The sequence below is a fragment of the Chthonobacter albigriseus genome (assembly GCF_013839445.1).
Taxonomy (GTDB): Bacteria; Pseudomonadota; Alphaproteobacteria; order Rhizobiales; family Pleomorphomonadaceae; genus Chthonobacter; species Chthonobacter albigriseus.
The window spans coordinates 1,281,935-1,337,640 of the sequence record NZ_JACDIT010000001.1 but is presented as its reverse complement, the minus strand read 5'-3'; the positions used below and the strand labels follow the sequence as shown (position 1 = coordinate 1,337,640).

51 protein-coding genes and 1 pseudogene (1 of these 52 cut by a window edge) are annotated in these 55,706 nt (G+C 67.5%); 31 read left to right on the top strand and 21 right to left on the bottom strand.

The genetic code is table 11. From position 1 onward, the window contains the following. On the bottom strand, nt 1-1,708 hold the 5' portion of the coding sequence (locus tag HZ321_RS05975; RefSeq protein ID WP_181701144.1) for a M3 family oligoendopeptidase. It extends 140 nt beyond the left edge of the window; only the first 1,708 of its 1,848 coding nucleotides appear in the window; the start codon lies at nt 1,706-1,708; its stop codon lies off the left edge, out of view. Nucleotides 1,709-1,885: 177 nt separating this feature from the next. On the opposite strand from HZ321_RS05975, the gene HZ321_RS05970 reads away from it, so the two are divergent. Further along, nucleotides 1,886-2,530: a LysE family translocator gene (locus HZ321_RS05970; protein WP_181701142.1), complete on the top strand. Its 645-nt coding sequence runs from the start codon at nt 1,886-1,888 to the stop codon at nt 2,528-2,530. Between the two features lie 13 nt (nt 2,531-2,543). Here the strand turns inward: HZ321_RS05970 and HZ321_RS05965 are convergent, their stop codons facing one another. The 6 genes and pseudogenes from HZ321_RS05965 to HZ321_RS05940 all read right to left on the bottom strand — a co-directional run bounded on the left by HZ321_RS05965 (nt 2,544) and on the right by HZ321_RS05940 (nt 6,341). Further along, nucleotides 2,544-2,933, bottom strand: a complete 390-nt coding sequence (locus tag HZ321_RS05965) for a type II toxin-antitoxin system VapC family toxin (protein ID WP_181701140.1) — start codon at nt 2,931-2,933, stop codon at nt 2,544-2,546. After that, entirely contained in the window at nt 2,930-3,211 is a 282-nt protein-coding gene (locus HZ321_RS05960) for a hypothetical protein (RefSeq protein ID WP_181701138.1), read from the bottom strand. Before HZ321_RS05960 ends, HZ321_RS05965 begins: the two co-directional genes overlap by 4 nt. Nucleotides 3,212-3,259: 48 nt before the next feature. Further along, entirely contained in the window at nt 3,260-3,712 is a 453-nt protein-coding gene (locus HZ321_RS05955; RefSeq protein ID WP_181701137.1) for a hypothetical protein, read from the bottom strand. Between the two features lie 6 nt (nt 3,713-3,718). Then, nucleotides 3,719-4,945: pseudogene (gene rlmN, locus HZ321_RS05950) on the bottom strand (dual-specificity RNA methyltransferase RlmN); the annotation flags it as partial. A 498-nt stretch (nt 4,946-5,443) separates the two neighbouring features. Continuing rightward, the gene (locus HZ321_RS05945) at nt 5,444-5,668 is read right to left on the bottom strand and encodes a hypothetical protein (RefSeq protein WP_181701133.1); all 225 of its coding nucleotides are present in this window, start codon (nt 5,666-5,668) and stop codon (nt 5,444-5,446) included. A 163-nt stretch (nt 5,669-5,831) separates the two neighbouring features. Further along, complete coding sequence (locus HZ321_RS05940; RefSeq protein ID WP_181701131.1) at nt 5,832-6,341, bottom strand: invasion associated locus B family protein; 510 nt, start codon at nt 6,339-6,341, stop codon at nt 5,832-5,834. A gap of 431 nt (nt 6,342-6,772) precedes the next feature. On the opposite strand from HZ321_RS05940, the gene HZ321_RS05935 reads away from it, so the two are divergent. From HZ321_RS05935 to HZ321_RS05915, 5 genes are all read left to right on the top strand, one after another. Next, complete coding sequence (locus HZ321_RS05935; protein WP_181701129.1) at nt 6,773-7,339, top strand: sigma-70 family RNA polymerase sigma factor; 567 nt, start codon at nt 6,773-6,775, stop codon at nt 7,337-7,339. 106 nt (nt 7,340-7,445) lie between these two features. Then, nucleotides 7,446-8,420 (top strand): NADPH:quinone oxidoreductase family protein, encoded by a 975-nt coding sequence (locus HZ321_RS05930; RefSeq protein ID WP_181701127.1) that lies wholly within the window; start codon nt 7,446-7,448, stop codon nt 8,418-8,420. 112 nt (nt 8,421-8,532) lie between these two features. Beyond that, a complete protein-coding gene (locus tag HZ321_RS05925) occupies nt 8,533-9,642 on the top strand; it encodes a site-2 protease family protein (RefSeq protein ID WP_181701125.1) in 1,110 nt (369 codons plus the stop codon). 93 nt (nt 9,643-9,735) lie between these two features. Further along, nucleotides 9,736-10,377 carry a LysE family translocator gene (locus HZ321_RS05920; RefSeq protein WP_181701123.1) on the top strand — a complete coding sequence of 214 codons (642 nt, stop codon included), beginning with the start codon at nt 9,736-9,738 and terminating at the stop codon, nt 10,375-10,377. 87 nt (nt 10,378-10,464) lie between these two features. Beyond that, the gene (locus HZ321_RS05915) at nt 10,465-12,519 is read left to right on the top strand and encodes a M3 family metallopeptidase (protein WP_181701121.1); all 2,055 of its coding nucleotides are present in this window, start codon (nt 10,465-10,467) and stop codon (nt 12,517-12,519) included. Between the two features lie 13 nt (nt 12,520-12,532). Here HZ321_RS05915 and HZ321_RS05910 read toward each other — a convergent pair whose 3' ends face one another. The 3 genes from HZ321_RS05910 to HZ321_RS05900 all read right to left on the bottom strand — a co-directional run bounded on the left by HZ321_RS05910 (nt 12,533) and on the right by HZ321_RS05900 (nt 14,679). Further along, the gene (locus tag HZ321_RS05910) at nt 12,533-13,744 is read right to left on the bottom strand and encodes a multidrug effflux MFS transporter (protein WP_342343810.1); all 1,212 of its coding nucleotides are present in this window, start codon (nt 13,742-13,744) and stop codon (nt 12,533-12,535) included. After that, complete coding sequence (locus HZ321_RS05905) at nt 13,741-14,199, bottom strand: MarR family winged helix-turn-helix transcriptional regulator (RefSeq protein WP_181701119.1); 459 nt, start codon at nt 14,197-14,199, stop codon at nt 13,741-13,743. Before HZ321_RS05905 ends, HZ321_RS05910 begins: the two co-directional genes overlap by 4 nt. Nucleotides 14,200-14,340: 141 nt before the next feature. Further along, the gene (locus HZ321_RS05900) at nt 14,341-14,679 is read right to left on the bottom strand and encodes a PepSY domain-containing protein (RefSeq protein ID WP_244635589.1); all 339 of its coding nucleotides are present in this window, start codon (nt 14,677-14,679) and stop codon (nt 14,341-14,343) included. Between the two features lie 382 nt (nt 14,680-15,061). Between HZ321_RS05900 and HZ321_RS05895 the strand changes: the two genes are divergently transcribed. From HZ321_RS05895 to HZ321_RS05885, 3 genes are all read left to right on the top strand, one after another. Then, nucleotides 15,062-15,706 carry a DUF47 domain-containing protein gene (locus HZ321_RS05895; RefSeq protein ID WP_181701117.1) on the top strand — a complete coding sequence of 215 codons (645 nt, stop codon included), beginning with the start codon at nt 15,062-15,064 and terminating at the stop codon, nt 15,704-15,706. 3 nt (nt 15,707-15,709) lie between these two features. Then, a complete protein-coding gene (locus HZ321_RS05890) occupies nt 15,710-16,714 on the top strand; it encodes an inorganic phosphate transporter (protein WP_181701115.1) in 1,005 nt (334 codons plus the stop codon). A 66-nt stretch (nt 16,715-16,780) separates the two neighbouring features. Next, complete coding sequence (locus HZ321_RS05885; RefSeq protein ID WP_181701113.1) at nt 16,781-17,209, top strand: NUDIX hydrolase; 429 nt, start codon at nt 16,781-16,783, stop codon at nt 17,207-17,209. A 10-nt stretch (nt 17,210-17,219) separates the two neighbouring features. Here the strand turns inward: HZ321_RS05885 and HZ321_RS05880 are convergent, their stop codons facing one another. From HZ321_RS05880 to HZ321_RS05865, 4 genes are all read right to left on the bottom strand, one after another. Next, nucleotides 17,220-17,393, bottom strand: a complete 174-nt coding sequence (locus HZ321_RS05880; protein ID WP_181701111.1) for a hypothetical protein — start codon at nt 17,391-17,393, stop codon at nt 17,220-17,222. Nucleotides 17,394-17,588: 195 nt separating this feature from the next. Continuing rightward, on the bottom strand, nt 17,589-19,787 hold the full coding sequence (locus tag HZ321_RS05875; RefSeq protein ID WP_181701109.1) for a xanthine dehydrogenase family protein molybdopterin-binding subunit: 2,199 nt from the start codon (nt 19,785-19,787) through the stop codon (nt 17,589-17,591). A 2-nt stretch (nt 19,788-19,789) separates the two neighbouring features. Continuing rightward, nucleotides 19,790-20,251: a (2Fe-2S)-binding protein gene (locus tag HZ321_RS05870; RefSeq protein WP_181701107.1), complete on the bottom strand. Its 462-nt coding sequence runs from the start codon at nt 20,249-20,251 to the stop codon at nt 19,790-19,792. 330 nt (nt 20,252-20,581) lie between these two features. Then, complete coding sequence (locus HZ321_RS05865) at nt 20,582-21,472, bottom strand: peptidylprolyl isomerase (protein WP_181701105.1); 891 nt, start codon at nt 21,470-21,472, stop codon at nt 20,582-20,584. Between the two features lie 447 nt (nt 21,473-21,919). Here HZ321_RS05865 and secA point away from each other — a divergent pair, with 447 nt between their 5' ends. The 5 genes from secA to typA all read left to right on the top strand — a co-directional run bounded on the left by secA (nt 21,920) and on the right by typA (nt 29,016). After that, nucleotides 21,920-24,697, top strand: coding sequence for a preprotein translocase subunit SecA (gene secA / locus HZ321_RS05860; protein WP_181701103.1), 2,778 nt, complete (start codon nt 21,920-21,922; stop codon nt 24,695-24,697). 152 nt (nt 24,698-24,849) lie between these two features. Then, nucleotides 24,850-25,491 (top strand): CDP-alcohol phosphatidyltransferase family protein, encoded by a 642-nt coding sequence (locus tag HZ321_RS05855; RefSeq protein ID WP_181701096.1) that lies wholly within the window; start codon nt 24,850-24,852, stop codon nt 25,489-25,491. 81 nt (nt 25,492-25,572) lie between these two features. Then, nucleotides 25,573-26,433 carry an SDR family NAD(P)-dependent oxidoreductase gene (locus HZ321_RS05850; protein WP_181701094.1) on the top strand — a complete coding sequence of 287 codons (861 nt, stop codon included), beginning with the start codon at nt 25,573-25,575 and terminating at the stop codon, nt 26,431-26,433. Between the two features lie 71 nt (nt 26,434-26,504). After that, nucleotides 26,505-26,969: an iron-responsive transcriptional regulator RirA gene (gene rirA / locus HZ321_RS05845; protein WP_181701092.1), complete on the top strand. Its 465-nt coding sequence runs from the start codon at nt 26,505-26,507 to the stop codon at nt 26,967-26,969. A 217-nt stretch (nt 26,970-27,186) separates the two neighbouring features. Beyond that, nucleotides 27,187-29,016 carry a translational GTPase TypA gene (typA, locus tag HZ321_RS05840; RefSeq protein WP_181701090.1) on the top strand — a complete coding sequence of 610 codons (1,830 nt, stop codon included), beginning with the start codon at nt 27,187-27,189 and terminating at the stop codon, nt 29,014-29,016. 76 nt (nt 29,017-29,092) lie between these two features. Here typA and HZ321_RS05835 read toward each other — a convergent pair whose 3' ends face one another. From HZ321_RS05835 to HZ321_RS21910, 3 genes are all read right to left on the bottom strand, one after another. Further along, nucleotides 29,093-30,673 (bottom strand): alkaline phosphatase D family protein, encoded by a 1,581-nt coding sequence (locus HZ321_RS05835; RefSeq protein WP_181701088.1) that lies wholly within the window; start codon nt 30,671-30,673, stop codon nt 29,093-29,095. Nucleotides 30,674-30,834: 161 nt separating this feature from the next. Beyond that, nucleotides 30,835-32,052, bottom strand: coding sequence for an argininosuccinate synthase (locus HZ321_RS05830; protein ID WP_181701086.1), 1,218 nt, complete (start codon nt 32,050-32,052; stop codon nt 30,835-30,837). A 145-nt stretch (nt 32,053-32,197) separates the two neighbouring features. Further along, nucleotides 32,198-33,067, bottom strand: coding sequence for a phosphatase PAP2 family protein (locus HZ321_RS21910; RefSeq protein WP_181701084.1), 870 nt, complete (start codon nt 33,065-33,067; stop codon nt 32,198-32,200). 139 nt (nt 33,068-33,206) lie between these two features. On the opposite strand from HZ321_RS21910, the gene HZ321_RS05820 reads away from it, so the two are divergent. Then, nucleotides 33,207-33,575 carry a YkvA family protein gene (locus tag HZ321_RS05820; protein WP_181701082.1) on the top strand — a complete coding sequence of 123 codons (369 nt, stop codon included), beginning with the start codon at nt 33,207-33,209 and terminating at the stop codon, nt 33,573-33,575. 10 nt (nt 33,576-33,585) lie between these two features. Here the strand turns inward: HZ321_RS05820 and HZ321_RS05815 are convergent, their stop codons facing one another. Beyond that, nucleotides 33,586-34,836, bottom strand: a complete 1,251-nt coding sequence (locus tag HZ321_RS05815; protein WP_181701080.1) for a pilus assembly protein TadG-related protein — start codon at nt 34,834-34,836, stop codon at nt 33,586-33,588. A gap of 336 nt (nt 34,837-35,172) precedes the next feature. On the opposite strand from HZ321_RS05815, the gene argJ reads away from it, so the two are divergent. The 3 genes from argJ to HZ321_RS05800 all read left to right on the top strand — a co-directional run bounded on the left by argJ (nt 35,173) and on the right by HZ321_RS05800 (nt 37,192). Continuing rightward, nucleotides 35,173-36,414, top strand: coding sequence for a bifunctional glutamate N-acetyltransferase/amino-acid acetyltransferase ArgJ (gene argJ, locus HZ321_RS05810; RefSeq protein WP_181701078.1), 1,242 nt, complete (start codon nt 35,173-35,175; stop codon nt 36,412-36,414). Between the two features lie 160 nt (nt 36,415-36,574). Further along, complete coding sequence (locus tag HZ321_RS05805) at nt 36,575-36,973, top strand: (deoxy)nucleoside triphosphate pyrophosphohydrolase (protein ID WP_181701076.1); 399 nt, start codon at nt 36,575-36,577, stop codon at nt 36,971-36,973. Between the two features lie 21 nt (nt 36,974-36,994). After that, a complete protein-coding gene (locus HZ321_RS05800) occupies nt 36,995-37,192 on the top strand; it encodes a Flp family type IVb pilin (RefSeq protein ID WP_181701074.1) in 198 nt (65 codons plus the stop codon). 10 nt (nt 37,193-37,202) lie between these two features. Here HZ321_RS05800 and HZ321_RS05795 read toward each other — a convergent pair whose 3' ends face one another. Beyond that, nucleotides 37,203-38,096 (bottom strand): methyltransferase domain-containing protein, encoded by an 894-nt coding sequence (locus tag HZ321_RS05795; RefSeq protein ID WP_181701072.1) that lies wholly within the window; start codon nt 38,094-38,096, stop codon nt 37,203-37,205. 181 nt (nt 38,097-38,277) lie between these two features. On the opposite strand from HZ321_RS05795, the gene HZ321_RS05790 reads away from it, so the two are divergent. Genes HZ321_RS05790 through HZ321_RS05775 form a run of 4 tightly spaced genes read left to right on the top strand, consistent with a single transcriptional unit; the run spans nt 38,278 to nt 40,750 of the window. After that, the gene (locus HZ321_RS05790; RefSeq protein ID WP_342343809.1) at nt 38,278-39,042 is read left to right on the top strand and encodes a ComF family protein; all 765 of its coding nucleotides are present in this window, start codon (nt 38,278-38,280) and stop codon (nt 39,040-39,042) included. Nucleotides 39,043-39,085: 43 nt separating this feature from the next. Then, nucleotides 39,086-39,340, top strand: a complete 255-nt coding sequence (grxC, locus tag HZ321_RS05785; protein WP_181701070.1) for a glutaredoxin 3 — start codon at nt 39,086-39,088, stop codon at nt 39,338-39,340. A gap of 41 nt (nt 39,341-39,381) precedes the next feature. Further along, the gene (locus HZ321_RS05780; RefSeq protein WP_181701068.1) at nt 39,382-40,239 is read left to right on the top strand and encodes a carbon-nitrogen hydrolase family protein; all 858 of its coding nucleotides are present in this window, start codon (nt 39,382-39,384) and stop codon (nt 40,237-40,239) included. A gap of 1 nt (nt 40,240) precedes the next feature. Beyond that, on the top strand, nt 40,241-40,750 hold the full coding sequence (locus HZ321_RS05775; RefSeq protein ID WP_181701066.1) for a DUF1178 family protein: 510 nt from the start codon (nt 40,241-40,243) through the stop codon (nt 40,748-40,750). A 33-nt stretch (nt 40,751-40,783) separates the two neighbouring features. On the opposite strand, the gene ubiG is transcribed toward HZ321_RS05775, so the two are convergent. Then, complete coding sequence (gene ubiG, locus HZ321_RS05770) at nt 40,784-41,545, bottom strand: bifunctional 2-polyprenyl-6-hydroxyphenol methylase/3-demethylubiquinol 3-O-methyltransferase UbiG (protein ID WP_181701064.1); 762 nt, start codon at nt 41,543-41,545, stop codon at nt 40,784-40,786. A 311-nt stretch (nt 41,546-41,856) separates the two neighbouring features. On the opposite strand from ubiG, the gene HZ321_RS05765 reads away from it, so the two are divergent. The 9 genes from HZ321_RS05765 to HZ321_RS05725 all read left to right on the top strand — a co-directional run bounded on the left by HZ321_RS05765 (nt 41,857) and on the right by HZ321_RS05725 (nt 53,630). Further along, on the top strand, nt 41,857-43,110 hold the full coding sequence (locus HZ321_RS05765; RefSeq protein WP_181701062.1) for an aspartate kinase: 1,254 nt from the start codon (nt 41,857-41,859) through the stop codon (nt 43,108-43,110). A gap of 139 nt (nt 43,111-43,249) precedes the next feature. After that, the gene (gene ptsP / locus HZ321_RS05760; protein WP_181701060.1) at nt 43,250-45,520 is read left to right on the top strand and encodes a phosphoenolpyruvate--protein phosphotransferase; all 2,271 of its coding nucleotides are present in this window, start codon (nt 43,250-43,252) and stop codon (nt 45,518-45,520) included. A 12-nt stretch (nt 45,521-45,532) separates the two neighbouring features. Further along, a complete protein-coding gene (prfA, locus tag HZ321_RS05755) occupies nt 45,533-46,606 on the top strand; it encodes a peptide chain release factor 1 (protein WP_181701058.1) in 1,074 nt (357 codons plus the stop codon). Nucleotide 46,607: 1 nt separating this feature from the next. Continuing rightward, nucleotides 46,608-47,525: a peptide chain release factor N(5)-glutamine methyltransferase gene (gene prmC, locus HZ321_RS05750; protein ID WP_342343808.1), complete on the top strand. Its 918-nt coding sequence runs from the start codon at nt 46,608-46,610 to the stop codon at nt 47,523-47,525. A 532-nt stretch (nt 47,526-48,057) separates the two neighbouring features. Then, a complete protein-coding gene (locus tag HZ321_RS05745; RefSeq protein ID WP_181701054.1) occupies nt 48,058-49,089 on the top strand; it encodes a DUF4167 domain-containing protein in 1,032 nt (343 codons plus the stop codon). Nucleotides 49,090-49,262: 173 nt separating this feature from the next. Then, nucleotides 49,263-49,559 (top strand): SCP2 sterol-binding domain-containing protein, encoded by a 297-nt coding sequence (locus tag HZ321_RS05740; protein ID WP_181701052.1) that lies wholly within the window; start codon nt 49,263-49,265, stop codon nt 49,557-49,559. A gap of 29 nt (nt 49,560-49,588) precedes the next feature. Beyond that, nucleotides 49,589-49,951 (top strand): DUF2147 domain-containing protein, encoded by a 363-nt coding sequence (locus HZ321_RS05735; RefSeq protein ID WP_244635587.1) that lies wholly within the window; start codon nt 49,589-49,591, stop codon nt 49,949-49,951. 173 nt (nt 49,952-50,124) lie between these two features. Then, nucleotides 50,125-52,728, top strand: a complete 2,604-nt coding sequence (gene clpB / locus HZ321_RS05730) for an ATP-dependent chaperone ClpB (protein ID WP_181701043.1) — start codon at nt 50,125-50,127, stop codon at nt 52,726-52,728. Between the two features lie 287 nt (nt 52,729-53,015). After that, nucleotides 53,016-53,630: a DUF6198 family protein gene (locus HZ321_RS05725; RefSeq protein ID WP_181701040.1), complete on the top strand. Its 615-nt coding sequence runs from the start codon at nt 53,016-53,018 to the stop codon at nt 53,628-53,630. 25 nt (nt 53,631-53,655) lie between these two features. On the opposite strand, the gene HZ321_RS05720 is transcribed toward HZ321_RS05725, so the two are convergent. After that, nucleotides 53,656-55,500, bottom strand: coding sequence for a M23 family metallopeptidase (locus HZ321_RS05720; protein ID WP_181701038.1), 1,845 nt, complete (start codon nt 55,498-55,500; stop codon nt 53,656-53,658). Between the last annotated feature and the right edge of the window lie 206 nt (nt 55,501-55,706).

Below are 55,706 nucleotides of genomic sequence, written 5' to 3'. Positions count from 1 at the left end.
GGGCGAAGTATTTGTCCTGGAAGCCCGGCTCGGCCTTCTCGAACACTGCGTAGAGCGAGTTCACCAGGCAGTCGCCGAAGGCGTAGGCATAGACGTAGAAGGGCGAATGGATGAAGTGGGGGATATAGGTCCAGAAGGTCTCGTATCCCGGTCCGAAGCTGATCGAGGGGCCGAGGCTTTCCGCCTGCACCTTCATCCAGATCGCATTGATCTGCTCGGCGGTCAGCTCGCCCTCGCGGCGGGCGGTGTGGATCTCCCGCTCGAAGGTGTAGAAGGCGATCTGGCGGACCACCGTGTTCAGCATGTCCTCCACCTTGGAGACGAGCAGCGTCCGCTTCTCCGCCTGGCTCGCAGTCCGGCCCAGCAAGGCCTGGAAGGTCAGCATCTCGCCGAAGACGGAGGCGGTCTCGGCCAGCGTCAGCGGCGTCGGCGCCATCAGCGCGCCTTGCCGGCCGGCCAGCACCTGGTGCACGCCGTGTCCGAGCTCGTGGGCGAGCGTCATCACGTCCCGGGTACGGCCGAGGTAGTTCAAAAGCACGTAGGGGTGGGCCGAGGGCACCGTCGGATGAGCGAAGGCGCCTGGCGCCTTGCCGGGGCGGACCGGCGCGTCGATCCAGTTCTCGTCGAAGAAGCGGCGGGCGATGTCGGCCATCCGCGGGGAGAAGCGGCCGTAGGCGGAGAGCACGGTGTCCTTGGCCTCCGGCCAGGGCACGGTGCGGGTCACGGCGCCTGGCAGGGGCGCGTTGCGGTCCCAGCTGGCCAGCGTCTCCTTGCCCATCCACTTCGCCTTCAGGGCGTAGTAGCGGTGGCTGAGGCGCGGATAGGCGTCGCGCACGGCCGCGACGAGCGCCTCCACCACTTCCGGCTCGACCCGATTAGAGAGGTGGCGGGCGGCGGCGATGTCCTTGAAGCCGCGCCAGCGGTCGGCGATCTCCTTATCCTTGGCGAGCACGTTGGTGATCAGCGTGAAGACGCGCAGGTTCTCGCCGAATGTCTTGCCAAGGGCGTCGGATGCAGCCTTCCGCCTGGCCTCGTCCGGCTCCTGCAGCAGGTGGAGCGTCGGCTCGATGGCAAGCTGTTCGCCGTCCACCTCGAAGCGCAGGCTGGCGATCGTCTCGTCGAACAGGCGGTTCCAGGCGGAGTAGCCGGTGATCGACTTCTCGTGGAACAACTCCTCCAGCTTGTCGTCGAGCTGGTAGGGCTTCTCCAGGCGGATGTCGGTCAGCCAAGGCCGGTAGTGCGCCAGCCCGGCGTCGGCGGCCATGGCGGCGTCGATCAGCGCGTCGTCGATGCGGTTGAGCTCCAGTTCGAAGAACAGCAGGTGGGAGCTTGCCGCGGTGATCTTCTCCTGGACGTCGCCGTAGAATTTGGCGCGCTTGGGATCGGTCGTGTCGCCGGAGTAGAGGAGGCCGGCGTAGGACATCAACCGTCCGAGCAGTTCCTGCAGCGCCTCGTAATCGCGGATCACCCCGGCGAGCTTCGCGCCACCGCCGTCCGACGCCAGCAGCCCCGCGATGGTCCCCTTGTGCGCCTTGGCGAATTCTTCCGCGCCGGTCAAGGCTCGAGACAGGTCGGTCGCCACCTCGGGCGCGTCGGGGGCGGCATAGAGGGCCGACAGATCCCACTCGGGCAGCCCGGCGAGGTTCGACGCTGCGCCCTCGGCCGTGGCGGCGATGAGGGTCGGCGTGGAAACGGTCGTCATCGGCATCGGGCAAGCTCCGGGGTGGTCTCTGGAAAAGCGCCGAGCACCGCGCAGGTTTTCGGCTGGAGCCATCCATATTGGGTCGGCACCCCTCCGATCAACCGCCAACGGTGCCGAGCGGACGATTGCCGCCACGATCGAGGTTGGCTTGTCGGCCCGTTCGTCGTGGCGTATCCCGATGTCATGACGTTCCTGCCCGACCTTACCGTTCTCCTCGGCTTCACCGTCGCGGTGGTGTTCCTGACGCTGACGCCAGGGCCGGACATGGCCCTGTTCCTGGGCAAGACGGTCGCACAGGGTCGGCCGGCCGGGTTCGCCGCCTTCATGGGCACCAACGCGGGTCTGCTCGTCCATTCCACCCTCGCGGCCGTGGGCCTGTCAGCGGTGCTGGCCGCGTCCGAGACGGCATTCACGGCGCTGAAGGTCGCGGGCGCGCTCTACCTCGCCTATCTCGCGGTCGAAGCCGTCCGCAAGGGTGCGGCCTTCTCGATCGATCCAGCGAAGGCCGTGCGCGAGCCGCTCGGCCGGATCGCGCTCAAGGGCTTCCTGGTCAACGTGCTCAACCCGAAGATCATCGTCTTCTTCGTGACCTTCCTTCCCCAATTCATCGACGCCGGGGATCCGCATGCCGCCGGCAAGCTCATGTTTCTCGGACTCTGGCTGATCGCCGTCGCCTTCCCGATCACCGCCGCGATGATCCTCGGCGCGGAGCGCATCGCCGGTTTCCTGAAGCGAAGCCCGCGGGCGCTCCGGGCGTTCGACTGGATCTTCGCCGGCGTGATGGGCGCGTTCGCCGTGCGGCTGCTGCTGGCGAAGGCGCGGGGGTGAATCGGCCGAACGGTTACCAGATCCGTTGGACGCCGAACTGATCGAGTTTCCGGTCAGCGGACAGGATGGGCATCGAACCCGTCAATGCCTGTGCCGCAAGGATCCTGTCGAAAGGATCCCGATGGACTTCAACGAGGTTCCCAGCGATCTGCATGTGCTGAAAGCCGACCGGCAACTCCGTGAAGTCAGCTGCTTCGACCTCCCCGGCAACGTCGGCGGCGAGCAAAGCGATATCCGGCCAGAGTCCTTTTCGGTGTTTGAAGACGATTTCGTAAGCGCTTGCAGCGCTTACGAACACCACGTTGTCGGGATCTTCGATCAGCGGCAATGCCCGCGCTCCGATCTCGATCGTCTCGCCGGATACCCACCACACAAAGGTGTGCGTATCCAGCAGGAGATTCATTCGCCTGCCCAGGCCTTGGCTTCGTCTGCGGGGATCACGTCGTGGTCGAGTATCGCGCGTCCGACGGGTGGCATCTTGCCCATGAGGTGACCGGGTTGCCGACGCACCTTTATGGCGTCCGGGAGCGGCTGGACAGCGCGGCCGGTCGCGCCAGACCGTCCGGAAGGAAGCTCTTCGGAGGAACCGCTCTTGGAGGTGACGGCGCTGCCTTCAGTGACGCGATCGCTCTTTGCCGGCGATGCCACCTGCTTTGCTTTCTGCGGACCTGTAGGCTTCATCGGCTTCTCCTGGAGTGCAGTATAGCCGCGATCAAGGCCTTGTTCAAACTACGAAGGCCCGGGTTCCCGGTCGCCCAGAGCATCGTCCCCCAGCCCCGCGAACCGGCCGCTCAGCGCCCAGAACACCAGCCCGCCCACCAGGCCGGCCGCGATGAGCACCGTCGCGTCCATGTGCAGGGTGGTGTCGCCGGCGCTGAGGCCGCCCACGGTCATGCTCGCGGCGAGGGCCATCAGCCCGCCCGCGCCGGCGTACCAGACGAAGGAGCGCAGGCCGAGCCATTCGGCGACGATGACCAGGACGACGAAGGGCACAAAACTCATGGCGCCGATCAGGGCGGCGGTCAGCCCGCCGTAGACGACGAACTGGGCCCAGAACCAGCCGGCCGTTTCCGTATGCTCGGGCTCGATGCCGGCCTTCGCAGCCACCACCAGCAGGGCGGCGGCGATCACGGCCGCGATGTAGCCGAGGATGTCGGCGAAGATGCGCCCCACCGCGCGCATGGCGCGTCAGTCCTCGCCGTGGCCGGCGACCATGGCGCGCATGGCCAGGTCCGCTTCGTCGGGCACGAACTCGATGCCGAGGCCGCGCGGGTCGCGGCCGGCTTCCAGGGCGTCGCGGTCCTTCTTGCGCATCCGCTCGGTCTCGCTCTTCAGCTGGCCGCAGGCGGCGAGGATGTCGCGGCCGCGCGGGGTGCGGATCGGGGAGGCGTAGCCGGCGGCGTTGACGTGGTCGGCGAAGGCCTCGATCTGCCCCCAGTCCGAGCACTCGTAGGGCGAGCCCGGCCAGGGGTTGAACGGGATCAGGTTGATCTTCGCCGGGATGCCCTTCAGCAGGCGTACCAGTTCGCGCGCGTCGGCAAGACTGTCGTTGACGCCCTTCAGCATCACGTATTCGAAGGTGATGCGGCGCGCGTTCGAAAGGCCCGGATAGGTCCGGCAGGCGTCCATCAGGTCCTTCAGCGGGTACTTCTTGTTGAGCGGCACCAGCACGTCGCGAAGGTCGTCGCGCACGGCATGCAGCGAGATCGCCAGCATGACGCCGATCTCGTTGCCGGTGCGACCGATGTTCGGCACCACGCCCGAGGTCGACAGCGTGACGCGGCGCTTGGAGAGCGACAGGCCGTCGCCATCGGTGGCGATCAGCAGCGCCTGCTTGACGTTGTCGAAATTGTAAAGCGGCTCGCCCATGCCCATCATCACGATGTTGGACACGAGGCGTCCCTCGCTCGGCACCATGGCCTCTGCGTTGACGGCGGCGTTCGGATAGTCGCCGAGCCGGTCGCGGGCGACCAGGATCTGCGCCAGGACCTCCTCGGCGGTGAGGTTGCGGACGAGCTTCTGGGTGCCGGTATGGCAGAAGGAGCAGGTCAGCGTGCAGCCGACCTGGCTGGAGACGCAGAGCGTGCCGCGGCCCTCCTCGGGGATGTAGACGGTCTCGATCTCCACCGGTCGGCCGGCGCCGCGCGGTGGGAACTGCAGCAGCCACTTGCGCGTGCCGTCGCGGGAGACCTGCTCGGTGACGATCTCAGGGCGGGCCAGGGAATAGGCGTCGTCCAGCGTCTGGCGAAGCTCCTTGGCGACGTTGGACATGGCGTGGAAGCTGTCGGCGCCGCGCACGTACATCCAGTGCCAGAGCTGGGCGGTGCGCATCCGCACCTGCCGCTCCGGCACGCCGACGGCGGCGAGCGCCGCGCCCAGGTCCTCGCGCGACAGGCCGACCAGCGACGGGCGGTCGCCGGAGTTGTGGCCGAAGCCGGCGGCGGCCGCGGGGCGGCGCGTGAGGTCGAGCGTGGTGGTCATGAAGCCTGTCCGGATCGCGAGGATCGCCGGCGCTGCCGTGCGATCATCCAAAACGAGCGACGACGGCCGGAGACTTCCGAAAAGTCACCGGCCGCTCGCTCGGGCTTCATATAGCAAAGGATCGCGCCAAACCCAACCCTTTGAGGGGCTGCATCGCCCGGGGCGGCGGCTCCGAGAGGTCGTCGGAGCGGCGAGCACGCGTGCATGGCACTGGCGGGCAACCCTGCACTCTTGCCCATGCGCCACCCCGGACGATGCACCACCGATCCGTCGCGGATGAGGTGCGACAGCCGGCATTCGATGGCGCTTCCTTCTCGCCGGGGATGGGCAGCGCGCCCGCCCTTCAGGACGGGTCGGGTGCCGACGAGAAGATTTGTGCGGCCGCCCCACCCGAACGGCGGTCGGCCGCTGCCGCAAAGCGGCGTCGTTCTCTCAAATCGACTGCAAAAGGCCGAGCGACCCCGCAGGGGCGGACCGGCCTATCAAATCCGTGCTTTCGGCTTCCAACGTCCCGAACAGGAGCGCGGAAAGCGAAAGGGCAATAAGGGTCAGTTTGAACATGGCTTCTTCCGGAAAGCCGTCGGCCGGCAGACCTGCCGTGAACCGGCGACTCGTGAACGGCCTGTTTCTAACCCCGATCGCCTCGACAAGCGTCATCAGAATGGATGAAGCCACAGAATTTTTTGCCAAAGCCACAAAAAGTGAAGTCTTCCTATCATAAAAATATCAAAATGTCACAAATTGCAGGGGCATACAAAAGGCCCGGGGATCTCTCCCCGGGCCCGTTCCTACGCTCAATGCTGTCAGCGACCTGGCCGCGTCACTTGCACTCGGCGTCGATCCGGTTGATGGCGGCGGTGACGCCCGACAGCGAATAGGTGTCCACCGTCACCGTGCCGCGGCGGGAGGTGCCGGTTACGACCATGTCGGAGCCGGCCCGCATGGCCGCGATCAGGCGCGACTCGTCGGCGGAGTTCTGCACCCAGGCGCTCTGTTCCTTGGTGAACAGGGTGAAGGTGTCCGATCCCACCTTGGCCTCCGTCACGGAGCCCTCCTTGTAGGGATAGCCGGTCTCCACGCTCACCTCGCGCTGGACGCTCTGCTTCGGTCGGTTCGTGATGAACAGGTAGACCGGGTCGCGCTTCACGCCGGCCGGTTCGGACTTGGTCGGCTGGGTGATGGCGTAGCACACCTTCTCCTCGCCGTTCGTGTAGGTGTAGGTCGACCAGCGGCTGAACTGCTCCAGCAGCGTGGGCGTCTGCGCACCGGCGATCGTGACCGTGCCGAGCACCATGGTTGCGGCCAGGCCGAGCGTGCGGACGTACTTCATCTTGCACCTAGTCTCCACAGTGGCGGACGATCCGCGGCATTCCAGCCGCTCGAAAGGATCGCCCGGCGTAAGGGGCCGTTAAGGTTACCGCAAAGCTACGGCGGGACGGTTACCAAACCGTTGCCGGTCCTTATCAGGCTTGGGTCGAAAGCGGAATTCCCTGGACAAAAACAGCCAGCAGCGTTCCGCCTTGGCGCACCCGGAGGAGTTCGTCTATGATCCGCCGGGCGACCCGAACGCTTTGCCGGAAATTGGGCGAGAGTTGGGCATCGGCGACAAGGACCGTGCCGGCCCGGGTCAAGAACAAGGTCGAAGCGCCCGACGCACCCTGCCAACGGCTCACGCTGGCTCGGGGGAACGGCGGGAAGCAAGCGACAGGGGCGGGGATGCCGGGCGACCGGCCACCTCCGATCCTTTGAGGTGGGGTGTTTGTGGCGCAGCATGACGAACTCGCCGATCTCGTGGACCTGGTCGCGCGCAACCGCGACCAGAGCGCATTCGTGCAGCTGTTCGACCACTACGCGCCGCGTCTCACCGCCTACCTGATCCGGCTCGGCACCGAGAACGGCGTCGCCGAGGAGATCGCCCAGGAGGTGATGGTGACGCTCTGGCGTAAGGCCGAGCTGTTCGACCGCTCCAAATCGTCCGTCGGCACCTGGCTGTTCCGCATCGCGCGCAACCGGCGGATCGACGTGCTCCGCCGCGACCGGCTGGGCGACCTCGATCCCAACGACCCGGCCTTTTTGCCGTCCGACTTCGATGATCCGGAATCGGGCCTCGACATCGCCGTTCGCGAGGAGCGGGTGCGGGTGGCGCTCGCCACGCTGCCGGCCGAGCAGCTGTCGCTGGTCGAGCTCGCCTTCTTCAAGGGGCTGTCGCACAGCCAGATCGCGGACGAGACCGGGTTGCCGCTCGGCACCGTGAAGTCGCGGATCCGGCTCGCCTTCTCCCGGCTGCGCAAGATCCTGGAGGCGGACTCGCAGGTCGACGTCGACTGACGTCCCCGCGACACCGCGCCATTGCCGCATCGCCCTTCGGTGGATTTGCAGGCCAGCGCGGTCGGGGCATGCTCGCCGCCCCTCGATGCTTGCGGAAGGTCCTTTGATGCGCGCGCTGCTTTCGCTCCAGACCGGCGGACCGGAGACCCTCGTCGTTCAGGAGGTGGACCGTCCGGTCGCGGGCCCCGGCGAGGTGGTGATCGCGGTGGAGGCGGCCGCGCTCAATTTCATGGACACCCTCATCATCGCCGACCGCTACCAAGTGAAACCGGAACGGCCGTTCTCGCCGTCGGCGGAATGCGCCGGCCGCATCGAGGCGGTGGGGGATGGCGTTGAGGGGCTCTCCGTCGGCGACCGCGTGGCCGCCTACCTCGGCCATGGCGCGGCGCGGGAGGCGGTCGCCGTCGCTGCGGACACGGTGGTGCCCGTTCCCGACGCGGTGCCGTCCGACGTCGCGGCCGGGCTGATCGTCGCCTATGGAACCACCGTCCACGCGCTGAAGGACCGGGCGCGGCTCGCGCCGGGCGAAACGCTCGTCGTCACCGGGGCGACCGGCGGCGTCGGGCAGGCGGCCGTGGAGATCGGCCGGATCATGGGCGCGCGGGTGATCGGCTGCGTCGGCTCCGCGGAGAAGGCGCCGGAGGTGCTGGCGCTCGGGGCCGATGCCGTGATCGATGTGTCGGCAGGCGACCTGAAGACCCAGGTGCGCGACCTCACCGGCGGCCTCGGAGCCGATGTCGTCTACGACGCGGTGGGGGCCGATCTCGCCGAGCCGCTGGTCCGGGCGACCAACTGGGGCGGGCGCTACCTCGTGATCGGCTTTGCCGGCGGCGACATCCCGAAGATCCCGCTCAACCTGGTGCTGCTGAAGTCGATCGACATCGTCGGCGTCCACTGGGGCGCCTGGACCAAGCGCGACCCGGCCGGACACATCGCCAACACCCGTTGGCTGCTCGGCCAGGTGGCAGCTGGAGCGCTCGCCCCGCGCATCCACGGCCGCTACCCGCTGGAACAGGCCGCGGAGGCACTGGCCGAGATCGCGGCGCGGCGGGTCAAGGGCAAGGTCGTCCTGGTGCCCTGAGCCGGCGCGGGACGACCCGGCGAAGCCTTCGCCTTAGGCTTACGTGGAACTCCTCTTCCGCTCGGCGCTTCCAAGCCTATCTTCGGAACAGTCGTCCCATGAGGAATGCTGCATGTCCTGGTCCATCCCGCTCGGCCGCGTCTTCGGGTCGGAGATCCGCATCCACCTGACGTTTCTGATCCTGCTCGCCTGGATCGGGCTGGCGTCCTACGCGGCGGGCGGCTCGGCGGCGGCGATCGACGGCATCGCCTTCATCCTCGCGGTGTTCGCCTGTGTGACGCTGCACGAACTCGGCCACGCCGTGGCGGCCCGGCGCTACGGGATCACCACGCCTGACATCACGCTGCTGCCGATCGGCGGCCTCGCCCGGCTATCGCGGATGCCGGAAAAGCCTGCGGAGGAGATCGTCATCGCGGTCGCCGGGCCGATGGTGAACGTGGTGATCGCGCTGCTCCTGATCCTGATCGGCGCCCGGCTCGATCCCGGCGTGATGGCCAACGTGGAGCAGCCGCAGGCTTCGTTCATCGACCGGTTGGCCGGCGTCAACATCTTCCTCGTCGTGTTCAACCTGATCCCGGCGTTCCCGATGGACGGCGGACGCGTGCTGCGGGCGCTGCTCGCCCTCAAGCTCGGCCGCCGCAAGGCAACGGAAATCGCCGCCGGCATCGGCCAGGGCGTCGCCTTCCTGTTCGGGGCCATTGGCCTCTTCGGCGGCAATGCCATCCTGGTCTTCATCGCGATCTTCATCTTCCTCGCCGCCACCGGCGAGGCGGAGGCGACCACGATGGTGGAGCGGGCGCGCAAGATCCGCGTCTCAGCGGCGATGGTGAGCAGCTTCGAGACGCTCGGACCGGCCGCCACGGTCGACGACGCGGCGGAGGCGCTGATCCGCACCACCCAGCGGGAGTTCCCGGTCGTCGACGGCGGCGGTCGGCTGCGCGGTATCCTCACCCGCGACGGCATGATCCGCGCCCTGAAAGCGACCGGACCTGGCACGCCCGTGCTCAACGCCATGAACGCGGACATCCCGCTGGTGCGCGACGACGGCTGGCTGGAGCCGGCTCTCCGCCTGATGCAGGAAAAGGAAGCGCCGGCCGTCGGCGTCACCGACGCAGACGGCCGCCTCGTCGGCTACCTCAGCCACGAGAACATCGCCGAGTTGATGATGCTGGAGCAACTCGACTGGCACGGCCAGGGTCGGGCGGCCGGCGGACGGGTCTGACAGCCGTCCGCCGTCCCCGGATCGGAAGCGCCCGTCCCTTGACGCGCCTTTGCGGTTCGGGTCGGATGGCGCTCCCACCGGAGCCGGTTCCACATGTCCTTCGCGTTGCTTCTCGGCGCCTTCGGCGCAGCCGCCGCCTATGTGCTGATCCCCGGGCCGGCCTTCCTGGCGCTGCTCGGCATCGGGGCCGGGCAGGGCCGGCGGGCCGGCGCACTCTTCATGGGCGGGCATCTGGCCGGCGACCTCGTCTGGTCGGCCCTGGCGCTGGTGGCGATCGTCGGGGCGCGGAGCATCGGCTCCTTCGTGTTCGACCTGCTCGGCTTCCTCTGCGGGCTCTATCTCGCCTGGATCGGATGGACCGCGCTCACCGCCCGGCCGAAGGGGACCGGCGAAGCGGTGATGACGGTGCGCAACCCGCTCCGGCGCGGGCTGATCTTCGGGCTCACCAATCCCAAGGGCTACCCGGTCGCGCTCGCCACCTTCACCGCCCTGCTCGCCGGCCAGTCCGACCAGCTCGACTTCGACGCGCTGCCGGTGCTGCTCGGGGTGTCTCTGCTCGGCTTCCTCGTCGCCGACGTGATCCTGATCGCGATCATCGGCGCCGGTGCGGTGCGGCGGTTCTACCGGGCGCACGAACTGGCGATCGTCCGCGCCTCCGGGCTCCTCTTCTGCGGCTTCGCCGTCCAGGCGATCTGGCACGCCGCGCCCGGGCTCCTCGGCTGGCGCCGCACGTGACAGTTGCTCCGCGCCGCCTCCCGTGAGAAGCAGATCGACCGACAGCCGCGTCGATCCCGTCCGCCGTCCTCCGGAGCTTTTCCGTCCATGACCGACTCCGCCCTCAATCCCGCCCTTACCGTCTGGGACGGACCGCACGGCCTGCCGCGGTTCTCCGCCGTCGCCGACACCGATTTCGCGCCGGCGTTCGACGTCTATCTTTCCGCCCACGAGGCGGAGATCGAGGCAATCGCCGGCAATCCCGAGCCGGCGAGCTTTGCCAACACGGTGGAGGCGCTGGAGGTGGCCGGCGAGGCGCTGTCGCGGGTGTCGGCACTGTTCTGGAACCGTGCGGGGTCGGACACCAACGACACGATCCGCGCGCTCGAGCGCGATATCGCGCCCAAGCTGTCGCGACACTACTCCAGGATCGGCACCAACCCTGCCCTGTTCGCGCGGATCGACAGCCTGTGGGAGGGCCGGGACGCGCTCGGGCTGACGCTGGAGCAGACGCGGGTGCTGGAGCGGCACTGGAAGGGCTTCGTCCACTCCGGCGCAAAGCTCCCCAAGGACGCGCAGGACCGCCTGACTGCCGTGCACGAGCGCCTTGCGGGCCTCAAGGCCTCGTTCGGTCAGAACGTGCTTGCCGACGAGGAGGCCTGGGTGCTGTTCCTCACCGAGGCGGACGAGCTTGCCGGCCTGCCCGCCTCGCTGGTCGAGGCGATGGCGGCCGAGGCGCGCCGCCGGGGCCGCGAGGGCGCCTATGCGGTCACGCTGTCGCGCTCCCTGGTGGAGCCGTTTCTCACCTTCTCCACGCGCCGCGATCTGCGCGAACAGGCGTTCAAGGCCTTCGTGGCGCGCGGCGAGAACGGCGGGGAGACCGACAACCGGGCGATCATGGCCGAGATCCTGGCGCTGCGGTCGGAAGCTGCCAACCTGCTCGGCTATCCGCATCACGCGGCGCTCGCGCTCGATGACACCATGGCCAAGACGCCCGAAGCCGTCGGACGTCTGCTGATGGAGGTGTGGACCCGCGCCCGCGACCGTGCGGCCGACGAGGAGGAGGAACTCGCCCAGCTCGCCTTGGAGGAAGGGCAGAACCACCCGATCCTGCCGTGGGACTGGCGGCACTACGCGGAGAAGCTGCGCGCCCGCCGCTTCGCCTTCTCCGAGGAGGAGCTGAAGCCCTATCTCTCGCTCGACCGGATGGTGGAGGCCTGCTTCGAGGTGGCCCGCCGGCTGTTCGGCATCACCGCCACGGAGCACAAGGACGTCCCCGGCCACCACCCGGATGCCCGCGTGTTCGAGATCCGCGACGCCGGCGGCGCGCTCGTCGCGGTGTTCCTCGGCGACTACTTCGCCCGGCCTTCCAAGCGCTCCGGCGCGTGGATGAGCTCCTTCCAGGGCCAGCACAAGCTCCAGACCGGCGGCCGGCACGGCCGGATCCCGATCGTCTACAACGTCTGCAACTTCGCCAAGCCGGCCGAGGGCCGACCCGCGCTCTTGACGCTCGACGAGGCGCGGACGCTGTTCCACGAGTTCGGCCATGCGCTGCACGGCATGCTGTCAGACGTCACCTATCCCTCCGTCGCCGGCACCAGCGTGCCGCGCGACTTCGTTGAACTGCCGTCGCAGCTCTTCGAGCACTGGATGACGGTGCCCGCCGTGCTGGAGGCCTACGCCCTCCACGTCGAGACGGGCGAGCCGATGCCGCGTGCGCTGCTCGACAAGGTGCTGGCGGCGCGCACCTTCAACGCCGGGTTCGCCACGGTGGAGTTCACATCCTCGGCGCTGGTCGACATGGCCTTCCACACCCGCGCGGCGGTCGCCGACCCGATGGCGGTGGAGGCGGAGGTGCTGGCCGCGATCGGCATGCCGAAGTCGATCGCCATGCGCCATCGCTCGCCGCACTTCGGGCACATCTTCTCCGGCGGCTATGCGGCCGCCTACTATTCCTACATGTGGTCGGAAGTGCTCGACGCCGACGCTTTCGCCGCCTTCCAGGAGACCGGCGATCCCTTCGATGCCGCGACGGCCGCACGCCTGAAGGCCAACGTCTATTCGACGGGCGGCTCGGTCGACCCTGAAGCCGCCTACATCGCCTTCCGCGGCCGCCTGCCCAGCGTCGATGCCATGCTGGCGAAGAAGGGCTTGGCGGCGTGAGTGGGTCCGCTCCTCAGCGGGCGCCGCGGTCGGACACGGTGTAGAGCAGGAACCCCGCCACCGTCATCACCGGCGTGACCGTCGCCAGCGCGAGTACCGGGTCGGAAAAGCTCGCGGCCACCACCGACCCGGCAAAGCCGCCGCCCATCTGGAGGAAGCCCATCAGCGCGGAGGCGGCGCCGGCGATGGTCGCGAACGGGGCGAGGGCGTCGGTCGTCATCGAAGGCGTGAAGAAGGCAAGAGCGTAGGCGAAGATCGCCACCGGCACCATCACGCCGAGGAAGCTCGGCTCGGCGATCCTGAGCGTCACGGCCAGGAGCACGCCGCCGAAGGCGCAGAGCGCCAGCGACGGCAGCACCAGCCGGCGGGCGTCGAAGCGGCGGAGCAGCAGCTTGGTGGTGATCCCGCCGAGGATGTAGCTGCCGGACTGGAACAGCATGCCGAGGCCGAACTGGGTCGGGGTCAGGCCGACGCGGCCGATCAGCACGAAGGGCAGCATGGTGCCGAGGGCGTAGAGCGCGCCGATGGTCAACCCGATGACGAGGCTCGGCATCAGGAAGCGCCGGTCGGCGGCGAGCGTGCGGTAGGCCGCGATCAGGCCCGCCGGGCGTGCGCGCGCCGGGTCGGGCGCCCGGTTGGTTTCCGGCAGGGCGATGACGATGACGGCGAACAGCGCCACGCCGTAGACCGCCATGGCGACGAAGATCGCGTGCCAGCCGAAAGCGGAGAGGATCAGGCCGCCGATGGTCGGCGACATCGCCGGACCGATGGCGAGCCAAATGCCGATGGTGTTGAGGATGCGCGCGGAGGCCTGCCCGGTGAAGCTGTCGCGCACGATGGCGCGCGAGATGGCGACGCCTGCCGCCGCGCCGATGCCCTGCACCAGGCGGGCGAGGATCAGCGCGTCGACCGTGCTCGCCAGCACGGCGCCGATGCTTCCCACCACGTAGAGCGCGATGAAACCGGCGGCGACCGGCTTGCGGCCGTAGGCATCGGAGAGCGGACCGACGAGGAGTTGAGCCAAAGCGAAGCCGGCGAAGTAGGCCGTGAGCGTGATCTTCACGGCCGCCATGGTGGTTCCGAAGGCGTCCACCAGCGCCGGCATGGCCGGCGTGTAGAGCGCCATGGAGATCGGGCCGAGCGCGACGAGGGCGGCGCCGAAGGCGGTCGTCAGGCGCTCGGAGAGCATCACGGCGGGCTGGTCGGTTCCGGGCAGCACGCTCACCGGACGCGCTCCAAGGCCGGCGTCGGCGCACCGCCGAGGTTCCGGCGCATCAGCGCGAGCTGGTCGCGCAGTGCCGCGATCTCGGCGGGAGAAATCCCGTGCGTGGCCTGCTGGCGGACGGCGGCGCCGACCTCGCCGATCTTCAGGAGCACGGGTGCAGCCGCCGCGGTGGGAGTGACCAGCTTGGCGCGGCGGTCGTCGGGGTCGGTCAAACGCTCGATCAGACCGGCGCGCTCCAGACGGTCGAGGTAGCCGACGACGGTCATCGGCTCCACAGCCATGCGCTCGGCGAGAAGGGTCTGGCGCAGCGGGCCGGCGACGGCGGCATGGTGCAGGGTGCGCGCTTCGCCCGCCGTCAGCCCGAGCCCGGCGTTCTCCAGTGCGCTGTCGAACTGCTGGCGCAGCAGCCGCGCGACATCGACGATCACGAAGCCGAGGGTTTCCTCCGCCGCCATTGCCGTCACTCCGAATTGTAAGGCGACCTTAGTATGTAGTGGTCCGGTCAAAGGTCAAGGGGGCGAGGCGATCGGGTCGCGGGCAAACGAAAGCCCCCGCCGCCGGCGGGGGCTCGAGGTCGCGCAAACAGCGGCGTCGCGTCAGATCCGGCGGCGGCCGATCACTTCGCCGGAATAGCGGTCGACGGTGACCTGCAGGTCCTGGCCGCCGCGGTCGATGCCGGTGACGCGGTAGGAGTTGCGACGGCGAACCACCTGGTCCACCTCATCAATGCCGGCGTCCTGGGCGATGGCGGCGGCTTCGCGCGGGCTGATCTCCTCCTGGACGATCACGTCGCGGTCGTCGTAGCGACGTTCCACCTCGGGCGGGTTCACACGCAGGCCGTTCGGGCCGAGTTCGATGCTCTGGGCCGAAACGCCCGTCGGAGCGGCCAACATAACCGCGGTCGTCGCAGCAAGAACAATTCGCTTCATGATCATTTCGACGTCTCCTGTCAGTGAAGTCGTCCGTTGCTTCGGACCGTACTTTTCGATGGCAGGGTAACGCGGAAAATGATTGCCCGTTCCATGTCCGGCCACGCTTCAGCTTGGTGGAAATATTATCGCTGGTCGCGTTTCAACTAGGCCGCGATCTGATGTGCTCGTCGAAAGGTGCGGGCGGAACTCGCCGGTTCTGAAGGCCATCCCGACCGGAAATGCGCAGCACTGCCTATTCCGCCGGGTGGCAGCGGCATGCTAGCTACGGCCAATGTGACAGTTTGCTGACGTTTTTGTGACAGGTCGGCGTTGTCGCTCCGGAAGTCGGGTTCGGGATCGGTCCGTGCATTGCTTTCCGGCATGAACGATCGGGCGGGGTGAACGCATGTTGGGCTTGTTTCGGGCGCTGCTGCCCCGGGAGGACCGGTTCTTCGATCTCTTCGAGCATCATGCGAGGACCATCGTCGGCGGCGCGGAGGCACTGCAGAAGCTGCTGGAGGGCGGCGAGGGGGTGGAGCGGCATTGCCGCGCCATCGTCGACCTGGAGAACGAGGCGGACGGCATCACCCGCGAGGTGCTGCAGGCGGTGCGGCGCAGCTTCATCACGCCTTTCGACCGCAATGACATCAAGGACCTGATCCAGTCGATGGACGACTCCATCGACATGATGCACAAGACCGTGAAGACGGTGACGCTGTTCCAGCAGCGACAGTTCGACCCGCTGATGCAGGACATGGGCGCGGTGATCGTCGAGGCGGCGCGGCTGGTGGCCGAGGCGGTCCCGCTGCTGCAGAAGCCGGGCGCCAACCTGCAGCGGCTGACGGCGATCACCGAGGAGGTGATGCGCGTCGAAGGGCGAGCCGACGAACTCCACGACGAGGGTCTCAGGGACCTCTACCGCCGGCACGGCCACGGCGATGCGATGGCGTACATCATCGGCTCGGAGATCTACGGGCAGCTGGAGAAGGTGGTCGACCGTTTCGAGGACGTCGCCAACGAGATCAGCGGCATCGTGATCGAGAACATCTAGGCCATGGATGCCACGCTCGCCTTTCCGCTGCTCGTCGGGCTTATCGCGGTCGCGCTGCTGTTCGACTTTCTGAACGGCCTGCACGACGCGGCAAATTCGATCGCGACCATCGTCTCCACGCGCGTGCTCAGGCCACATTACGCGGTGTTCTGGGCGGCCTTCTTCAACTTCATAGCCTTCCTGTTCTTCGGCCTGCACGTGGCCGAAACGCTCGGCAAGGGCATCATCGACGCGGCGATCGTCGATCCCACGGTGATCTTTGCCGCGCTCTCGGGCGCGATCACCTGGAACCTCGTCACCTGGTACTACGGTATCCCCTCGTCCTCGTCGCATGCGCTTGTCGGCGGCATGATCGGGGCGGGGCTCGCCAAGACGGGGCTCGAGGCGATCGTCTGGCAGGGCGTCCTGAAGACGGCCTTTGCGATCGTCCTGTCGCCGCTCACCGGCTTCGTGCTGGCGCTGGTGCTGATCCTCCTGGTCACCTGGATCTTCGTGCGGCAGACGCCGTTCGCCGTCGACAGCACCTTCCGCGTGCTGCAGTTCATCTCGGCGTCGCTCTACTCGCTCGGCCACGGGGGCAACGACGCGCAGAAGACGATGGGCATCATCGCCGTGCTGCTCTATTCGCAGGGCTATCTCGGCGGCAGCTTCCACGTGCCGTTCTGGGTGGTGATCTCCTGCCAGGCTGCGATGGGCCTCGGCACCCTGTTCGGCGGATGGCGGATCGTGCAGACAATGGGGTCCAAGATCACACGCCTCAACCCGATGCAGGGGTTCTGCGCCGAAACCGGCGGCGCGATCACGCTGTTCATGGCAACCTATCTCGGCATTCCGGTCTCCACCACGCACACCATCACGGGCGCGATCGTGGGCGTCGGCGCAGCCCGGCGCACGTCGGCGGTGCGCTGGGGCCTTGCCGGCAACATCGTCATCGCATGGATCGTCACGCTGCCCAGCGCTGCCTTGATTGCAGCGCTCACCTACTGGATCTCCGACCTTGTCGGCTGAGCCGAACCACCCCGTTCGCCGCCCTTTGGCGGGGGAACAGCGCAGCGGAGGCCCGCGTTCATCCTGATGGGAAAGAAGAAGCACCGCTCCAAGAAGGTCCGGCAGGTCGCCGCGCTTCCGTTCCGGCGGGACGAAGACGGCCAGACGCGCGTGCTCCTGATCTCCTCGCGCGAGACGTTGCGGCCGGTGATCCCCAAGGGTTGGCCCATGAGAGGGAAATCCGACGCCAAGTCCGCCGCGATCGAGGCCTTTGAAGAGGCCGGCGTGCGGGGCCGGATGTCCCGCAAGCCGATCGGCTCATACCGCTACTGGAAGCGCAAGGACGACCACTTCGAGCTCGCCAACGTGGACGTCTATGCGCTGGAGGTCCGCAAGATCTCCAAGAGCTGGAAGGAGCAGGGCGAACGGGCGCTCGCCTGGGTGCCCCAGGCCGAGGCGGCGGCACTGGTCGACGATCCGGAGCTCGGCACGCTGATCGCCATCGTCGCGCTCTGATCGGACGGTCTCACGCAGCCTTCGCGGGTGCTCGGACGGCTGCCGGCATCCAGGGCGCCAGCGCCTCGAGGCGGTAGAAGCCCTTGATGCGGTTCGTCTCGCAGGTATCGCCGGGGGCGCCATAGGCGGGCGTGGTCAGCGCGGCGAAGGCGGCAAGGCCGGCGGCGGCGGTCAGGGTGGTCATCGGTCTGTCCTCGTCTTTCGCCGGCGCGGGTCGCGCGGGCTCACGAGGACCGTTCTAGGGCGGACCGGACCGGGCGGATGTGCGGTTTCGCACATGTGCCCCTCCGTCTTCACGGACCGTCCGCGAGGGGTTTCGCGACGGGCCGAGGCAACGGGTCCGGGCGGATCCATCATCCGCCCGGACCCGATCTTCACGTCAGACGAAGTCGCCGTTGGAGAACGGCAGCTTCAGCGGGTGCTTGCCGGTCGCCTGGAAGATGGCGTTCGCCACCGCCGGTCCGATCGGCGGCACGCCCGGCTCGCCGACGCCGGACGGCGCTTCGGCCGACGGCAGGATGTGCACTTCCACCTCCGGCATGTCGGAGATGCGGATCGGCTCGTAGGTGTCGAAGTTCGCCTGGTCGACGGCGCCCTCGGTCAGCGTGATGCCGTTTCGCAGAACCGCGCCGAGGCCGAAGCCGATGCCGCCTTCCATCTGCGCTTTGATGTTGTCGGGGTTGACCGCGATGCCGCAGTCGACCGCGCAGGTCACCTTCTCCACCTTGACGCTGCCGCCGTCCATGGAGATCTCGGCGACCTCGGCCACATAGGTCCCGAAGGACTTGTGGACCGCGACGCCGCGATAGCGCCCTTCTGCCGGCTTGTCCGACCAGCCCGCCTTCTCCGCGGCCAGCTTCAGCACGGCCACCTTGCGGGGGTCGTCCTTGATCAGCTCGAGCCGGTAGGCGACCGGGTCCTTGCCGGCCTCCCGGGCGAGCGCGTCGATCATCGTCTCCATCACGTAGGCGGTGTGGGTGTGGCCGACCGAGCGCCACCAGAGCACGGGCACGCCCACCTTGGGCGAGTGGAGATCCACGCGCATCTTCGACACGCCGTAAGTGGTGTCGCGCACGCCCTCCACGGACGAGTCGTCCACGCCATCCTTGACGACGTAGCTCTCCATCGCCGTGCCGGCGAAGATCGACTGGCCGACGATGGCGTGCTTCCAGCCGACCACGGTGCCGTTGGCGTCGATGCCGGCCTTCACCTGGTGCAGGTACATCGGGCGGTAGTAGCCGCCCTTGATGTCGTCCTCGCGGGTCCAGACCACCTTCAGCGGCTGCGGCTTGCCCCAGGCCTTGGCGACCAGCGCGGCTTCCGCCACGTAGTGGGCGTCGAGGATGGCGCGGCGGCCGAAGGAGCCGCCCGCCCAGCGGGTCACCACGTCCACCTGCTCGGGCTTGAGGCCCAGGATGGCGGCGGCGGTGCCCTGGTCCACCGTCGGCATCTGCGAGCCGGTCCAGATGGTGGCCTTACCGTCCTCCACCAGGATGGTGGTGTCGAGCGGTTCCATCGGAGCGTGGGCGAGGTAGGGGAAGGCGTAGGACGAGGAGATCACCTTCGCGGCGCCGGCGAGCGCCTCGTCGATGCCGCCGTCGTCGCGGGCGATCGCCCCGGGCTGCTCCAGGAGAGCCTTGTACTCGGCTTCCAGTTCGGCGGTGCCGCGGGTCTCGGCCTTGGCGAAGTCCCACTCCACCTCCAGGAGATCGCGGGCCTTCATCGCGGGCCAGGTCTTGTCGGCGAAGACCGCGACGCCGAAGGGGCCGGACTTGACGTCGACCACGCCCTTGACGGCGCGGGCGGCGGCATCGTTCACGGACTTCACCGTCGCACCCCACTTGGGCGGCCGGGCAAGCACGACCACCAGCATGTTCTCCTGGTGGATGTCCATGGCGTAGGTGTCGGGCGCGCCGGACGACTTGTTGGGCACGTCGACGCGCGGGAAACGCTTGCCGATGTAGACCCACTGGTCCGGGCTCTTCAGCGCCGGCTTCTCCGGCGCGGTCAAGCCGGCCGCGGCGTCGGCGAACTCGCCGAACCCACCGGACTTGCCCGAGGCGTGGGAGAGCTTGCCGGCGGCGACGGTGACCTCGGCGGCCGGAACGCCCCAGGCCTTGGCAGCGGCCTCGATCAGCATCGCCCGGGCGACGGCGCCGGCGGTGCGGTACTGCTCCCAGGAGTTGGCGATCGAGGTGGAGCCGCCGGTGCCCTGCATGCCGAACATCAGGTTGGCGTAGCGGGCGTTGTCGGCCGGGGCGAAGCGGGTCTTCACCTGCTCGATCGCGGCGTCGAGTTCCTCGGCGACCAGAGTCGCGAGCCCCGTGGCGATGCCCTGACCCTTGTCGAGATGCTTGATCACGACCGTGACGACGCCGTCCGGTGCGATCTCCACGAACGGGTTGAACACGGCATCGGCGCCGTTCGCGGCCTTCGCCGCGCCGACGAGGCTGCCGGGCGGCAGCATGGCGCCAACGATCAGGCCGGCGCCGGCGCCGCCCAGGATCTTCAGGAATCCGCGACGGGAAGCCGCCACGCCGCGTGCCGCTTCAAGCGGCTTGTCGAGATAATGCAGCATGGTCAGCCCTCCATGATTTCGGCGGCCCGATGGACGGCGGTGCGGATGCGCTGGTAGGTGGCGCAGCGGCACACGTTGCCATCCATGGCGGCGGTGATGTCTTCGTCGGTGGGCTTCGGCGTCGCGGCGAGCAGGGCCGCGGCGGACATGATCTGGCCGGACTGGCAGTAGCCGCACTGGGCGACCTCGATCTCCGCCCAGGCCGTCTTGACCGCCTCGGCCGCCTTGCCGGCGACGCCTTCGATGGTCTCGATCTTCTCGGTGCCGGCGAGGTCGCCGACCAGCGTCTGGCAGGAGCGGACGGCCTGGCCGTCGACGTGGACCGTGCAGGCCCCGCAGAGGCCGGCGCCACAGCCGAACTTGGTGCCGGTCATCTGGAGGTCGTCGCGCAGGATCCAGAGCAGCGGCGTGTCGTCCTCGACGTCGACCTCGCGGCCGACGCCGTTGATCACGAGCGTTCGCATGGAAATGAACTCCCTTGGGGGTCGCTCTTCGTCGGAGCGGTCCTCGATGTGGTGAGCTGGAAAGGTCGAGATCGGTCGCCGACGCGGTCCTTGGGCCTGGCGCCCCAATCCTCCCCCCGACGAGAGAGAACCGCCCGTTCAGCCCGGTGCCGGTTCCCCAATCGCCAGAGCAAAAGGCTAGCGAGGAAACCGGGGACCGGGAAAACACATAGTTGTGAGATCCGAGATGTGACCGCCGGCGCCCGTCCCGGCATGCAAAAAGGCCCCGGGACGTTGGCCCCGGGGCCTTTGTCGCGTGGAACAGCGGCCCTTGCGGCGGGCCGGCGAAGCTTACTGCGCCGGCGCCGGAGCGGGAGCCGCCGGATCGGCGGGGGCGGCACCCTCGGCCGGGGCGGCAGGCTGGTTCAGCATCTCGATGGTGGCGGCCTTCTTCAGGTCGCCGATCACCTGCTGGTACTTCTCGCGCTGGACGACCTGGGCGATCTGCTCGCGCACGTCGGCGAAGGCCGGGACCGGCTGCTTGCGCTTCTCTACCGTCTTGATGACATGGAAGCCGAACTGCGTCTTCACCGGGGTCTTGGTGTAGGCGCCGGCCTCCTGGCCGAAGGCGGCGGTTTCGAACTCGGGGACCATCTGGCCCTTGCCGAAGTAGCCGAGGTCGCCGCCGGTGGCCTTGGAGCCCGGGTCGAGCGACTTTTCCGAGGCGATCTTGGCGAAGTCGCCGCCGGCGTCGAGATCCTTGATGACCTGCTTGGCCTCGTCCTCGGTCTTGACCAGGATGTGGCTGGCCTTGACCTCCTCCGGCGGCTCGTAGCCGGCGACATCCTTCTCGTAGCGGGCCTTCAGCTCGTCCTCGGAGACGGCGTTCTGGATCTTCTCCTCGATGTAGGTGTTGCGCAGCGCCTGCGCGGTGAGGAACACCATGCGTTCCTTATAGGTCTTGCTCTCGGCGAGGCCGTCCTTCTCGGCGGCGTCGGCGATCACGTGCATCTCCACCAGCGCGTCGAGCACGATCGACTGCCGCGCGTTCTCCGGAACCTGCTGCAGCTGCTCGCCGAACACGGTGGCGGCGAGGTCGACCTCGGTCTTGGTGATGTCCTTGCCGTTGACGCGGGCAAGCACCTCGCCGTCCGCGGCGAAGGCCGCACCGGAGGCGAGGAGGGCCGCCAGAGCGGCGGCGCCGAGCGGGGCCACCGCGCGGCGAAGAAGTGCGATCGTCATGTCTGGTCCGGTCCTCTTCTTAATTCGGCATGCCCCGGGTCGGCTCCTGTCCGGCGGGTCCGCCGCGGGCCGGAGCGTCCTTCACGTCTCGCAGAGGCGTATACAGTGCCTTTGGGGCACGCGAAAGGCGGGTTCGTCACAGGCCGTGCGGACCTTTGGGCGCGGGCGAAAGTTCCCGCCCGTCTGGAAACCGGCGGAAGTCCGGCGACGTTGACATCGCGAGGGCCCCAACATAGGTAGGTTCGGGCCGATGAAGCGGTCGACAGACCGGTGGCGCCCTTGCCCGACGCTCCGGCCCTCCCGCCTCAAGCGGCCCGGCGTGTCCGGTCGCCGGCGGTTCTGTCCGTCAGCGGATCCTTCCGACATTGCCGAAGCACAAGGTTTTTTGCGGACGGCCGCCGCCCATCGGTGCGCCGGGTCCGCCTAGTCACGAAGGGATTGGCTGCCATGGTCGGCCTCGGCGCAATCGCGCGTAAGCTGTTCGGATCGGCGAATGATCGCCGCGTCAAGGGTTACCGGCCGCGGGTGGCGGCCATCAATGCGTTGGAGCCCGAGGTCCAGGCGCTCACCGACGAGCAGTTGAAGGCGCGCACCGCCGACTTCCGCCAGCAGATCGCCAACGGCGCCAGCGTGGACGACCTGCTCGTCCCGGCCTTCGCCACCGTGCGCGAAGCGGCGCGGCGCGTGCTCGGCCAGCGGCACTTCGACGTCCAGCTGATCGGCGGCATGGTGCTCAACGACGGCGACATCGCCGAGATGAAGACGGGCGAGGGCAAGACGCTCGTCGCCACGCTCGCCACCTACCTCAACGCCCTCTCCGGCAAGGGCGTCCACGTGGTCACGGTCAACGACTACCTCGCCAAGCGCGACAGCGAGTGGATGGGCCGGATCTACGGCTTCCTGGGACTTTCGACCGGCGTCATCGTGCACGGGCTCAACGACGACGAGCGGCGGGCGGCCTATGCCTGCGACATCACCTACGCCACCAACAACGAGCTCGGCTTCGACTATCTGCGCGACAACATGAAGTACGAGCGCAACCAGATGGTCCAGCGCGGACACAATTTCGCGATCGTCGACGAGGTGGACTCCATCCTTGTCGACGAGGCGCGGACGCCGCTGATCATCTCCGGCCCGCTGGACGACCGCTCCGACTTCTACAACACCATCGACACCTTCATCCCGGGCCTGACGCCGGAGGACTACGAGGTGGACGAGAAGCAGCGCACGGCGATCTTCACCGAGGCGGGCACCGAGAAGCTGGAGAAGCGCCTCAAGGAGGCGGGGATCCTGAAGGGCGGCGCGCTCTATGACGTGGAGAACGTCTCCGTCGTCCACCACATCAACCAGGCGCTCCGGGCGCACCGGCTGTTCCAGCGCGACAAGGACTACATCGTCAAGGGCGGCGAGGTCGTCATCATCGACGAGTTCACCGGCCGCATGATGCCGGGCCGGCGCTATTCGGACGGCCTGCACCAGGCACTGGAGGCCAAGGAGCACGTCCGCATCCAGCCGGAGAACCAGACGCTCGCCTCGATCACCTTCCAGAACTATTTCCGCATGTACGACAAGCTTGCCGGCATGACCGGAACGGCGGCGACGGAAGCGGACGAGTTTGCCGACATCTACGGCCTGGAAGTGCTGGAAATCCCGACCCACCGGCCCGTCGCGCGCCAGGACGACGACGACGAGGTCTACCGGACGGTCGAGGAGAAGTACAAGGCGATCATCGAGACGATCAAGGAAGCCAAGGGGCGCGGCCAGCCGGTCCTCGTCGGCACCACCTCGATCGAGAAATCCGAGACGCTCGCCCGCATGCTGTCGCAGAGCGGCTTCACCCAGAAGGAGTTCGACGTCCTGTTCGACGGGGACGACGGCGAACTGGTCTTCCAGGTGCTGAACGCCCGCTACCACGAGCAGGAGGCCTATATCATCGCCCAGGCCGGTGTGCCGGGCGCGGTGACCATCGCCACCAACATGGCCGGCCGCGGCACCGACATCCAGCTCGGCGGCAACGCCGACATGCGGATCGCCCGCGAGCTCGCCGAGGTGCCGCCCGGTCCGGAGCGCGACGCCCGCGAGGCGAAGATCCGCGAGGACGTGTCCAGGCTGAAGGACAAGGCGCTCGCCGCGGGCGGCCTGTTCGTGATCGGCACCGAGCGGCACGAGAGCCGGCGCATCGATAACCAGCTGCGCGGCCGCTCCGGTCGCCAGGGCGATCCCGGCCACAGCCGCTTCTACCTGTCGCTCCAGGACGACCTGATGCGCATCTTCGGCTCCGACCGCATGGACGGGATGCTGCAGAAGCTCGGCCTCAAGGAGGGCGAGGCGATCATCCATCCCTGGATCAACAAGGCGCTGGAGAAGGCGCAGCAGAAGGTCGAGGCGCGCAACTTCGACATCCGCAAGAACCTTCTCAAGTTCGACAACGTGATGAACGACCAGCGCAAGGTGATCTTCGAGCAGCGCATCGAGCTGATGACCGACGACAACGTGTCGGAAACGGTCGCGGAGATGCGCCACGACGTGATCGCCGACATCGTCGCCAAGCGGATCCCGGAGAACGCCTACGCCGAGCAGTGGGACGTCGACGGCCTCAAGGAGGACGTCAAGGCCCAGCTCAACCTCGACCTTCCCGTGGACGAATGGGCCAAGGAAGAGGGGATCGCCGACCAGGAGATCGAGGAGCGGCTGAAGAAAGCCTCCGACGAGCTGTTCGCCGACAAGGAACAGCGCTTCGGCGGCGAGGTGATGCGGCAGGTGGAGAAGGCCTTCCTTCTTCAGACGCTCGACCATCTCTGGCGCGAGCATCTGGCCCATCTCGACCACCTCCGCTCGGTGGTCGGCTTCCGCGGCTACGCCCAGCGCGATCCGCTCAACGAGTACAAGACCGAGGCGTTCACGCTCTTCGAGGGGCTGTTGACGCAGCTGCGCCAGAACACCACCGCCCAGCTGTCGCGGGTGGAACTCGTCCAGCGCGAAGCGCCGCCGCCGCCGGCCTTCGACGATCGGGGGATGGCGCCGCACCACCTCAACCCGGACACCGGCGAGGACGAGTTCGCGCTCGCCGCCGCGCCGCTGCTGCAGACCATGTTCGAGGAAGAGGGCCGCGCTCCCGCCCGCGATCCCAACGACCCCTCCACCTGGGGCGTCGTCGGCCGCAACGAACCCTGCCCCTGCGGCTCCGGCAAGAAGTTCAAGCACTGCCACGGCCAGTTCGTGTGAGGAACCGGTTCGGAGCACATCAGGCCTAAATAACTCCAGCGGCGCAGTTGCCGACGTATCCACTTGTCGTCCTCTGGGCAGCGAACATCTGGCGCGGACCTCGGCAGGTCGCGTATCCTCTATCGAGGCTGTGAACGGCGCGGGGGAGCGAAGTGGCGGCATCAGGCGACCGGCGGCCGATCGCGAGCCGCGACACGCCTTGGGCAAAGGCCTTCGCGGCCCGGCTCGCCGCGTCCGGGGTCACGCCCAATCAGGTGTCGCAGGCGAGCATGGCGGCGGCTGCGCTGGCGGGGGGCGCGTTCTGGTTTGCCGGGGAAACGGGCGGCTTCGGACGGGCGGCGTTGCTGGTGCTCGCCGCGCTCGGTTGCCAGCTGCGGCTGCTCTGCAACCTGTTCGACGGGATGATCGCGCTGGAGGGCGGCAAGGCGGGGCCGGACGGGCCGTTCTGGAACGAGTTCCCGGACCGGGTCGCCGATCTCCTGATCCTCGCCGGCGTCGGGCTCGGCACCGGCGAGCCGGCGCTCGGATTCGCGGCGGCGGCGCTCGCGATCTTCACCGCCTATGTGCGTGAACTCGGCCGGGCGGTCGGCGCGCCGGGCGACTTCTCCGGGCCGATGGCCAAGCAGCACCGGATGGCGGTGGTGACGGCGGCGGCCCTCGCCAGCCTGCTGGAACCGCTGTTCGGCGCGCACGGCGCGGTACTCACCGTCGCGCTCTGGGTCGTGGCGATCGGTTCGGCCCTGACCGTGGTCCGGCGCTCGGCCCGACTGGTCGGCCATCTCAAGGCGCGCTGACGATCCCCCTTCCTTGTTGCAGTGCGGATCGCATATGTCGGAGCGAACCGTTCGCCGCTTCGTGAGACAAGGACGCATCCCATGGCCGATCAGCATCCCGCCTTCACCCGCGACGGCGTCGCGGTCATCACGGGCGGGGCGAGCGGCATCGGCCGCGCCGCCGCCGAGCGCTTCGCGGGTCTCGGCCTCAAGGTGGCGCTCGCCGACATCAACGAAGTCCTGTTGGAAGAGGCGCGGGCCGCTGTCGCGGCGGCAGCCGGGTCGGCGGACCGGGTGACCGCCGTCGTCACCGACGTATCGAACCGCGCCGCCGTGGAAGCCCTCAAGGACGCCGTCGAGGCGCGGCTCGGGCCAGTCACCGTGCTGATGCCGAACGCGGGGCGGGAAGGCGGCGGCGCGCTTTTCGCCGATCCGGCGCGCTGGCAGGCGACGATCGACACCAACCTCTTCGGCGTCGTCAACATGGTGCAGGTGTTCGTGCCCGGCATGATAGAGCGCGGCGCGGCGGGTGCGGTAATCGTCACCGGGTCCAAGCAGGGCATCACCACGCCGCCGGGCGACACGGCCTACAACGTCTCCAAGGCGGGCGTGAAGGTGGTGACGGAGGCGCTCGCCCACGAGCTGCGCAACCGGCCGGACTGCCCGGTGACCGCGCATCTCCTGATCCCCGGCTTCACGTTCACCGGCTTCACCCGCGTGCATACGCAGGTGAAGCCTGCCGGCGCCTGGATGCCGGAGCAGGTGGTCGACTTCATGCTCGACGCCATGGCGGCCGGCGACTTCTACATCCTCTGCCCGGACAACGACGTGGCGCGGCCGCTCGACGAGAAGCGGATCCGTTGGGCGGCCGACGACATCGTGCTCAATCGGCCGCCGCTGTCGCGCTGGCACCCCGACTATGCGGAGGCCTTCGCGGCGTATCTGAAGGACGGTCAAAAATAACGGTGGTCCGGTGCCAGTTTGGAACGGGTCCAACCTTGACCTTGCCGCTCAACTAATCCTATCTGTCGGTCATGCGCCTGACCCAAGCGACCAACTACTCGATCCGCATCCTGCTCTACTGCGCGGCCAATCCGGACGTGCCGAGCCGGGTGGCGGACATCGCGTCCAGCTTCGACATGTCGGAGACGCACCTGTTCAAGATCCTGAAGGTGCTGGTGGACAACGGCTTCGTGCAGACGCTGCGCGGCCGTCACGGCGGCCTGAAGCTCGCCAAGCCGGCGGAGGACATTACCGTCGGCGCGGTGGTGCGGGCGGCGGAGGAGACCTTCATCCTCGCCGACTGCTTCGACGAGAACGGCCACGACTGTCCGCTGACGCAGAGCTGCGAGTACAATCGCATCCTGCGTGAGGCACTCGGCGCGTTCTTCCAGGTGCTCGACAGCTACACCATCGCCGACGTTGCGAAGGACCGGCCGGATCTGCGCTTCCTGCTCGGCATCGACGGTTACGGACGCCCTGCGGCCGGTGCGGCCTGAGGCCGGTCGTGCCCGACGTCCTGCGCAAATCTTGCGCAGGAGCCCTCAAGGTCTTGGAAAATCGACCGCCGCGGCGATCCTCTTTACCGCGACGGGGCTCTTTTCCTACCTTTCATTCCAATTTTCTTGCTCCCGTCACGAAGATTCGTATAGTGCGGCGCAACAGGACGGCCCGGTGACGCACTCCCGGGCCGTCGCCCATTTTTCCGGAACCGTCATGAAGCTTCGCAACATCGCCATCATCGCGCACGTCGACCACGGCAAGACCACGCTGGTGGACGAGCTGCTCAAGCAGTCCGGCTCCTACCGGGAGAACCAGCGCGTCGCCGAACGCGTGATGGACAGCAACGACCTTGAGAAGGAGCGCGGCATCACCATCCTCGCCAAGGCCACCTCGGTGGTCTGGAAGGACACGCGCATCAACATCGTCGACACCCCGGGCCACGCCGACTTCGGCGGCGAGGTGGAGCGCATCCTCAACATGGTGGACGGCGCGATCGTTCTGGTCGACGCGGCCGAAGGCCCGATGCCGCAGACCAAGTTCGTGGTCGGCAAGGCGCTCAAGGTCGGCCTCCGCCCGATCGTGGTGATCAACAAGGTCGATCGCTCCGACGCCCGCGCGCAGGAGGTGATCAACGAGGTCTTCGATCTCTTCGCCAACCTCGACGCGAACGACGACCAGCTCGACTTCCCGATCCTCTACGGTTCCGGCCGCAACGGCTGGTTCGCCGAAAGCCCGGAGGGTCCGCAGGACCAGGGCATGGCGCCGCTGTTCGACTTGGTGCTTCGTCACGTGCCGGAGCCGACCGTGGAGGAGGGCGCGCCCTTCAAGATGATCGGTACGCTCCTGGAGGCGAACCCCTTCCTCGGCCGCATGATCACCGGCCGCATCACCGCCGGAACCGTCAAGCCGAACCAGGCCTTCAAGGTCCTGGCGCAGGACGGCAGCCTCGTCGAGCAGGGCCGCATCTCCAAGATCCTCGCCTTCCGCGGCATCGAGCGGACGGCCATCGAGCTCGGCGAAGCCGGCGACATTGTCGCGATCGCCGGTCTCACCAAGGGCACCGTGGCCGACACCTTCTGCGCGCTCGAGGTCACCGAGCCCCTGAAGGCGCAGCCGATCGACCCGCCGACCGTCACCATGAGCTTCATCGTCAACGATTCGCCGCTTGCCGGCACCGAGGGCGACAAGGTCACCAGCCGCGTCATCCGCGACCGCCTGTTCAAGGAGGCCGAGGGCAACGTCGCGCTGAAGATCGAGGAAAGCTCGGAGAAGGACAGCTACTTCGTGTCCGGCCGCGGCGAACTGCAGCTCGCGGTGCTGATCGAGACGATGCGCCGCGAGGGCTTCGAGATCGCCGTGTCGCGTCCGCGCGTGGTCTACCAGAAGGACGAGGCCACCGGCGAAACGCTGGAGCCGATCGAGGAGGTCGTGATCGACGTCGACGAGGAATACTCCTCCGTCGTCGTGCAGAAGATGAGCGAGCGCCGCGCCGACATGGTGGAGATGCGCCCGTCCGGCGGCAATCGCCAGCGGCTGGTGTTCTACGCACCGACCCGCGGCCTGATCGGCTACCAGTCGGAGCTCCTCACCGACACCCGCGGCACCGCGATCATGAACCGCCTGTTCCACGCCTACGCCCCCTTCAAGGGCGAGATCGCCGGCCGCCGCAACGGCGTGCTGATCGCCAACGAGGCGGGCGAGGCGGTCGCCTATGCGCTATGGAACCTGGAAGACCGTGGTCCGATGATGATCGAGCCCGGCTGGAAGGTCTACCAGGGCATGATCGTCGGCGAGCACACCCGCGAGAACGACCTCGAGGTCAACGTCCTCAAGGGCAAGAAGCTCACCAACGTCCGCGCCGCCGGCAAGGACGAGGCCGTGCGCCTCACCCCGCCGATCCGCATGACGCTGGAGCGCGCACTCTCCTGGATCCAGGACGACGAACTGGTGGAAGTGACCCCGAAGTCCATCCGCCTGCGCAAGGCCATCCTTGACCCGAACGACCGCAAGAAGGCGGAGCGGTCCAAGGAAGCGGCGGCCTGAGGGCGGTTCACCGAGCCTGATGCACGAAGGGCGGGAGTGATCCCGCCCTTTCTTGATTCCGAACCCTTGCGGCTGGTCAGCTCGCCCGCTTCGGCTCCAGATCGATCGACCAGAGGTCCGCGTCGGCGACGTCGCGCAGCGTGACCGTCATCACTTCGCTGTCCGGCGCGATCCTCACGTGGCCGTAGAACTGCAGGCCCATCGACGGCGGCAGGTTGGCGCCCTGCTCGGGCGTCGGCGCCTTCACGTAGCGGACTTCGGGGCCGAAGGTCATGTCGAGGTCGTTCGGACCGAAGGTGCCGGCATGCAGCGGGCCGGAGACGAATTCCCAGAACGGTTCGAAGTCCTGGAAGGCCGCCTTCTCCGGGCTGTAGTAGTGAGCGGCCGTATAGTGCACGTCCGCCGTCAGCCAGACGGTGTTGAGGATCCGCTCATCCTTGATGAACTTCAGGAGATCGGCGAACTCGAGTTCGCGACCCGCTGCCGGCCCGTTGTCCGCATTGGCGATCGCCTCGGAACCCTTCTTGTTCTTGCCGTCGTCCCAAACGATCAGGCCGAGCGGCATGTCGGCCGCGATGACCTTCCAGGTCGCGCGAGAAGCCTTGAGCTCCTGCTTGAGCCAGGCGCGCTGATCGGCGCCGAGGAACACCGTCTCCGCGCCTTCCTGCGGCTGGGTGTTGTCCGAGTTGGCGGCGCGATAGGTCCGCATATCGATGAAGAAGACGTCGAGCAGCGGGCCGTAGGCCACCTTCCGGTAGATGCGCTGCGGCTCCGAAAGGCTGGTGGCGGTGGGCATCATCTCGTGGAAGGCGCGGGCGGCGCGGGCGGCGAGTACGTAGACCGACTTCTCGCCATAGCGCTCGTCGAGCGTCTTGGACGGCGACCAGTTGTTGGTGACTTCGTGGTCGTCCCACTGGGCGAGCATCGGCACGGCCGCGTTGAACGCCTGCACGTTCCTGTCCATCATGTTGTACTTGTACTGGCCGCGGAAGTCGGCGAGCGACTCGGCGACCTCCGCCTTCTCCTCGATCATCACGTTCTTCCAGACCGTGCCGTCCTTCAGGTCGACGGTCTCCTTCATCGGGCCGTCGGCGTAGACGGTGTCGCCGGAGTGGATGAAGAAGTCGGGGCGGTGCTTCAGCATGGTCGCGTAGATCGTCATGCCGCCGCGGTCTTCGTCGATGCCCCAGCCCTGGCCGGCCGTGTCGCCGGACCAGACGAAGCTGACCTCGCGCTTTTCCGTCGGCGCGGTCCGAAACGACGCGGTCATCGGCTCGGACACCGCATTGATGTCGGCGAGATCGTGGAACTGGACGCGCCAGAAGACCTGCTGATCGGCCGGCAGGCCCTCGGCGAGGATCTTCACGGCGTAGTCGGTCTCCGGAAGGGCGTCGAGCGCGGGCAGGCGACGGGCATCGGCGAAGCTTTCCGTGGTCGACCATTCGATGATGGCCTTGGACGGGCGGTCGGCGCGCGCCCACATGACCCCGTGCGTTGCGCCGATGTCGCCCGACTGCAGGCCGTGGGTGATGATCGGTCGGGACTGGGCTCGCACGTAGGCCGGCATGGCGAGCGTGCCAGCGAGGGCGAGCGTGCCGGTCGCGGCGCCGCGCAGCAGGCCGCGACGCGTTATCTCGTTCTGGATGCGGATGGTCATTGTCGGTCTCCCCGTTTCTGTCCGAGACGGGGAAACTACGGATCGTCGGTGAACCTGCTTTGGCGAATGCACGTCAACCGAATGAACAGCCAACGAACCTTGACGGATCCGGTTGCTGGGGATGCGAGCCGGCCCAGCGAACGCGCTCCGCCGACGGTCAGCTACCCCCTATTCCGCTTCGCCAGCGTCCTGAGCCTGAGCGCGTTCAGCTTGATGAACCCTGCCGCGTCCTTCTGGTCGTAGGCGCCCTGGTCGTCCTCGAAGGTGACCAGCGTGTTGGAGTAGAGGCTCTTGGGGCTCTCGCGGCCGGTCACCATCACGTTGCCCTTGTAGAGCTTCAGCGTGACCTCGCCCTCCACGTGCTCCTGGCTCTTGTCGATCAGGGCCTGCAGCATCTCGCGCTCGGGGGAGAACCAGAAGCCGTAGTAGATCAGCTCGGCGTATTTCGGCATCAGCTCGTCCTTGAGGTGAGCCGCGCCGCGGTCGAGCGTGATGCTCTCCATCGCCCGGTGGGCGGCGAGCAGGATGGTGCCGCCCGGGGTCTCGTAGACGCCGCGGCTCTTCATGCCGACGAAGCGGTTCTCAACGAGGTCGAGGCGGCCGATGCCGTTGTCGCGGCCGTAGTCGTTGAGGCGGGCAAGCAGGGTCGCCGGCGACAGCCGCTCGCCGTTGATCGACACCGCGTCGCCGCGCTCGAATCCCACCTTGATCACCGTCGCCTTGTCGGGCGCGGCCTCCGGCGAGATCGTGCGCATGTGGACGTACTCGGGCGCCTCCACGGCCGGATCCTCCAGCACCTTTCCTTCCGAGGAGGAGTGCAGCAGGTTGGCGTCCACCGAGAAGGGCGCCTCGCCCTTCTTGTCCTTGGCGACCGGGATCTGGTGCTTCTCGGCGAAGTCCAGCAGGTCGGTGCGGCTCTTGAAGGCCCAGTCGCGCCAGGGCGCGATGATCTTGATGTCCGGGTTCAGCGCGTAGGCGGAGAGCTCGAAGCGGACCTGGTCGTTGCCCTTGCCGGTGGCGCCGTGGGCGATGGCGTCGGCGCCGGTCTTCTTCGCGATGTCGATCAGGTGCTTGGAGATCAGCGGACGGGCGATCGAGGTGCCGAGCAGGTAGACGCCTTCGTAGGCGGCGTTGGCGCGGAACATCGGGAACACGAAGTCGCGCACGAACTCCTCGCGCACGTCCTCGATGTAGATCTCCTTGATGCCGAGCATCTCGGCCTTGCGGCGCGCCGGCTCCAGCTCCTCGCCCTGGCCGAGGTCGGCGGTGAAGGTGACGACCTCCGCTCCGAGTTCGGTCTGCAGCCACTTCAGGATGATGGAGGTGTCGAGGCCGCCGGAATAGGCGAGGACTACCTTCTTGATGTCGCCCTTCTTCATGGGATCTCCGATTGGAACCGCGCAGCGGCGGCTTCCGCTCTGGTCTGGGGTCTCGGGAGTTGACCGGGGCGCGGCCCGGCCGGATCGGCGCGCACTTTAACCGGATAGCCTTCCGGCGCAAGGCCGATCGGACCCGGAAAACCGCTTAGCGGAAGCGGCCGGCGAGACGTCGCACACGGTCCGCGGCGCGGCCGGCGAATCCGACCAGAATCCGGCGCGTGCGGTCTCCTGCCGCGCCCAGGGCGCCTGCGATCCGCTCGTCGGTGAAGGGGCTCGACGGGGCGTAGACGATCCGGTGGGCGATGAGGATGACGAGGAGGGTCAGCGCCCAGGCCAGCACCACGTCGGAGAAGAAGTGCCCGCCGAAGGCGATGCGGTTGAGCGACATCACGATCGAAAAGACCACCGCGGCCGTCGCCACGGCCGTGCGCCAGGCGCGCGGGCCGACGAGGGCGAGGGCGACCAGGAACATGGACGAGGACGCCTCGCCGGAGACGAAGGAGCAGTTCCAGTCGCAGTTGCCGGCGATCACCCAGGGCGCGGAGAACGGATGGTCCCCGCCGAAGTCGATGACCTGGACGGGCCTGGCGCGGCCCCAGAAGCCCTTCAGGAGCACGTTGACCAGCAGTCCGGGTCCCAGCACCAGTCCCATCGCCAGGAACACCGCGGCGCGCGGCTTGAACAGCACGCGCTGGCCGGAGAAGAGGAAGGGGCCGATCAGCGAGACCAGCACGGCGATCACCAGGAGGCGCATCGTCTCCGTGCCGAGCGCGCGAAGGTCCTTCAGGAAGGCGATCTCGGCGGCTGGAAACTGGGGCTGGCCCGGCCCGCCGTGGAAGAGGCCGGTGATCCAGAGGTCGACGCCCGGGAAGAGAAAGAGGACGAGGCTGAGACCGGCCGTGCCGGCGAGCAGAGTGCGGACCGGGCGGCGCCTGGCGGCCGCGGCGAGGCGCGCGCGCCGGCGTCCGTTCGCCGCCGGGTTCCCGTTGCCGCCGTCCGCCTTGTGGTCCGTCACGCCGTCGCCCTTTCGTCCGCCGAGCCGCTGATGTAGCGGCAGCCTGCGCTGCCGCCAAGCCGGAACACACCTTGCGGGGCGGCGGACGGCGACCCATGTTGGACGTCGGCAGGTCTTGTGAACGGGAAGGACGGACGGGATGGCGACGCGGCACTACGACGATCCGGAGATCATCGGCCCGGAAGGCACCCGCGAACGCCGGGTCCGGCGCGATTTCTGGCGCGTGGCCAAGAAGGCGGCGCGATCGGTGCCGTTCATGGACGAGGTGGTCGCCGCCTACTATTGCGCGATGGATCCGAAGACCCCGGTCAAGGTGCGCGGCACCCTGCTTGCCGCGCTCGCCTATTTCGTCGTGCCCTTCGATATCGTGCCCGACTTCATCCTCGGGCTCGGCTTCGGCGACGACGTCACCGTGCTCGCCGCGGCGATCGCCATGGTGCGCTCGCATATCCACGACCGGCACCGGGAGGCGGCGCGCAAGGCCCTCGCCGAGGACGGCGGCGCCTGAGCGCCGGTCGTCACTGCGTCAGGTAGGGCATCCAGGCCACCGTCTCGATCGGCGGGTAGTTCTCACTTTCGAAGATCGTCTCGAAGACGATGTCCGCGGTGCCGGCGATATCCACGTTGGCGGCGATGATCTGCGTCACGCGGGACGGGTCGTCGCTGCGGCTGTTGCCGCGCCAGACCAGCGACTGCTTCGGCAAGTAGACCGAGCCGGCAAGGTCGAGCGAAGCGCCGCCGCTGATGCGGGTTTCCAGGTTGTTGCCGGTTTGGGCCCGATCGGAGGCGAGGACGATGCCGGCCATGGGTCCGGCGTCCGAGGCGGAGAGGTGGACGTCCGCCTGGCCGGAGATCTCGCCCGTCGCCTTGCTGCCGGTCAGGAACAGGCCGATGTTGTCGCCGGTCACGGTCACGTCCGCGGTCAGCTTCATCGGGCCGTTCTTGATGATGTAGATGCCGGGGTTGAGGGTGATGTCGCCCTTGGCCGAAGCACGCAGGCCGCCGCAATAGGTGCCGGGATTGAGTGTCACGCTGCCCTGGCTGACGATCTGATAGTCCTTGTAGTCGCATTTTTCGTCGGTCGGTTGCGTGGTGGAGGCGAGCGGGTCGTCGAGGGCGCCGCAGCCGTCGCGCCGGGTCCCCTCGATGGTGGCCGAGGATCCGTTGATCACCGTCTTGCCGGCCGCGCACATGTTGGAGACCGTCACGTCGGCGTCGCCGCCGACCACGATCGACTGGTCCGACGTCGCGTTGGAATGGACGCGGCACCCGACGGCCTTGAAGGTGCCGCTGCCGGTTATGGAAACGCCCGTCTTGGCGTCCTCGTCGAGAGCCAGGATGCAGGTCCGCGCCTTGGCGAGGCCGACCTCGGACTTGGCAACGGCCTTGAGGTCGAACGGCCGGATGCCGACCACCGAGCCGAAGGAGATGAGGGCCGGTTCGGTGACCTCCACCGAAACCTTGCCGGTGGCGGGGTCGGCGGTCGGGACCGCCGTGGCGCTGGCGCTGATTGCCGTTGCGCTGTCCCGTGCCGCCTGCAACGCAGCGGCCTGCAGGACCGTGGACGAGCCGGAGCCGTTCAGCGTCCGTGCCGCGGCCAGGGCGGCGGCGTCCGCAACAGCCTGGAGGCCGTCCCGCTGCTTCACCCACATGGAGACGTCGACGGCCATGCCCACCGTGCCGAGCAGGACGGGCATCACCAGGCTGAACGACACCAGAGCATTACCATTCTTCTTCTTCGCGAAGCGAAACAACGCGGCCCTGACCATCGAAAACTCCCCCTGGTTTCGAGAGCGTGAACGACAGTGTCATACAAATCCATATGCGACGTTTCGTATGCAGCAATAGATCTATTCAAAAGTTGCCGTCGTTTCCCGAGTAAATGGGAATTTTTCCCACATATATACTTGATCCTCATTCGATTTTAATTGTATCGATATATGGCTCAATCATGGAGGCGTGCTGTCGCCTGCAGCCTCGGCACCGTCACAGTCGACGCCAGCCGGTCGATGCAGCCAGCCTTCGATCCGTCCAGCAGCGGCCTTGCATAGGCGGGTGGCATGATGCAAACCGTGGGCTCCCGTTTCGATCCCTGGAAAGCTCCCATGTCGCACGCTGTTTCGCCGCTTGCCCCCAAGGTCACGCCGGATGCTCCGGCCATCGAGGGCGTGCGCTTCGCGACCGCGGAGGCGGGCATCAAGTACAAGAACCGGACCGACGTGCTGCTGGTGGAGCTGGCCGAAGGCACCGAGGTCGCCGGCGTCTTTACCCGGTCCAAGTGCCCGTCCGCGCCGGTCGAGTGGTGCCGGCGCAACCTTGCGGGAGGCAAGGCGCGGGCGCTGCTGGTCAACTCCGGCAACGCCAACGCTTTCACCGGCATGAAGGGTCGGGAAACCGTCGAGATCTCGGCCAACCACGTCGCCCGGGCGCTTGGCATCTCCCCGTCCGAGGTGTTCCTGGCCTCCACCGGCGTGATCGGCGAGCCGCTCGACGCCGGCAAGTTCGGCGCCGTTCTCGACGAGACCGCGCAGCGGTTGTCGCCGACGCCCTGGATCGAGCCGGCCAAGGCCATCATGACGACGGACACCTTCCCCAAGGTGGCGACCCGCACGGTCGAGATCGGCGGGGTGCCGGTCACGATCAACGGCATCGCCAAGGGCGCCGGCATGATCGCGCCGGACATGGCCACCATGCTCTCCTTCGTCTTCACCGACGCGCCGATCGCCGCTCCGGTGCTGCAGGACATGCTCTCGCGTGGCGTGGAGGGCTCGTTCAACGCGATCACGGTCGACAGCGACACCTCCACCTCGGACACGCTGATCCTGTTCGCCACGGGCAAGGCCGCAGGCAACGGCGCACCCTACGTCGACCAGGTCGGCGACGAGCGGCTCGCCGGGTTCGAGGCGGCGCTGCGCGATCTCCTCACCGAACTCGCCCAGCTCGTCGTCAAGGACGGGGAAGGGGCGACCAAGTTCGTCGAGGTCACCGTCACGGGCGCCGTCACCGACGGCTCGGCCAAGCGGGTGGCGCTCTCGATCGCCAATTCGCCGCTGGTCAAGACGGCGATCGCCGGGGAGGATGCCAACTGGGGGCGGGTGGTGATGGCGGTCGGCAAGGCCGGCGAGCCGGCGGACCGGGACCTCCTTTCCATCTGGTTCGGCGATGTCCGGGTGGCCGTCGCCGGCGCCCGCGACCCCGGCTACTCGGAGGCCGCGGCGACCGCGGCGATGACGAGCCAGGACGTCCGGGTGCGGGCGGACCTCGGTTTGGGGGACGGCAAGGCGACGGTGTGGACCTGCGACCTCACCAAGGAGTATGTCGCGATCAACGGGGATTACCGGAGCTGAGCCCGGTCTTCCCCGGCGGGCAGGACGGGTGATGCGAACCGAATTGGCGGTCGTTTGCCGCCGGCCGCGCGTGTAGCCGTTTATCGGCTACGTAGCGTGGTGAACCGCCGGAAAACACGACTACACTTTCTCGAAGAATCCGGGTGCGGGAGACGGTCCGATGAGGATGGTTCTGGTGGTGGCCTGTGCCCTGGTGGATGCCGACAACCGAGTCCTTATCTCGCAGCGACCGGAGGGTAAGTCCTTGGCCGGGCTATGGGAATTCCCCGGCGGCAAGGTCGAGACGGGGGAGACGCCGGAGGATGCGCTGATCCGGGAGATGGACGAGGAGCTTTCGGTCACAATTCGTAAACCATGTCTGGCGCCACTTACTTTCGCCAGCTTCAGTTACGACTCGTTTCATCTTCTGATGCCACTTTATGTCTGCCGTCGATGGGAAGGATCTATTTCACCGCGGGAGGGTCAGGCTGTCGCCTGGGTTCGGCCCAACAGGCTTCGGGACTATCCGATGCCTCCTGCGGACGAACCGCTGATCCCCCACCTGATCGACCTCCTGTGACTGTTCGAGTGGGGCAACCCCATGGTCGTAAAGACGAAATCGTTTTGGGTTCGGTGTCTCGCCGAACGCTTCGTCGATGACCGGAGCGGGGCTACGGCCATCGAGTACGGTATCCTGATGATGATGGTCGGCATCGCCCTCGTCGGTATCATGACGCTTGGCGGCGTCTCGGGAAAGATGAGCACCACCTTTCTGACCATCGCCGACCAGTTACGCTGAAGTCATTCCGTCAGGTCGGATCGAGCGGCTGTTCCGCCGTCTTCAATGCGTCCGCCAACCGCATCTTCGCCGATCCAGGTTGCAACGGCTTCTGCTGGCTCTCGTGCGGCTTCCAGCCGGAGATCGAGACCAGTGTCAGGGTGGCGCGGACGCGGCCGTCCGGGTCGGCGAAGCCGGCCTGGTAGCGCTCCGCCGCGCGTGTCAGAAGTTCCTTGCCGGTCAATGATTTGCGGCGTTCCACCAGGGGGTTCGAAGCGCCCATCCGGGCGAGTTCGCGCATCAGGTGGAAGGGCGTCGCGTAGCGCAGCGGGATGCGGTCCTGGTCGGTCACGGGAAGTGCGAAACCGGCCCGCTGGAGCAGGCCGCCGAGATCCCGGACATCGACGAAGGGCGCAACCCTGGGGGATGCTCCGGTTGCAAGTTCGCTGTCGGCGGCCAGCCACGCCTGGCGCAGTTCGGTGAGGCTATCCCCGCCGACGAAGCTCGCCAGGAACAGCCCGTCCGGCTTCAACGCCCTCCTGACCTGCACCAGCGCGCCCGGCAGGTCGTTCACCCACTGCAGCGTCAGGCCGGAGACGACGAGGTCGAGGCTGTCGTCGGCGAAGGGGAGTGCCTCGTCGTCCAGCACAACCTGAGGCGCGGGATCGGTGCCGATACCAGGGACGAAGAGGTCGGCGCGGATCACGCGGCCGACCTTGCCGCTGTCCCGGACGGCACGGGAAAGCGCCTCTGTCGGCCCGCCGATGACGACGGCGGTGTCGAACGGACGTACAATCGTCGACAACCTTTCCGCGATGTCGGCGGCCACCAGATCCACAAGGAAATCTATGCCCGGTTCGGCGTCGGCAATGGCCCGCGCCCTTCTGAGGGCGATCAGGCGGCGGTCGAAGAGGACGGGATGCATCGCGTTCGGCTCGTCGCTGGTGTGGTCGGGGTTATGGGTCGCGGACCGGCTGAGGTCAACAGCCCCACAGGAATCCGCGGGGTGTGCCGCCGCCCGGTCCGGCCTAGGATCGGGGGCGAAGAGGTGAGCGATGTGGTGGCCCGAGGGCATTCCAAAGTCCCGTTTTTCCCGGTTTTCAGCGGTGTTCAGGGATGTTCCTCCCGCTGTCGGCCGCCGTTTGCGGGCAGTCGGGCCCGCGCTTCTCGATGCGGCGCTGCCGATGTCGTGTCCGGTCTGTCATCAGCCGACCGGCAACAGCCGCGGGCTCTGCCTGTCCTGCTGGCGGTCGATCCGTTTCCTGGAGGAGCCGTGGTGCGAACGGCTCGGGACGCCGTTTCCGTATGATCTGGGCCCGGGGACGCTGTCGGCGGAGGCGATCGCCAATCCGCCTGTTTTCAGCCGTTCACGAGCCGCCGTCGCCTATGACGACACGACCGCGGCGCTCGTCCACGCGTTCAAGTACGCCGACCGGACCGACCTCGGGCCGCTGATGGCGACGTGGATGGCGCGGGCCGGCCGGGACCTGCTCTCGGCCGCGGATCTGATCGTGCCGGTCCCGTTGCACCGCTGGCGCCTTTTGTCGCGGCGCTACAACCAGTCCGCACTGCTGGCCGGTTCGTTGGCGGAATTCGGCGGAAAACCGCACGTTCCGCTGGTTCTCGTCCGCAAACGCGCCACGCGCCAGCAGGTGGGGCTTTCGCGGGAGGGGCGGGCGGAGAACGTCCGCGGCGCTTTCCTGGTGCCTCCAGGGCAGAAAGCGACACTGCAAGGGCGGTCGGTTCTTCTGGTCGACGACGTCATCACGACCGGGGCGACCGTGGAGGCGGCGACCCGCGCCCTCCTGCGCGCCGGTGCCGCGGAGGTGAACGTGCTTGCCTTCGCAAGGGTTGTCGGAGGACTGGCCTAGACCCTATATCCGGGTGATGATTGGGAAATTGCGGGGTTCTGGGATGGTCGACGTCGTCATCTATACGCGTGATCTCTGCGGCTACTGCTCGGCGGCCAAGGCGCTGCTCGACCGCAAGGGCGTGGCCTACACGGAGTTCAACGCGACGGGAGACCCGGACAAGCGTCGGGAGATGATGGACCGCTCCGGCCGGACCACCTTCCCGCAGATCTTCATCGGCGCCAACCACGTGGGCGGCTGCGACGACTTGCATGCGCTGGAACGGTCAGGAAAACTTGATACGTTGCTTGAGGCGTGAGCCTTGTCGGTTGCAATCTTTGATGTCCGGAGCCTCCTTCCATGACCGTTCGCCGCGTCGCTGTCGTCCAACTGAGATCCTCGCGTGATCCCGCGGCAAACCTTGCCGCGACCGAGGCGCTCGTGCGGGACGCCGCCGCGGCTGGCGCCAGCTTCGTGCAGACGCCGGAGATGACAAACATCCTGGAGCGTTCGCGCGAAGACCTGTTCGCCAAGATCGCCCTCGAGAAGGACGATGCTTTCCTCGCCCGGATGCGCGTCGTGGCCGCCGAGTTGAAGATCCACCTCCATCTCGGCTCGCTGGCCTTGAAGCGGTCCGACGGGCAGGTGGCAAACCGGGCTTTCGTGATCGGTCCGGACGGCGGGATCCTCGGCTCCTATGACAAGATCCACATGTTCGACGTCGATCTCGCCAACGGCGAGAGCTGGCGGGAAAGCGCCACCTACACCCCCGGCACCGACGCCGTGGTGGTGGATGCCGGCGGGCTCAGCGTGGGTCTCGGAATCTGCTACGACATCCGCTTTCCGCACCTTTTCCGGGCCTACGGCCATGCCGGCGTGGACGTCATCACCGCGCCCGCGGCCTTCACGCGGCAGACCGGCGAGGCGCACTGGCACGTGCTTCAGCGGGCCCGTGCGATCGAGAACGGCTGCTACCTGATCTCCGCAGCGCAGGGTGGCCTGCACGAGGACGGCCGCGAGACCTTCGGGCACTCCATCGTCGTGGATCCCTGGGGCCGCGTGGTCGCAGAGGCGGCCAGCGACGAGCTTGGCGTCACGATCGCCGATATCGACACGGCCGAAGTCGCTGCCGCGCGCGGGCGGATCCCCGGCCTCAAGAACGACCGGCCGTTCGGCGTGGTGACCGCCGAGCGGGCCCGGCTCAGATCGCTCGGCTGACATGATCTCCTTCACCCTCTGCTGCTCCAAGGGTCATCACTTCGATGCCTGGTTCCGGTCATCGGAAGACTACGACGTGCAGCGGGAGCGGGGATTGCTGTCGTGTCCGTCCTGCGGATCCGGCGAGGTGGGCAAAGGCCTGATGGCGCCGGCCGTGCGCACCGCGGAGCGCGCGGAGGCCGTAGTCGCCCCCCTGCAGCTCGTCCCTGCGCCGCCGCAGGCGCCGGTCTCCGCTCAGCCCAGCCCTGCAGCGTCCGCGTTCATGCAAGCTGCCATGGCTTCACCGGAGGGCCAGGAGATCCTCGGGCGGCTGCGCGAACTCAAGGCCAAGCTGACCGCGAATTCCGAGGACGTCGGTTCCCGCTTCGTGGAGGAGGCCCGCAAGATCCACTACGGCGAAGCGCCCGAGCGGGCCGTTCACGGCCAGGCGTCGCTCGACGACGCCCGCGCGCTGCTGGAAGAGGGTGTGGAGATCATGCCCCTGCCGGTGCTGCCGGAAGAACGAAACTGAAAATCGGCATCGGCCTGACCAGAGCCTGTCCCCTCAGGCTGGCCGGGCGGCGAGGACCATGTAGTTGACGTCGGTGTCGCGGCTTTCCTTCCAGAGATCGCGAAGGGGGTCGTAGACGACGCCGGTGCGGTCGAGAAGGGCGAGACCCTCGGCCTGCAGGGGGCCTTCGATCTCCTCCGGGCGGACAAGCTTATCATAGCTGTGGGTGCCGCGAGGAAGCCAGCGGAGGACGTATTCGGCGCCGATGATCGCAAGGCCGAGCGCCTTCAGCGTCCGGTTGATGGTAGCGACGACCATCAGGCCGCCGGGCCGGACCATCGCGCTCGTCAAGCGCAGGAACTCTTCGACGTCCGCCACATGCTCAATCACCTCCAGCGCAAGGACCACGTCGAAGGTTTCACCGGCGGCGGCGAGATCCTCTGCCGTGGCCGCGCGATAGTCGATCGAGACGTCGGACTGTGCGGCGTGCAGGCGGGCCACTTCGATGTTGGTGGTTGACGGGTCAACGCCGACCACGTCGGCGCCGAGGCGGGCCATCGGTTCGCAGACGAGGCCGCCGCCGCAGCCGATGTCGAGAACGCGCAGGCCGTCGAAAGCCGCGGGGCTCTTGGCATCGCGGCCGAAGTGGGCGGACACCTCCCGCTTGAGGTAGCCGAGCCGGACCGGGTTGAACTTGTGGAGCGGCTTGAACTTGCCCTTCGGGTTCCACCATTCCGCAGCCAGACGGGAGAAGCGTTCCACTTCTGTGCGATCGACCGTGCTGCTGGCGGGAGCGTCGGGGGCGGTGGCCGTCATGACTTTCGGACCCTTTCAAGCGTGTGCACGGGGATGTCGACCGCCGGCCGTCCGAAGTCAAGGCGTGCGAAGGGTGCGGGGCGGCGGCGTCCACCCCGGCCGGTATCGCGAACACCGGGAGAGGAGGGCGCGAGGGCCGGCGTCAAGCCCGGCCAGTCGCCGTTGCCGGCAAAGTTCCGGACCGGCATTCCCCGGCGATTGCGGGCGGATGCACCTTCCTGTATGGAGGGCGCGCCCCGCTGCCGGCAGGCTCAGGGTCTCCATCCATCGCCCACATTCCGGGTCATGTTTCCAAAGGGTCGACGGCGCGTATGGCACGGCTCGTGATGAAATTCGGCGGCACGTCCGTCGCGGATCTGGACCGCATCCGCAATGTGGCCGCCCATGTGAAGCGGGAGGTCGACGCGGGCCATCAGGTCGCCGTCGTCGTGTCCGCCATGTCGGGCAAGACGAACGAACTCGTCGCCCTCTGCCGCGGAGCAAGCCTGCTGCACGATGCCCGGGAATACGACGCCGTGGTCGCCTCGGGCGAACAGGTGACGTCGGGTCTGCTGGCGATCACGCTGCAGGCGATGGGCGTCGATGCGCGCTCCTGGCAGGGCTGGCAGCTGCCGATCCGGACCGACCAGGCGCACGGTTCGGCGCGGATCATGGAGATCGACGGCAGCCGCGTGGTGGAGCAGATGAACGACGGCCGTGTCGCGGTGATCGCCGGTTTCCAGGGCATCGCCCCGGACGGGCGGATCTCCACGCTCGGCCGCGGCGGATCGGACACCTCGGCGGTGGCCATCGCGGCGGCCGTCAAGGCGGACCGCTGCGACATCTACACCGACGTCGACGGCGTCTACACGACCGATCCGCGGGTGGTGCCGAAGGCGCGGCGGCTCGACAAGGTCTCCTTCGAGGAGATGCTTGAGATGGCCTCGCTCGGCTCCAAGGTGCTGCAGGTGCGCTCGGTGGAGCTTGCGATGGTTCACCGGGTGCGCACATTCGTGCGATCCTCCTTCGAAGATCCCGCCAATCCCAAGACCATGCCGAACGGCGATCCGTTCGGGACCCTCATTTGCGACGAGGACGAAATCGTGGAACAGCAGGTCGTCACCGGCATCGCCTACTCCAAGGACGAGGCGCAGATCTCGATCCGCCGCGTCGCCGACAAGCCGGGAGTCGCGGCCGCCGTGTTCGTCCCGCTGGCGGACAACAACATCAACGTGGACATGATCGTCCAGAACGTCTCGTCGGACGGCAAGGAAACGGACATCACCTTCACGGTGCCGGCCGTCGACTACGAGCGCGCGGTCAAGGTGATCGAGGGAAACCTGGCCGAAATCGGCTATCAGTCGATCGAAGGCGCCAAGGACGTCTGTAAAGTCTCGGTGATCGGAATCGGCATGCGCAGCCACGCGGGGGTGGCCGCGGACTGCTTCCAGGCGCTCGCTTCCAAGGGAATCAACATCCGGGCGATCACGACCTCCGAAATCAAGATCTCGGTTCTGATCGATGCCGCGTATACTGAACTTGCGGTCCGGACTCTCCACTCGGTATACGGACTCGACAAGGCATAAGAAGGATCTGTTCGCGAGACGCCACCCGGTCCCATTCGCTCCGGGGAGCACTTACGCCGCACGGACTTTCAAGGTTGTGGTGCGGGACATCCGGGGGATATAGGCCGCCGCCGGAACCCATGCCCTGGGGAAGCGGACGATGCGGGGGTCACTCTTCGGTCCGCGCGTGTTGCTGCGCCGCCTCCGCGAGGTGATGGCGGAGCCGATCAGCGCGCAGGAACGACTCGACAAGATCGTCGTGACCATCGCGGCCAATATGGTCGCGGAGGTATGCTCGGTCTATGTCCTGCGCGCCGACGACGTGCTCGAGCTGTTCGCGACCGAAGGCCTCAACCGGGAATCGGTGCACAAGGCGGCGCTGCGGGTGGGGCAGGGCCTCGTCGGCCAGATCGCGGCGGAAGCGCAACTTCTGAACCTGCCCGACGCGCAGTCGCATCCGGCGTTCGCCTACCTGCCGGAAACGGGCGAAGAGGCCTACCACTCCTTCCTGGGCGTGCCGATCCTCAGGGCCGGCCGAACCCTCGGCGTCCTGGTGGTGCAGAACCGGGCGCGCAAGCACTATTCCGACGAGGAGGAGGAGGCGCTCCAGACCACCGCGATGGTGATCGCGGAGATGATCGCCTCCGGCGAACTCGCCACGCTGGCGGCGACGCAGGCGACGGGGTTGGATCTGTCGCGGCCGATGCACGTGGAGGGAACGGCGCTCTCCGACGGCGTCGGTCTCGGCTACGTGGTGCTGCACGAGCCGCGCGTGGTGGTGACCAACCTGATCGCGGAGGATCCGGACAAGGAGATCCTGCGTCTGGAGCAAGCGATCTCGGCGCTGCGGCTGTCCGTAGACGACATGATCGAGCGCGGCGAGGTCGCCCACCACGGCGAGCACCGCGACGTGCTGGAAGCCTACCGGATGTTCGCCTACGACCGCGGCTGGGTACGGCGGATGGAGGAGGCGATCGTTCGCTCCGGCCTGACCGCCGAGGCGGCCGTTGAGCGGGTCCAGTCCGACACGCGCGCGCGCATGCTGCGGCAGACGGACCCGTATCTCCGCGAACGGCTGCACGACTTCGACGACCTGACGTTCCGGCTGCTGCGCGAACTCGTCGGCAAGGACGAGAAGAAGCAGGTGCTGCCGGAGAACGCCATCATCGTGGCGCGCAACATGGGTGCCGCCGAACTGCTGGATTACGACCGCACGAAGGTGCGGGGGCTGGTGCTGGAGGAGGGCGCGCCGACCAGCCACGTGGCGATCGTGGCGCGGGCGCTCAACATCGCGACCGTCGGCCAGGTGCCGAATGTTGTGTCGCTGGCCGAAAGCGGCGATGCGATCATCGTGGACGGCGAGACGGGCCTGGTGCATCTGCGCCCGCCGGGAGACGTGGAATACGCCTACGCGGAGAAGGTGCGTTTCCGGGCCCGCCGGCAGGAGCGCTTCCGGCGCCTGCGCAACAAGCCGGCGGTGACGCGGGACGGAGTGGAGATCTCGCTCAACATCAATGCGGGACTGCTGTTCGATCTGCCGCATCTCGACGAATCCGGCGCCGACGGGATCGGCCTGTTCCGCACCGAGCTGCAATTCATGATCGCCTCGGCGTTCCCGAGGATGGGCGAACAGCACCAGCTCTACAGCAAGGTGCTGGACGGCGCCGGCGGGCGGCCGGTGACCTTCCGCTCGCTCGACATCGGCGGGGACAAGGTTCTGCCCTACCTCTCGCGCTTCGGGCACGAGGAGAATCCGGCCATGGGCTGGCGGGCGATCCGGCTGGGGCTGGATCGGCCGGCGCTGCTGAGGACACAGATCCGGGCGCTTCTGAAGGCGGCGGCCGGGCGGGAACTTCGGCTGATGTTCCCGATGGTGTCGGAAGTCACGGAAGTCCGGCTCGCCAAGGGGCTGGTGGAGCGCGAGCGGCGCTTCCTGGAGCGGCACGGATACGAGCGACCGACGGCCGTCAAACTCGGGGCGATGATCGAGGTGCCGGCGCTTCTGTTCGAGCTGGACGAGCTGCTCGAGGAGGTGGATTTCGTCTCGGTGGGATCCAACGACCTGTTCCAGTTCATGTTCGCGGCCGACCGTGGCAACGCCCTGATGACGGAGCGGTTCGACGCGTTGTCGCCGAGCTTCCTGCGCGCGCTGAGGCTGATCGCGCGCAAGGCGGCGGAAAGAGGCAAGGGCGCGACGTTATGCGGCGAGCTCGCCGGCAAGCCTCTGTCGGCGATGGCCTTGATCGGCTGCGGCTTCCGGTCCATCTCCATGGCGCCGGCATCGGTCGGCCCGGTGAAGGCCATGATCCGAGCCGTGGACGTGGCCGCCCTGGAAGCAGCGCTGGACAGGGCGTTGGCCGCTCCGGCCGAGACCTCCATGCGCGGCGTGTTGGAAGCCTTTGCATCGGACCATGACGTACCGCTTTCCTGAATTCATCAGCCCATGACCGCTTTGGACACCAAACTCGAAGGCGTGCTCGATCGCTTTGCGATCATCGAAGCCCGGATGGCAGGCCATCCGGACGCGGACACCTATGTGAAGCTGTCGCGGGACTATGCGGAACTGGAGCCGCTGGTCGCCAAGATCCGCAGTCTGCGCGCCGCCGAGCGTGAACTGGCGGATCTCGACCATCTCATCGAGGACGATGCCACCGACACTGACATGCGGGCCCTCGCGGAGGCGGAACGGCCGCATGTGATCGATACGCTGGAGCAGTTGGGCCAGGAAGTCCGCCTCGCGCTGCTGCCGCGGGACAGGGCCGACGATCTCGGCGCCATCCTGGAAGTGCGGGCCGGTACCGGTGGCGACGAGGCGGCGCTCTTCGCAGGCGATCTGTTCCGGATGTACCAGCGCTACGCCGACACTCGCGGCTGGAAGGTGGATGTGATCTCCGCCTCCGACGGCGAGATGGGCGGCTACCGGGAGATCATCGCGGCGGTCGAGGGGCAGGGCGTCTACGAGCGGCTGAAGTTCGAATCCGGGGTGCACCGGGTCCAGCGGGTGCCGGCGACGGAATCGAGCGGCCGCATCCACACCTCGGCGGCCACGGTGGCGGTGCTGCCGGAAGCGGAGGACGTCGACATCGCTATCGACGAGGGCGACCTCAGGGTGGACACCTTCCGCGCCTCGGGCTCCGGCGGACAGCACGTGAACACCACCGACAGCGCGATCCGCATCACCCACGTGCCCACCGGGGTCGTGGTGGCTGTGCAGGACGAGCGCTCGCAGCACAAGAACCGCGCGAAGGCGATGAAGCTCCTCCGGGCGCGTCTCTTCGAGGCTGAACGCGCTCGGGTCGACACCGAGCGCGCGGCGCAGCGCAAAGGCCAGGTGGGATCCGGTGACCGGTCGGAGCGGATCCGCACCTACAATTTCGGGCAGGCGCGGGTTACCGACCATCGCATCAACCTCACGCTCTACAAGCTGCCGCAGGTGATGGAAGGCGATCTCGACGAACTCGTCGACGCGCTCCTGGCGGAACATCGTGCCCAACTGCTGGCCGATGCGGACGTCTGACGTGGCGACCGTCGAGGCCGTTGTCCGGTCCGCTCGCAAGCTGTTGGCGGAAGCGGGCGTGGCGACCGCGGCTGTCGATGCGCGGATGCTGGCGGGAGAGGTACTGGCACTCGACGCGGCGGGACTGATCGCGCGCGGGCTTGATCCGGTCGGCACCGACGCGCAGGACCGGATCGCGGCGCTGGTGGCGCGGCGGATCGCCGGCGAGCCGGTCGGACGGATCCTGGGCCGGCGCGAGTTCCACGGGCTTACCTTTGTGCTCGGGCCGGACACGCTGGAGCCGCGTCCGGATACGGAGACGCTGGTCGACCTTGCCATCAGCCGCGTTCGGCAGGGGTTGGTACCGGGCGCCGAGCCGGACGGCGTCGGGCTCCTCTTTGCGGATATCGGCACCGGGAGCGGGGCGATCGCCATCGCGCTGGCGGCGGCGTTGCCCGGGGCGAAGGGCATAGCGACTGACGTGAGCACAGGTGCCCTCGCCGTTGCGCACGACAACGCCGAGCGGCTCGGCGTGGGGCAGCGGTTGGAATTCCGGGAGGGGAGCTACCTGGCGCCGGTGGACGAGACCTTGGGGCTCGTGGTCTCAAACCCGCCCTACATCGCGTCCGCCGTCATCGAGGAGCTCTCCACCGAGGTGCGGGCGTTCGACCCGCGCATCGCCCTCGACGGAGGGGCGGACGGCCTCCGGGCCTATTGCGCCTTGATCGCCGATATCGGCCGGGTGCTCCGCCCGGGCGGAACCTTTGCGGTGGAAATCGGTTTCGATCAGGGAAATGCGGTTCGCTCGCTCTTCATCGAAGCCGGGCTTGTCGATGTCGCCGTGCACGCCGATCTGTCAGGCCTCGACCGAGTCGTCGCTGGCCGGCAACCCGACGGTTCGATGGTCGTCCCTGACGAAGCGGACCGTAAACGCCAGTAGACAGCCCGTCCGCCTGCTCCCGATCTGCCGCGTGTTCCAGGCAACTTTGAAAAATTGCTTGGAAATTCGGGGCGAAGCGGATACGCTCGAAGAGCCGAGCGAAGGGCTTCACGACAATCACGCCGACTCATCGATCGAATCGGCCTTGAACTGAAGCTCCCACTGGGGGGTGGATCGGACACTTCCGGATGAACGGAATGGGACGTGGCGCGAGAGCCGAGGCTCGATCGGTCTGAGCCGTGAGACACGTCGTACCCTGTCAGGGACTGTTTTCTCAATGACTCGTTCTCTTTACGGAACGTCGTGAAGGATGGCGCAACGGAAAGCATCCGGCTTTGCAGCGGATCCGGCGAGTGATGCCGGACAGGGCGTGCAAGCTGAACGGAGCAGCCTCCAAACCCTCGTCGACTTGGAAGCGCCGCGGACCGCGATCGGTTCAGGACGCTCAAGCGCATTTCGCCGGTTCGCCGGCACCCATCGCACCTGACGGCCAAGGCCGTTCTACCGCTCAAGACAAAGAGACAGCGGACATATGAGGCAAGGTCAACAGAACAACAAACGGATGCGCGGGCGCAACCGCAAGGGCCCGAACCCGTTGACCCGGAGCTACGAGTCGAACGGTCCGGACGTGAAGATCCGCGGTACGGCCCTGCATGTCGCGGAGAAGTATACGCAGCTCGCGCGTGATGCTGCGTCATCCGGTGACCGGGTGATGGCGGAGAACTATCTCCAGCATGCCGAGCACTACTACCGGATCATCGCCACGGCGCAGCAGGCACTGCTTCCGCGCGAATTCGGCCAGGAAGCACCCGACGACGACGACGACATCGAGTCGCCGTTCGCGGACCGCTACGAGCCGCGGCAGATCGAGATCCGAACTGCGAACGGGAACGGCAACCAGCCCTACGGCGGCGGTTCCTATGCCGGCGGCGACGGGCAACCCGGGGGCGGGCAGCAGGGCGGCGGCCAGCAAGGCGGCGAACGCCAGGAACGCTACGATCGCAACCCGGAGCAGCGCGGCGAACGCTATGACCGCGGTGAGCGGCACGACCGCGGCGACCGCCAGCAGGGCGGCGAACGGCAGCAGGGCGGCGACCGGCCTCAGCACGACAACCGCGGCGAACGCCCGCACGACAACCGCGACCGTCAGGATCGTGGCAACCGCGACCGCAACGACCGGCGCCAGCGCTTCGACCGCCCGCAGTTCGACCGACGTCCCCAGGGCGAAAATCGCGACCGGGGCGAGAACCGCTATGAGCCGCGCGATCGCGGCCCGACCGGTTCGGCTCCCATGCCGCTGGACGCTCCGCAGCCGGATGTGAAGTTCCCGGAAGCCGTGATTGCGGCTGTTCCGACGGCAAGCCCTGCACCGATGCCGGTGGTGGAGCCGGTCGTGCCGATGGCAGCCGTGGCGACCGCGCCGGTGACCCCGGACGCGGTGGGCGATGCGGGTGGCGAACGTCCGGCCCGGCGTCGGCGGACGACCCGTCCGCGGACCCGTCGCGGTGAAGGCGGCGATGAAGCAGGGGCGGATTCGCCGGCTGATGAAACCGTGAGCGATTGATCCACGGACAGCGTCGCCACCGTCGGTGAGTGTAGATTTACGGAACGGAACCCCGCCCATGTGGCGGGGTTTTCTGTTATCGGCTTCATTTCCCCGTTGCAAACCGTTCTGTCATGACGTTTACGTAAGATGCAGGTTAGACGCTGGCTTGGGCCCCGCTCAGGAGGTTGGGTATGACGCTTTCGGACGTGACGGAGACGGTGCGCCAGAAGATCGGCGACAACAGCGGGCTTGCCGCAACGCTCAAGTTCGATCTGGGGTCGGATGGCGTGATCCTGGTGGACGCGAACTCGGTTCCGAACCGGGTCACCAACGAGGATCAGCCGGCAGAATGCACGATCGCGCTTTCGCTGGAGGATCTTGCCTCGATGCTGAACGGCAGCCTCGACCCGACGAGCGCATTCATGATGGGTAAGCTCCAGGTCGAGGGTGACATGAGCGTCGCCATGCGGCTGTCGCAGGTGGTCTGAGCCTGGCGACAGGTCGGAAGGAGCGCGTCATGATGATGAGGTTGCTGTTTGCCGCGACGGTCGCGGGTATGTTTCTGCTGCCGCCCGTGGCGGGGGCTGCTGCCCCGATCGAAGGCCTCTGGAAGACGGAGTCCGGGGAGAACGCTGCGTTCTACGCGTGCGACGGCGGTGCGATGTGCATCAAGGTGACGACCGGCCTTCACGCCGGAAAGGTGCTGAGCAGCGATCTTCGGGACGCCGGTGACGGCGTCTACGCCGGCTCTCTGTTCAATCCGGAGGACGAGCGGACCTATTCCGGCCGGGCGACCTTGAATGGCGACGGCACCCTGAAACTGAAGGGGTGCGCCCTCAAGATCTTCTGCAAATCGCAGACCTGGACGCGGGTCGACTGAGGTCGATCGGCACGCCCGCCGATCCTAGTCCGGATTCGCCCGGACCCCCTTCCTGTGACGGATCTGTCACACCATATTCGGTGCGCGGACGGCTTCGACGAGGAGCGCCCGCGAGACTGGGACGCTCTTCGCGCGCTTCGGGCGGAAGGGCGGGCTCACGGAGGGATCGACTGATGAACATCGACAAATACACGGAACGGGCCCGAGGCTTCCTGCAGTCCGCGCAGACCTATGCGCTGGGTCAGGGCCACCAGCAGTTCCTCCCGGAACACATTCTGAAGGTTCTGCTCGACGATGCGGAAGGCATGGCCGCCGGCCTGATCGAGGCCGCGGGCGGCCAGCCGCGCCTGGCGCTTGCCGCCGTCGACAAGGCGCTGTCCGCCCTGCCCAAGGTGGCCGGCGGTGGCGCGGGGCAGCTCTATCTCGCCGGGCCGACCGCCAAGGTATTCGCGACGGCGGAGAAGATCGCGGAGAAGGCCGGCGACAGCTTCGTGACGGTGGAGCGGTTGCTGATCGCGCTTGCCATGGAGCCCGATGCGGCGACATCGAAGATCCTGCGCGATGCCGGCGCTACCCCGAACAACCTCAACGCGGCGGTGAACGAGTTGCGGAAGGGCCGCACGGCGGATTCGGCGTCGGCCGAGAACGCCTACGACGCCCTGAAGAAGTATGCTCGCGATCTTACGAAAGCCGCGCGGGAGGGCAAGCTCGACCCGGTGATCGGCCGTGACGAGGAGATCCGCCGCACGATCCAGGTGCTGTCGCGCCGGACCAAGAACAATCCCGTGCTGATCGGCGAGCCCGGCGTCGGCAAAACGGCGATCGCGGAAGGTCTGGCGCTCCGCATCGTCAACGGCGATGTGCCGGAGAGCCTGAAAGACAAGGATCTGCTCGCGCTCGACATGGGCGCTCTGATCGCGGGTGCGAAGTATCGCGGCGAGTTCGAGGAGCGGCTGAAGGCCGTGCTCCAGGAGGTCACCGCGGCGGAAGGCGGCGTGATCCTGTTCATCGACGAGATGCACACGCTGGTGGGCGCCGGCAAGTCGGACGGGGCTATGGACGCGTCCAACCTCCTCAAGCCGGCCCTCGCCCGCGGCGAGCTGCACTGCATCGGTGCGACCACGCTCGACGAGTACCGCAAGTACGTGGAGAAGGACGCGGCGCTGGCCCGTCGCTTCCAGCCGGTCTTCGTAAGCGAGCCGACGGTGGAGGACACCATCTCCATCCTCCGCGGCATCAAGGAGAAGTACGAGCAGCACCACAAGGTGCGGATCACCGATTCCGCGCTGGTGGCGGCTGCAACGCTCTCCAACCGCTACATCACCGACCGGTTCCTGCCCGACAAGGCGATCGACCTCGTCGACGAGGCTGCCTCGCGGCTGCGCATGCAGGTGGACTCCAAACCGGAAGAACTCGACGAGATCGATCGGCGGGTGATCCAGCTAAAGATCGAGCAGGAGGCGCTAAAGAAGGAAAGTGACGCGGCCGCCCGCGACCGGCTCGCCCGGATCGAGAAGGAGCTCGCGGACCTGGAGCAGCGCTCCTCCGAACTCACCACGCGCTGGAAGAACGAGAAGGACAAGCTCGGCCGCGCGGCCGAACTCAAGCGTCAACTGGACGAGGCGCGCAACGAGCTCGCGGTGGCGCAGCGCAAAGGCGAGTACCAGCGGGCGGGCGAGCTCGCCTACGGGGTCATTCCAGGTCTGGAGCGCGAGTTGAAGGACGTGGAAGCGGCCGGTGCGACGGTCGGCATGGTGGAAGAGGCTGTGACGCCCGACCACGTGGCCGGAGTCGTCTCGCGCTGGACCGGCGTTCCTGTCGACAAGATGCTGGAGGGCGAGCGCGACAAGCTGCTCCGGATGGAGGACGAGCTCGCCCGGCGGGTGATCGGCCAGGCGGAGGCGGTGCACGCGGTCTCGACCGCCGTGCGGCGCGCCCGTGCGGGGCTGCAGGATCCGAACCGGCCGATCGGCTCGTTTATGTTCCTCGGGCCAACGGGCGTCGGCAAGACGGAGCTCACCAAGGCGCTCGCCAGCTATCTCTTCGACGACGAGCACGCGATGGCGCGCATCGACATGTCGGAGTACATGGAGAAGCATTCCGTCAGCCGCCTGATCGGAGCGCCTCCCGGCTACGTCGGCTACGACGAAGGCGGCGCGCTGACGGAAGCGGTGCGGCGGCGGCCGTATCAGGTCGTGCTGTTCGACGAGATCGAGAAGGCGCATCCGGACGTGTTCAACGTGCTGCTGCAGGTGCTCGACGACGGCCGCCTGACGGACGGGCAGGGCCGGACGGTGGACTTCAAGAACACGCTGATCATCATGACTTCCAACCTCGGGTCGGAGTTCCTGGCGAACCAGCCCGACGGCGAGGACGTGGATGCGGTGCGTGAACCGGTGATGAGCGTGGTCCGCAGCCACTTCCGGCCGGAGTTCCTGAACCGGCTCGACGAGATCGTGCTGTTCCATCGCCTGAAGCGGACCGAAATGGGTGCCATCGTCGAGATCCAGCTGAAGCGGCTGGAGACGCTGCTGGAGGATCGCAAGATCGTCCTGAAGCTGGACGACAGCGCGAAGGCCTGGCTCGCCGACAAGGGCTATGACCCGGTCTACGGGGCACGGCCGCTGAAGCGGGTGATCCAGCGCCATGTGCAGGACCCGCTGGCCGAGAAGATCCTCGCCGGCGAAGTCAAGGACGGCGATGTCGTTGAGATCACCGGCGGCACGGACCGGCTGCTGTTCACCAGCGTCGGACGGCCCTCTGCCGAAGCGGCGTGACCGGAGCCGTGCCAGCGTTTTTGAACCGATAGCCCCGCCCGCGTGAGATCCTGACGCGGGCGGGCGTTCAAGTTGCACGCCCGTCTCGACATGGGGCATGCTGGACGCTGCGCGGTGCCTTCATCGGCCTGCCGAAGACCTCCGGCGCAATCCGATCGCTCAGTTGACGACAGCTCACCCGACCTCCGCCTGCCTTATCTTCGTGCAGTGCAGCGTCTTGCCGGCGAGGCAATGGTCAGTCATACTGACCTAAATTGCAGTCCCGCTCTCCAGTAAGAGGCCCGGCCATGAGCATGGTCACGTCTCCGTCGCTTGCGCATACCCGCCTGGAAGATGCCGTCGCGCTTCTGACGGGCACGCTGTTCGTTGCGCTCGGGTTGCTGCTGCTCAAGGCGGCGGGCCTGGGGACGGGCGGCACCGCCGGCATCGCGTTCCTGATCTCGACGTCGACCGGACTGGCCTTCGGCCTGGTGTTCTTCATCGTCAACGTACCGTTCTTCGTGTTCGCCTTCCTGGCGTTCGGGCGGGCTTATCTGCTGAAATCGATCGTTGCGACCGCGCTTCTCTCGGCTGAGAGCCTGCTGCTTCCCTCGATGATCGCCATCGGACATGTGGAGCCGATGCTTGCGGCCGTGCTGGGCGGCCTGCTGGTCGGCATGGGCCTGCTGGCGCTGATCCGGCACCGGACCGGGCTCGGGGGCTTCGGCGTGATGGCGGTCTGGTGCCAGGAGCGTTTCGGTTGGCGGGCCGGCAAGGTGCAAATGGCGGCGGACTCTCTGGTCGCCACGGCCGCGATCTTCGTACTGCCGCCGGCACAAGTTGCCTATTCAGTGGTCGGCGCCGTGGCGCTCAACCTGGTGCTGGCGCTCTATCACAAGCCAGGTCGGTACATGGGCGTCTGAGCCGGACCGGGCCCGGCCTCCAGGATCAGCCTCCGCTCGCCGTACCGGCGTCGGCCAGCTTGGCCGGGGCGCCGACGCCGAGCAGCGTGTCGATGCGCTCGCGCTCCGATTCGAAGGTGGCCAGTACGTCTCCGTCCAGCGCGCGGCCCTTGGGCAGCTTGATGCGCATGGGGTCGACGAAGTTGCCGTTCACCTGCACCTCGTAGTGGAGATGCGGCCCGGTGGAGAGGCCGGTGGAGCCGACATAGCCGATCACCTGGCCCTGGCGGACCCGGGCACCTTCGCGGATGCCGGACGCAAAGCGCGTCTGGTGGGCGTAGGCGGTCTCGTAGCCGTTGTTGTGGCGGAGCTTGATGAAGTTGCCGTAGCCGGATTTCCAGTCGGCGTAGACCACCACGCCGTCGCCGGCGGCCATGATCGGCGTGCCCGGCGGGGCGGCCCAATCGACACCCGTGTGCATCTTCACGTAGCCGAGCAGCGGGTGGGTGCGGGCACCGTATCCGGAGCGGAAGGTGCCGCCCGACATGGGCTTCCGCAGCAGGAACTTCTTGGCGCTGTTGCCCTGCTCGTCGTAGTAGTCGACTGAACCGTCGTCGGGCGCGCGGTAGCGGTAGTAGCGCCGGGTCTTCCCGGCCACGGTGACCGAGGTATAGACGATCTCGGTGACGTCGGCGCTCTCGCTCTCGTCCTCGTCCAGCGAATAGACCACCTCGATCGAATCACCCGGCGCGACGCGCGTGTTGAAGTCCAGGTCGAAGGAGTAGATCCGGACCAACTCGTCGATCAGCTGGGGCGACATGCGGTTGGCGAGCGCGGTCTGGTAGAGGCTCTCGTAGAGGCGGGGACGCGGGGCATCGTTGGCCTCGATCTCGCCCGAGGCGCTGAAGAGATCGTCGTTTTCGATGCGCGGCTCTTCCGCCGCCACATAGCCGTCATGGTCCGACAGGGCGACCGTGCCGATGTGGTTGGCCTCGCGGTAGAGCGACACCCGGACAGGTCGGAACCGGCCGGACTCGTCGCCCGCGGGGGCGAGCACGATGCGCAGCTTGTCGCCGGTCTCAACACTGGAGACGCTGAAGTCGCGGCGGAAGCGGATGGCGATTTCGCCAGCTTCCTCGTCGGTCGCCTCGTTGGAGGTGAGGACGCTCGGCAGGTTGTCGCCGTCGCCGATGGTGACGACCTTCTCCTCCGAATAGGCGCTCGCGGCCTCGCCGGCGTTCTCGTCGGACCCGCGCACGAAGGAGACGTTCTCCGGGATGATACGGACGCCGTATTGCTCAAAACTGCCCTGGGGGGAGAAGCCGAAGTCGAAGCGGGTGGGGTCGACGAGCGGCAAGGCGGCGACCTGGACGTTGGTTCCGTCGAGAAACTGCGCTGCCTCGCGGACCGAGGCCTCGATGGTGGCGACGTCGGACGGGGATTCGGCGGCCATCGAGCGGTCGTCGACCGGAAACTCGGTGACGCGCATCGTCATCTGACCATCGACGTCGGCGCCGTAGAGCGTATCGCGCATGCCGTCGGTGGATTCCACGTTCGCGTCGGCAAAGATCCGGAGCGGGTCGAAATCCGGGATCCGGTCGACCACGTCGGCGGCGCTGGAGACGAGCGGCGCCGACACGCGTGCGAAGGGGCGGACGCGCACAAGATCGCGCTCGCCATCGCGCATGATGGTGGAGACGCGCAGAACCTGCCGGCTCGGCGCAGGGCCGGTTTCCGGCTGGATCAGGTCGCCGCGGGGAATTTCCGTGTCGTCGAGCGACGCGGTGATCAGTTCGCCGGAGCCGTCGGGGCCGGCTACGGGCATGGCCATCGATTGCTGGCCATTGAAGGCGACGACGAGCGCGCCACCCATCAGGGATGTGGATGCCATTGCCGCGAGGACGGTCCCCGCCAACCAGCGAATGGATACGCGACGGCGACTTGGCGGGCCGGAGCCATGGTCCGCTGTCATCAGCGGCGGCTCGTCACCCAGATCGACATCCGCTGAGGCATGGTCGTGCCAGACCGCGTTCATGGATACGCCAGAACTCCCCCATCATGCAGGCACCGCCCATACGGAGCCCGCCCATCGGCATC

Coding starts and splice junctions, on each gene's coding strand:
- HZ321_RS05970 (WP_181701142.1), top strand. CDS start 1,886: ATGACGTTCCTGCCCGACCTTACCGTTCTCCTCGGCTTCACCGTCGCG.
- HZ321_RS05965 (WP_181701140.1), bottom strand. CDS start 2,933: ATGAATCTCCTGCTGGATACGCACACCTTTGTGTGGTGGGTATCCGGC.
- HZ321_RS05960 (WP_181701138.1), bottom strand. CDS start 3,211: ATGAAGCCTACAGGTCCGCAGAAAGCAAAGCAGGTGGCATCGCCGGCA.
- HZ321_RS05955 (WP_181701137.1), bottom strand. CDS start 3,712: ATGCGCGCGGTGGGGCGCATCTTCGCCGACATCCTCGGCTACATCGCG.
- HZ321_RS05945 (WP_181701133.1), bottom strand. CDS start 5,668: ATGACGCTTGTCGAGGCGATCGGGGTTAGAAACAGGCCGTTCACGAGT.
- HZ321_RS05940 (WP_181701131.1), bottom strand. CDS start 6,341: ATGAAGTACGTCCGCACGCTCGGCCTGGCCGCAACCATGGTGCTCGGC.
- HZ321_RS05930 (WP_181701127.1), top strand. CDS start 7,446: ATGCGCGCGCTGCTTTCGCTCCAGACCGGCGGACCGGAGACCCTCGTC.
- HZ321_RS05925 (WP_181701125.1), top strand. CDS start 8,533: ATGTCCTGGTCCATCCCGCTCGGCCGCGTCTTCGGGTCGGAGATCCGC.
- HZ321_RS05920 (WP_181701123.1), top strand. CDS start 9,736: ATGTCCTTCGCGTTGCTTCTCGGCGCCTTCGGCGCAGCCGCCGCCTAT.
- HZ321_RS05915 (WP_181701121.1), top strand. CDS start 10,465: ATGACCGACTCCGCCCTCAATCCCGCCCTTACCGTCTGGGACGGACCG.
- HZ321_RS05905 (WP_181701119.1), bottom strand. CDS start 14,199: ATGGCGGCGGAGGAAACCCTCGGCTTCGTGATCGTCGATGTCGCGCGG.
- HZ321_RS05900 (WP_244635589.1), bottom strand. CDS start 14,679: ATGATCATGAAGCGAATTGTTCTTGCTGCGACGACCGCGGTTATGTTG.
- HZ321_RS05895 (WP_181701117.1), top strand. CDS start 15,062: ATGTTGGGCTTGTTTCGGGCGCTGCTGCCCCGGGAGGACCGGTTCTTC.
- HZ321_RS05890 (WP_181701115.1), top strand. CDS start 15,710: ATGGATGCCACGCTCGCCTTTCCGCTGCTCGTCGGGCTTATCGCGGTC.
- HZ321_RS05885 (WP_181701113.1), top strand. CDS start 16,781: ATGGGAAAGAAGAAGCACCGCTCCAAGAAGGTCCGGCAGGTCGCCGCG.
- HZ321_RS05880 (WP_181701111.1), bottom strand. CDS start 17,393: ATGACCACCCTGACCGCCGCCGCCGGCCTTGCCGCCTTCGCCGCGCTG.
- HZ321_RS05875 (WP_181701109.1), bottom strand. CDS start 19,787: ATGCTGCATTATCTCGACAAGCCGCTTGAAGCGGCACGCGGCGTGGCG.
- HZ321_RS05870 (WP_181701107.1), bottom strand. CDS start 20,251: ATGCGAACGCTCGTGATCAACGGCGTCGGCCGCGAGGTCGACGTCGAG.
- HZ321_RS05865 (WP_181701105.1), bottom strand. CDS start 21,472: ATGACGATCGCACTTCTTCGCCGCGCGGTGGCCCCGCTCGGCGCCGCC.
- secA (WP_181701103.1), top strand. CDS start 21,920: ATGGTCGGCCTCGGCGCAATCGCGCGTAAGCTGTTCGGATCGGCGAAT.
- HZ321_RS05850 (WP_181701094.1), top strand. CDS start 25,573: ATGGCCGATCAGCATCCCGCCTTCACCCGCGACGGCGTCGCGGTCATC.
- rirA (WP_181701092.1), top strand. CDS start 26,505: ATGCGCCTGACCCAAGCGACCAACTACTCGATCCGCATCCTGCTCTAC.
- typA (WP_181701090.1), top strand. CDS start 27,187: ATGAAGCTTCGCAACATCGCCATCATCGCGCACGTCGACCACGGCAAG.
- HZ321_RS05835 (WP_181701088.1), bottom strand. CDS start 30,673: ATGACCATCCGCATCCAGAACGAGATAACGCGTCGCGGCCTGCTGCGC.
- HZ321_RS05830 (WP_181701086.1), bottom strand. CDS start 32,052: ATGAAGAAGGGCGACATCAAGAAGGTAGTCCTCGCCTATTCCGGCGGC.
- HZ321_RS05820 (WP_181701082.1), top strand. CDS start 33,207: ATGGCGACGCGGCACTACGACGATCCGGAGATCATCGGCCCGGAAGGC.
- HZ321_RS05815 (WP_181701080.1), bottom strand. CDS start 34,836: ATGGTCAGGGCCGCGTTGTTTCGCTTCGCGAAGAAGAAGAATGGTAAT.
- argJ (WP_181701078.1), top strand. CDS start 35,173: ATGTCGCACGCTGTTTCGCCGCTTGCCCCCAAGGTCACGCCGGATGCT.
- HZ321_RS05805 (WP_181701076.1), top strand. CDS start 36,575: ATGAGGATGGTTCTGGTGGTGGCCTGTGCCCTGGTGGATGCCGACAAC.
- HZ321_RS05800 (WP_181701074.1), top strand. CDS start 36,995: ATGGTCGTAAAGACGAAATCGTTTTGGGTTCGGTGTCTCGCCGAACGC.
- HZ321_RS05795 (WP_181701072.1), bottom strand. CDS start 38,096: ATGCATCCCGTCCTCTTCGACCGCCGCCTGATCGCCCTCAGAAGGGCG.
- grxC (WP_181701070.1), top strand. CDS start 39,086: ATGGTCGACGTCGTCATCTATACGCGTGATCTCTGCGGCTACTGCTCG.
- HZ321_RS05780 (WP_181701068.1), top strand. CDS start 39,382: ATGACCGTTCGCCGCGTCGCTGTCGTCCAACTGAGATCCTCGCGTGAT.
- HZ321_RS05775 (WP_181701066.1), top strand. CDS start 40,241: ATGATCTCCTTCACCCTCTGCTGCTCCAAGGGTCATCACTTCGATGCC.
- ubiG (WP_181701064.1), bottom strand. CDS start 41,545: ATGACGGCCACCGCCCCCGACGCTCCCGCCAGCAGCACGGTCGATCGC.
- HZ321_RS05765 (WP_181701062.1), top strand. CDS start 41,857: ATGGCACGGCTCGTGATGAAATTCGGCGGCACGTCCGTCGCGGATCTG.
- ptsP (WP_181701060.1), top strand. CDS start 43,250: ATGCGGGGGTCACTCTTCGGTCCGCGCGTGTTGCTGCGCCGCCTCCGC.
- prfA (WP_181701058.1), top strand. CDS start 45,533: ATGACCGCTTTGGACACCAAACTCGAAGGCGTGCTCGATCGCTTTGCG.
- HZ321_RS05745 (WP_181701054.1), top strand. CDS start 48,058: ATGAGGCAAGGTCAACAGAACAACAAACGGATGCGCGGGCGCAACCGC.
- HZ321_RS05740 (WP_181701052.1), top strand. CDS start 49,263: ATGACGCTTTCGGACGTGACGGAGACGGTGCGCCAGAAGATCGGCGAC.
- HZ321_RS05735 (WP_244635587.1), top strand. CDS start 49,589: ATGATGATGAGGTTGCTGTTTGCCGCGACGGTCGCGGGTATGTTTCTG.
- clpB (WP_181701043.1), top strand. CDS start 50,125: ATGAACATCGACAAATACACGGAACGGGCCCGAGGCTTCCTGCAGTCC.
- HZ321_RS05725 (WP_181701040.1), top strand. CDS start 53,016: ATGAGCATGGTCACGTCTCCGTCGCTTGCGCATACCCGCCTGGAAGAT.
- HZ321_RS05720 (WP_181701038.1), bottom strand. CDS start 55,500: ATGGCATCCACATCCCTGATGGGTGGCGCGCTCGTCGTCGCCTTCAAT.